The 55,653-nt window shown below is 64.7% G+C and carries 62 protein-coding genes (2 of these 62 only partly in view); 37 read left to right on the top strand and 25 right to left on the bottom strand.

Annotated elements, in window-relative coordinates; all coding sequences use genetic code 11:
- The 9 genes from AYK61_RS17700 to AYK61_RS17660 all read left to right on the top strand — a co-directional run.
- Nucleotides 1-396 carry the 3' portion of a DUF6474 family protein gene (locus tag AYK61_RS17700; protein ID WP_121871768.1) on the top strand. 255 nt of this gene lie to the left of the window's left edge, so only the last 396 of its 651 coding nucleotides appear in the window; the start codon falls outside the window, past its left edge; it ends in the stop codon at nt 394-396.
- A 14-nt stretch (nt 397-410) separates the two neighbouring features.
- The gene (locus AYK61_RS17695) at nt 411-932 is read left to right on the top strand and encodes a hypothetical protein (protein ID WP_121871767.1); all 522 of its coding nucleotides are present in this window, start codon (nt 411-413) and stop codon (nt 930-932) included.
- A gap of 45 nt (nt 933-977) precedes the next feature.
- The gene (locus tag AYK61_RS17690; protein ID WP_121872860.1) at nt 978-1,637 is read left to right on the top strand and encodes a YcnI family protein; all 660 of its coding nucleotides are present in this window, start codon (nt 978-980) and stop codon (nt 1,635-1,637) included.
- A 53-nt stretch (nt 1,638-1,690) separates the two neighbouring features.
- A complete protein-coding gene (locus AYK61_RS17685; protein WP_121872859.1) occupies nt 1,691-2,179 on the top strand; it encodes a copper resistance CopC family protein in 489 nt (162 codons plus the stop codon).
- A gap of 16 nt (nt 2,180-2,195) precedes the next feature.
- Entirely contained in the window at nt 2,196-3,140 is a 945-nt protein-coding gene (locus AYK61_RS17680; RefSeq protein WP_147458347.1) for a copper resistance D family protein, read from the top strand.
- Nucleotides 3,141-3,188: 48 nt separating this feature from the next.
- Nucleotides 3,189-4,373, top strand: a complete 1,185-nt coding sequence (locus AYK61_RS17675; RefSeq protein WP_237669259.1) for a DNA cytosine methyltransferase — start codon at nt 3,189-3,191, stop codon at nt 4,371-4,373.
- Nucleotides 4,357-5,208: a GIY-YIG nuclease family protein gene (locus tag AYK61_RS17670; protein ID WP_121871765.1), complete on the top strand. Its 852-nt coding sequence runs from the start codon at nt 4,357-4,359 to the stop codon at nt 5,206-5,208. The genes AYK61_RS17675 and AYK61_RS17670 overlap by 17 nt, the downstream gene beginning before the upstream one ends.
- An 18-nt stretch (nt 5,209-5,226) precedes the next feature.
- Complete coding sequence (locus AYK61_RS17665; RefSeq protein WP_121871764.1) at nt 5,227-6,135, top strand: LysR family transcriptional regulator; 909 nt, start codon at nt 5,227-5,229, stop codon at nt 6,133-6,135.
- 74 nt (nt 6,136-6,209) lie between these two features.
- Complete coding sequence (locus AYK61_RS17660) at nt 6,210-7,319, top strand: TDT family transporter (RefSeq protein WP_121871763.1); 1,110 nt, start codon at nt 6,210-6,212, stop codon at nt 7,317-7,319.
- On the opposite strand, the gene AYK61_RS17655 is transcribed toward AYK61_RS17660, so the two are convergent.
- Nucleotides 7,310-7,660, bottom strand: coding sequence for a VOC family protein (locus AYK61_RS17655; RefSeq protein ID WP_183130336.1), 351 nt, complete (start codon nt 7,658-7,660; stop codon nt 7,310-7,312). The two genes, AYK61_RS17660 and AYK61_RS17655, sit on opposite strands and share 10 nt — an antisense overlap.
- Nucleotides 7,661-7,741: 81 nt before the next feature.
- On the opposite strand from AYK61_RS17655, the gene AYK61_RS17650 reads away from it, so the two are divergent.
- From AYK61_RS17650 to AYK61_RS17620, 7 genes are all read left to right on the top strand, one after another.
- On the top strand, nt 7,742-8,014 hold the full coding sequence (locus AYK61_RS17650) for a type II toxin-antitoxin system Phd/YefM family antitoxin (RefSeq protein ID WP_121871762.1): 273 nt from the start codon (nt 7,742-7,744) through the stop codon (nt 8,012-8,014).
- A 109-nt stretch (nt 8,015-8,123) separates the two neighbouring features.
- Complete coding sequence (locus AYK61_RS17645) at nt 8,124-9,158, top strand: ABC transporter substrate-binding protein (protein ID WP_121872856.1); 1,035 nt, start codon at nt 8,124-8,126, stop codon at nt 9,156-9,158.
- Nucleotides 9,151-10,767: an iron ABC transporter permease gene (locus AYK61_RS17640; protein ID WP_259468109.1), complete on the top strand. Its 1,617-nt coding sequence runs from the start codon at nt 9,151-9,153 to the stop codon at nt 10,765-10,767. The genes AYK61_RS17645 and AYK61_RS17640 overlap by 8 nt, the downstream gene beginning before the upstream one ends.
- 40 nt (nt 10,768-10,807) lie before the next feature.
- Nucleotides 10,808-11,830, top strand: coding sequence for an ABC transporter ATP-binding protein (locus AYK61_RS17635; protein WP_121871760.1), 1,023 nt, complete (start codon nt 10,808-10,810; stop codon nt 11,828-11,830).
- A gap of 196 nt (nt 11,831-12,026) precedes the next feature.
- The gene (locus AYK61_RS17630) at nt 12,027-12,512 is read left to right on the top strand and encodes a MarR family winged helix-turn-helix transcriptional regulator (RefSeq protein WP_121871759.1); all 486 of its coding nucleotides are present in this window, start codon (nt 12,027-12,029) and stop codon (nt 12,510-12,512) included.
- Between the two features lie 3 nt (nt 12,513-12,515).
- Nucleotides 12,516-14,519 carry an MDR family MFS transporter gene (locus AYK61_RS17625; protein ID WP_259468108.1) on the top strand — a complete coding sequence of 668 codons (2,004 nt, stop codon included), beginning with the start codon at nt 12,516-12,518 and terminating at the stop codon, nt 14,517-14,519.
- A 120-nt stretch (nt 14,520-14,639) separates the two neighbouring features.
- On the top strand, nt 14,640-16,034 hold the full coding sequence (locus tag AYK61_RS17620) for a PQQ-binding-like beta-propeller repeat protein (protein ID WP_183130335.1): 1,395 nt from the start codon (nt 14,640-14,642) through the stop codon (nt 16,032-16,034).
- Between the two features lie 26 nt (nt 16,035-16,060).
- Here AYK61_RS17620 and AYK61_RS17615 read toward each other — a convergent pair whose 3' ends face one another.
- Nucleotides 16,061-17,614, bottom strand: coding sequence for a succinic semialdehyde dehydrogenase (locus AYK61_RS17615; RefSeq protein WP_121871757.1), 1,554 nt, complete (start codon nt 17,612-17,614; stop codon nt 16,061-16,063).
- A 154-nt stretch (nt 17,615-17,768) separates the two neighbouring features.
- Here AYK61_RS17615 and AYK61_RS17610 point away from each other — a divergent pair, with 154 nt between their 5' ends.
- A complete protein-coding gene (locus AYK61_RS17610) occupies nt 17,769-18,974 on the top strand; it encodes a lipase family protein (RefSeq protein ID WP_237669183.1) in 1,206 nt (401 codons plus the stop codon).
- Nucleotides 18,975-19,061: 87 nt separating this feature from the next.
- A complete protein-coding gene (locus AYK61_RS17605) occupies nt 19,062-19,814 on the top strand; it encodes a MerR family transcriptional regulator (protein ID WP_121872854.1) in 753 nt (250 codons plus the stop codon).
- Here AYK61_RS17605 and AYK61_RS17600 read toward each other — a convergent pair.
- A complete protein-coding gene (locus AYK61_RS17600; RefSeq protein ID WP_121871755.1) occupies nt 19,783-20,076 on the bottom strand; it encodes a WhiB family transcriptional regulator in 294 nt (97 codons plus the stop codon). The genes AYK61_RS17605 and AYK61_RS17600 overlap by 32 nt on opposite strands.
- 23 nt (nt 20,077-20,099) lie before the next feature.
- Nucleotides 20,100-21,134: an amidohydrolase family protein gene (locus AYK61_RS17595; RefSeq protein ID WP_259468107.1), complete on the bottom strand. Its 1,035-nt coding sequence runs from the start codon at nt 21,132-21,134 to the stop codon at nt 20,100-20,102.
- 106 nt (nt 21,135-21,240) lie between these two features.
- Between AYK61_RS17595 and AYK61_RS17590 the strand changes: the two genes are divergently transcribed.
- Together AYK61_RS17590 and rraA are read left to right on the top strand one after the other, a co-directional pair.
- Entirely contained in the window at nt 21,241-21,624 is a 384-nt protein-coding gene (locus tag AYK61_RS17590; RefSeq protein ID WP_121871754.1) for a DUF5313 family protein, read from the top strand.
- A 24-nt stretch (nt 21,625-21,648) separates the two neighbouring features.
- Nucleotides 21,649-22,134: a ribonuclease E activity regulator RraA gene (gene rraA, locus AYK61_RS17585; RefSeq protein ID WP_121871753.1), complete on the top strand. Its 486-nt coding sequence runs from the start codon at nt 21,649-21,651 to the stop codon at nt 22,132-22,134.
- Between the two features lie 40 nt (nt 22,135-22,174).
- Here rraA and AYK61_RS17580 read toward each other — a convergent pair whose 3' ends face one another.
- Nucleotides 22,175-23,014 carry an alpha/beta fold hydrolase gene (locus tag AYK61_RS17580; protein ID WP_121871752.1) on the bottom strand — a complete coding sequence of 280 codons (840 nt, stop codon included), beginning with the start codon at nt 23,012-23,014 and terminating at the stop codon, nt 22,175-22,177.
- A gap of 109 nt (nt 23,015-23,123) precedes the next feature.
- Here AYK61_RS17580 and AYK61_RS17575 point away from each other — a divergent pair, with 109 nt between their 5' ends.
- From AYK61_RS17575 to AYK61_RS17560, 4 genes are all read left to right on the top strand, one after another.
- Complete coding sequence (locus tag AYK61_RS17575) at nt 23,124-23,687, top strand: TetR/AcrR family transcriptional regulator (RefSeq protein WP_121871751.1); 564 nt, start codon at nt 23,124-23,126, stop codon at nt 23,685-23,687.
- Nucleotides 23,684-24,052, top strand: a complete 369-nt coding sequence (locus AYK61_RS17570) for a glyoxalase superfamily protein (RefSeq protein WP_121871750.1) — start codon at nt 23,684-23,686, stop codon at nt 24,050-24,052. The genes AYK61_RS17575 and AYK61_RS17570 overlap by 4 nt, the downstream gene beginning before the upstream one ends.
- 362 nt (nt 24,053-24,414) lie before the next feature.
- Nucleotides 24,415-25,638 carry a threonine--tRNA ligase gene (thrS, locus tag AYK61_RS17565; protein ID WP_121872852.1) on the top strand — a complete coding sequence of 408 codons (1,224 nt, stop codon included), beginning with the start codon at nt 24,415-24,417 and terminating at the stop codon, nt 25,636-25,638.
- Between the two features lie 39 nt (nt 25,639-25,677).
- Nucleotides 25,678-26,826, top strand: coding sequence for a serine hydrolase (locus AYK61_RS17560; protein WP_121871749.1), 1,149 nt, complete (start codon nt 25,678-25,680; stop codon nt 26,824-26,826).
- Nucleotides 26,827-26,829: 3 nt separating this feature from the next.
- Here the strand turns inward: AYK61_RS17560 and AYK61_RS17555 are convergent, their stop codons facing one another.
- Nucleotides 26,830-27,741, bottom strand: coding sequence for an aminotransferase class IV (locus AYK61_RS17555; protein WP_183130334.1), 912 nt, complete (start codon nt 27,739-27,741; stop codon nt 26,830-26,832).
- Nucleotides 27,742-27,805: 64 nt separating this feature from the next.
- Here AYK61_RS17555 and AYK61_RS17550 point away from each other — a divergent pair, with 64 nt between their 5' ends.
- Nucleotides 27,806-28,780 carry an aldo/keto reductase gene (locus AYK61_RS17550; protein ID WP_220709128.1) on the top strand — a complete coding sequence of 325 codons (975 nt, stop codon included), beginning with the start codon at nt 27,806-27,808 and terminating at the stop codon, nt 28,778-28,780.
- The gene (locus tag AYK61_RS17545; RefSeq protein ID WP_183130333.1) at nt 28,767-29,219 is read left to right on the top strand and encodes a GNAT family N-acetyltransferase; all 453 of its coding nucleotides are present in this window, start codon (nt 28,767-28,769) and stop codon (nt 29,217-29,219) included. The genes AYK61_RS17550 and AYK61_RS17545 overlap by 14 nt, the downstream gene beginning before the upstream one ends.
- Here the strand turns inward: AYK61_RS17545 and AYK61_RS17540 are convergent.
- Both AYK61_RS17540 and AYK61_RS17535 read right to left on the bottom strand, forming a co-directional pair.
- Entirely contained in the window at nt 29,201-29,443 is a 243-nt protein-coding gene (locus tag AYK61_RS17540) for a PLDc N-terminal domain-containing protein (RefSeq protein WP_128645691.1), read from the bottom strand. The genes AYK61_RS17545 and AYK61_RS17540 overlap by 19 nt on opposite strands.
- A 91-nt stretch (nt 29,444-29,534) precedes the next feature.
- Nucleotides 29,535-30,071, bottom strand: coding sequence for a DinB family protein (locus tag AYK61_RS17535; protein WP_121871744.1), 537 nt, complete (start codon nt 30,069-30,071; stop codon nt 29,535-29,537).
- 167 nt (nt 30,072-30,238) lie between these two features.
- On the opposite strand from AYK61_RS17535, the gene AYK61_RS27380 reads away from it, so the two are divergent.
- Nucleotides 30,239-30,385, top strand: coding sequence for a hypothetical protein (locus tag AYK61_RS27380; RefSeq protein ID WP_183130332.1), 147 nt, complete (start codon nt 30,239-30,241; stop codon nt 30,383-30,385).
- A gap of 86 nt (nt 30,386-30,471) precedes the next feature.
- The gene (locus AYK61_RS17530; RefSeq protein ID WP_121871743.1) at nt 30,472-30,669 is read left to right on the top strand and encodes a PLD nuclease N-terminal domain-containing protein; all 198 of its coding nucleotides are present in this window, start codon (nt 30,472-30,474) and stop codon (nt 30,667-30,669) included.
- Nucleotides 30,670-30,673: 4 nt separating this feature from the next.
- Here AYK61_RS17530 and AYK61_RS17525 read toward each other — a convergent pair whose 3' ends face one another.
- Both AYK61_RS17525 and AYK61_RS17520 read right to left on the bottom strand, forming a co-directional pair.
- Nucleotides 30,674-31,030, bottom strand: a complete 357-nt coding sequence (locus AYK61_RS17525; protein WP_147458346.1) for a hypothetical protein — start codon at nt 31,028-31,030, stop codon at nt 30,674-30,676.
- Nucleotides 31,031-31,148: 118 nt separating this feature from the next.
- Nucleotides 31,149-32,972 carry an HNH endonuclease signature motif containing protein gene (locus AYK61_RS17520; protein ID WP_121871741.1) on the bottom strand — a complete coding sequence of 608 codons (1,824 nt, stop codon included), beginning with the start codon at nt 32,970-32,972 and terminating at the stop codon, nt 31,149-31,151.
- A gap of 138 nt (nt 32,973-33,110) precedes the next feature.
- Between AYK61_RS17520 and AYK61_RS17515 the strand changes: the two genes are divergently transcribed.
- Together AYK61_RS17515 and AYK61_RS17510 are read left to right on the top strand one after the other, a co-directional pair.
- Entirely contained in the window at nt 33,111-33,977 is an 867-nt protein-coding gene (locus AYK61_RS17515) for an aldo/keto reductase (protein WP_220709127.1), read from the top strand.
- Nucleotides 33,978-34,038: 61 nt separating this feature from the next.
- Entirely contained in the window at nt 34,039-34,638 is a 600-nt protein-coding gene (locus AYK61_RS17510) for a hypothetical protein (protein WP_121871740.1), read from the top strand.
- Nucleotides 34,639-34,643: 5 nt separating this feature from the next.
- Here the strand turns inward: AYK61_RS17510 and AYK61_RS17505 are convergent, their stop codons facing one another.
- Nucleotides 34,644-35,141, bottom strand: a complete 498-nt coding sequence (locus tag AYK61_RS17505) for a hypothetical protein (RefSeq protein ID WP_121871739.1) — start codon at nt 35,139-35,141, stop codon at nt 34,644-34,646.
- A gap of 15 nt (nt 35,142-35,156) precedes the next feature.
- Nucleotides 35,157-36,410 (bottom strand): formamidase, encoded by a 1,254-nt coding sequence (gene fmdA / locus AYK61_RS17500; RefSeq protein WP_121871738.1) that lies wholly within the window; start codon nt 36,408-36,410, stop codon nt 35,157-35,159.
- A 140-nt stretch (nt 36,411-36,550) separates the two neighbouring features.
- Between fmdA and AYK61_RS17495 the strand changes: the two genes are divergently transcribed.
- Both AYK61_RS17495 and AYK61_RS17490 read left to right on the top strand, forming a co-directional pair.
- Nucleotides 36,551-36,838, top strand: coding sequence for an FmdB family zinc ribbon protein (locus AYK61_RS17495; RefSeq protein ID WP_259468106.1), 288 nt, complete (start codon nt 36,551-36,553; stop codon nt 36,836-36,838).
- Between the two features lie 43 nt (nt 36,839-36,881).
- A complete protein-coding gene (locus AYK61_RS17490) occupies nt 36,882-38,102 on the top strand; it encodes an FAD-binding domain-containing protein (RefSeq protein WP_121871736.1) in 1,221 nt (406 codons plus the stop codon).
- Nucleotides 38,103-38,108: 6 nt separating this feature from the next.
- Here the strand turns inward: AYK61_RS17490 and AYK61_RS17485 are convergent, their stop codons facing one another.
- Genes AYK61_RS17485 through AYK61_RS27655 form a run of 3 tightly spaced genes read right to left on the bottom strand, consistent with a single transcriptional unit; the run spans nt 38,109 to nt 40,803 of the window.
- Entirely contained in the window at nt 38,109-38,885 is a 777-nt protein-coding gene (locus tag AYK61_RS17485) for a DUF4097 family beta strand repeat-containing protein (protein WP_121871735.1), read from the bottom strand.
- Nucleotides 38,882-39,538, bottom strand: coding sequence for a response regulator transcription factor (locus tag AYK61_RS17480; protein ID WP_121871734.1), 657 nt, complete (start codon nt 39,536-39,538; stop codon nt 38,882-38,884). The genes AYK61_RS17485 and AYK61_RS17480 overlap by 4 nt, the downstream gene beginning before the upstream one ends.
- Nucleotides 39,529-40,803 (bottom strand): sensor histidine kinase, encoded by a 1,275-nt coding sequence (locus AYK61_RS27655; RefSeq protein WP_220709126.1) that lies wholly within the window; start codon nt 40,801-40,803, stop codon nt 39,529-39,531. Before AYK61_RS27655 ends, AYK61_RS17480 begins: the two co-directional genes overlap by 10 nt.
- Before the next feature lie 197 nt (nt 40,804-41,000).
- Here AYK61_RS27655 and AYK61_RS17470 point away from each other — a divergent pair, with 197 nt between their 5' ends.
- Nucleotides 41,001-41,183: a hypothetical protein gene (locus AYK61_RS17470; protein WP_032397091.1), complete on the top strand. Its 183-nt coding sequence runs from the start codon at nt 41,001-41,003 to the stop codon at nt 41,181-41,183.
- Here the strand turns inward: AYK61_RS17470 and AYK61_RS17465 are convergent.
- A complete protein-coding gene (locus AYK61_RS17465) occupies nt 41,171-42,001 on the bottom strand; it encodes a MerR family transcriptional regulator (protein ID WP_121871733.1) in 831 nt (276 codons plus the stop codon). The two genes, AYK61_RS17470 and AYK61_RS17465, sit on opposite strands and share 13 nt — an antisense overlap.
- Nucleotides 42,002-42,128: 127 nt before the next feature.
- Between AYK61_RS17465 and AYK61_RS17460 the strand changes: the two genes are divergently transcribed.
- Both AYK61_RS17460 and AYK61_RS17455 read left to right on the top strand, forming a co-directional pair.
- Nucleotides 42,129-42,536: a hypothetical protein gene (locus tag AYK61_RS17460; protein WP_121871732.1), complete on the top strand. Its 408-nt coding sequence runs from the start codon at nt 42,129-42,131 to the stop codon at nt 42,534-42,536.
- A 68-nt stretch (nt 42,537-42,604) separates the two neighbouring features.
- The gene (locus AYK61_RS17455) at nt 42,605-43,549 is read left to right on the top strand and encodes a DDE-type integrase/transposase/recombinase (protein WP_147458345.1); all 945 of its coding nucleotides are present in this window, start codon (nt 42,605-42,607) and stop codon (nt 43,547-43,549) included.
- A gap of 36 nt (nt 43,550-43,585) precedes the next feature.
- Here AYK61_RS17455 and AYK61_RS17450 read toward each other — a convergent pair whose 3' ends face one another.
- The 4 genes from AYK61_RS17450 to AYK61_RS17435 form a co-directional block, all read right to left on the bottom strand.
- Nucleotides 43,586-44,062: a GNAT family N-acetyltransferase gene (locus tag AYK61_RS17450; RefSeq protein ID WP_183130331.1), complete on the bottom strand. Its 477-nt coding sequence runs from the start codon at nt 44,060-44,062 to the stop codon at nt 43,586-43,588.
- A gap of 101 nt (nt 44,063-44,163) precedes the next feature.
- Nucleotides 44,164-45,546, bottom strand: a complete 1,383-nt coding sequence (locus AYK61_RS17445; RefSeq protein WP_259468105.1) for a PQQ-binding-like beta-propeller repeat protein — start codon at nt 45,544-45,546, stop codon at nt 44,164-44,166.
- A gap of 63 nt (nt 45,547-45,609) precedes the next feature.
- A complete protein-coding gene (locus AYK61_RS27060; RefSeq protein ID WP_128645479.1) occupies nt 45,610-46,770 on the bottom strand; it encodes an SMP-30/gluconolactonase/LRE family protein in 1,161 nt (386 codons plus the stop codon).
- Nucleotides 46,703-47,827 carry a hypothetical protein gene (locus tag AYK61_RS17435; RefSeq protein WP_128645478.1) on the bottom strand — a complete coding sequence of 375 codons (1,125 nt, stop codon included), beginning with the start codon at nt 47,825-47,827 and terminating at the stop codon, nt 46,703-46,705. The genes AYK61_RS27060 and AYK61_RS17435 overlap by 68 nt, the downstream gene beginning before the upstream one ends.
- A gap of 185 nt (nt 47,828-48,012) precedes the next feature.
- On the opposite strand from AYK61_RS17435, the gene AYK61_RS17425 reads away from it, so the two are divergent.
- Complete coding sequence (locus AYK61_RS17425; protein WP_121871726.1) at nt 48,013-48,663, top strand: cutinase family protein; 651 nt, start codon at nt 48,013-48,015, stop codon at nt 48,661-48,663.
- A 7-nt stretch (nt 48,664-48,670) separates the two neighbouring features.
- On the opposite strand, the gene AYK61_RS17420 is transcribed toward AYK61_RS17425, so the two are convergent.
- From AYK61_RS17420 to AYK61_RS17400, 5 genes are read right to left on the bottom strand one after another with little or no spacing between them, the layout of a single operon-like run.
- Entirely contained in the window at nt 48,671-49,762 is a 1,092-nt protein-coding gene (locus AYK61_RS17420; protein WP_121871725.1) for an ABC transporter ATP-binding protein, read from the bottom strand.
- A gap of 21 nt (nt 49,763-49,783) precedes the next feature.
- Nucleotides 49,784-50,950, bottom strand: coding sequence for a galactokinase (gene galK / locus AYK61_RS17415; RefSeq protein ID WP_121871724.1), 1,167 nt, complete (start codon nt 50,948-50,950; stop codon nt 49,784-49,786).
- Nucleotides 50,947-52,062, bottom strand: coding sequence for a galactose-1-phosphate uridylyltransferase (galT, locus tag AYK61_RS17410; protein ID WP_121872848.1), 1,116 nt, complete (start codon nt 52,060-52,062; stop codon nt 50,947-50,949). The genes galK and galT overlap by 4 nt, the downstream gene beginning before the upstream one ends.
- A gap of 16 nt (nt 52,063-52,078) precedes the next feature.
- Entirely contained in the window at nt 52,079-52,897 is an 819-nt protein-coding gene (locus tag AYK61_RS17405) for a DeoR/GlpR family DNA-binding transcription regulator (RefSeq protein ID WP_121871723.1), read from the bottom strand.
- The gene (locus tag AYK61_RS17400) at nt 52,897-54,930 is read right to left on the bottom strand and encodes a beta-galactosidase (RefSeq protein ID WP_121871722.1); all 2,034 of its coding nucleotides are present in this window, start codon (nt 54,928-54,930) and stop codon (nt 52,897-52,899) included. Before AYK61_RS17400 ends, AYK61_RS17405 begins: the two co-directional genes overlap by 1 nt.
- 212 nt (nt 54,931-55,142) lie before the next feature.
- Here AYK61_RS17400 and AYK61_RS17395 point away from each other — a divergent pair, with 212 nt between their 5' ends.
- Nucleotides 55,143-55,653, top strand: partial view of an ABC transporter substrate-binding protein gene (locus AYK61_RS17395; RefSeq protein ID WP_121871721.1) — the 5' end (the start) only. Its footprint extends 785 nt past the window's final position; 511 of the gene's 1,296 nt are visible here — the first part of the coding sequence; it begins with the start codon at nt 55,143-55,145; its stop codon lies off the right edge, out of view.

Here is a 55,653-nt window from a genome sequence, read left to right as displayed (position 1 = left end):
CGCAAGTACCTCGGCATCGCTCGGCTGCTGATTCCGGTGTTGGCCCCCATCCTCTACCGCGGTGCGACGGTCGTTCGCGCGCAGCTCGACAGCCGCAAGGCGCAGCAACTCGGTGTCGCTCCCGATCAGCTCAGCGAGTACACCGGCCACGGCGGCAAGCTCAGCGCCCGCATCGCCGGAGCCGAGAAGTCGCTGAGCACCATCGGTGCGCGCCACTCCGATCCAGAGACCAAGAGCTTCGGTGCCGCGATCAGCGAGCGTCTGGACGATCTGACCACCGCTGTCCGCGCATCCGAGCAGATGCCGCCCGCTCGCCGCAAGACCGCACACGCCGCCATCTCCGCAGAGCTGGACGGCATCGAGGCCGATCTGCTCGCCCGTCTCGGCGTTCGCTGACCCCTGCACAACCGATGACCGACAGCTCTGCCGCCCCGCTTCGCGGCGGAGCTGTCGGTATCGTCACCGCGACGCTCGCGGTGGCCGCACACGGCATGGCCGGCGGCGGCTGGGCAGACGGTTCCGCCCTGGCCCTGCTGATCGCCGTCAGCATCGGTATCGGTGCCATGACGGCCCTGCCCAGACGTTCGACCGTTCTACTGCTCCCGGCTCTGCTGGCCGGCCAACTCGTCGCTCACATCGCGCTGAGCCTCGGCAGCGCAGCGGAGATGCACGCGCACTCACTGTTGCCCAGCACAACGATGATCGCCTTCCACGCGGCCGCCTCGGTCGTCGCTGGACTCACGATCGCCGCAGCCGAGCGCCTCTACGGCCCGATCACGTCCATCGTCCGAGCGGTTCTCGCGCTCCTCACTCCCCTGCCCGACGGTTCCGCCGTCGGTCGCGTGTCCATGTCCGTCGCGGTTCCGTCGGTGGACGGCACTGCGCTCGACTGGGTCATCTCTCGCCGCGGGCCCCCGGTGTCTCGGTTCTGACCGACATCCTTTTCCGCACATCTCTGCACAGAAATGACCCAACCCATGAAGAGCTCTCTTTCCCGTACCCTGTTCGTCTCAGGAGCCACCGTCGGCGCGTTGCTGATCGGCGCAGGCGCAGCGTCCGCACACGTCGTCGTCTCCGCTCCCGACGCCGCACAGGGCGGCTATTCGGTGCTGACGTTCCGCGTTCCCACCGAGTCCGATACCGCCTCGACCAGCTCGGTCAAGGTGACCCTCCCCGGCCTCAATTCGGCTCGTACGCAGCCCATTCCGGGCTGGACCTCCACCGTCGAGAAGGACTCGGCCGATCTCGCGGTGTCGGTGACGTGGACGGCGAACCCCGGTTCCGAGGTCGGGCCGGGCCAGTTCCAGCAGTTCCTGCTCTCCGCGGGCCCGCTGCCCGAGCAGGAGAGCGTCTCGTTCCCGGCCACCCAGACCTACACCGACGGTGAGGTCGTGAACTGGGATGAGCCGATGACCGAGGACGGTAGCGAGCCCGAATTGCCTGCTCCCACTCTGACTCTCGCCGCAGCGAGCAGCGATGCGCACGGCAGCGCCCACACCGAGACCACCGCAACGGCCGAAGCGTCGTCGACGTCGGAGGACAACACCGCCCGCTGGCTCGCCGGCGTCGGGCTCGTGCTCGGTGCCGTCGGAGCAGGTCTGGGCATCGGCGCGACGATCCGGGCGCGGCGCTCGTGAAGTCGCTCGCCGTGTCCACGAAGGCACTGGTCGTCTCGGCCCTGGCACTGCTGATGCTGTTGCTCGCCGCACCGATCGCGTCGGCGCATTCGCAGGTCACCGGGTACAGCCCGGCCGACGGCTCGTCCCTGGACTCGTCTCCGGCGACGGCGTCGGTGACGTTCAACGAGGTGCCGCAGTCGCAGTTCGCCACGCTCAACGTCGTCGGGCCCGACGGCAACATCTGGTCCGAGGGCGATGCACGCGTCGAAGGTCAGAGCGTCGTCGTCGACGTCGGTGAACTGGGACCGATCGGCGAGTACACCCTCGCGTATCGCATCACCTCGGCCGACGGCCACCCCGTGAGCGGTACCGCGACGTTCACGCTGACGCAGGAGGGTTCGGGAACTCCCGGGGCACCGGCCGACGCGTCGAGCAGCTCCGAGGAGTCCGAGAGTTCGTTCCTCGGCGGCTACGGTCGGATCGCGCTGATCGCAGTGGCGGTTCTGGCTTTCGCCGGGGCTTTGGCATTCGCTCTGCGCAAGCCGAAGAACCAGAAGTAGTACCGACGTGGCTGCGGTGGGCGAGAGAAGCGTTCGGCTGGTACTCGCCGCCGCAGCTGCGGCGTTGCTGGGGGTCGCGGCGGCGTTCGCGCTGGCGTACCCCACCTTTCCCGGTGGGTCGTCGTGGCTACGGGTGATCGCGGTGGCGTCGGGCTCGGTGGTGTTGGGGTTCGGGGTTCTCGCTGTCCTGGACGGCAATTCCGATTCCCGACGCCCCGCCGTCGACTCGCTGGTGATGTGGCGCGCGATCGGTTATCTGTCGGGACTGTGGGCGGTGGCCGAGTTCGTTCTGCTGGCCGCTGCGGCGGCCGATTCTGCCGGGCGTACGCCACTGACGTTGTCGCCGAGCGCTTTCGCCACGTTCGCAACCTCCATCTCCGTGGGTCGTCTGGGTACGGCGACGGTGATCCTGGCGCTCACCCTCTGCGCCATCGGGGTGGCCGGGTATCGGTCGGGGGCGAGCTGGTCTCCGACTCCGGTGATCGTGCTGGCGTCCCTTGCACTGGTCGCTCGGCCGATCACCGGGCACATGTCGCAGTTCACGTTCGGCTCCTTTGCCGTTGCCGTGCACGTGCTGTGCGCGTCGGTGTGGCTCGGTGTACTGGGTGCGATGGCGTTGAGTCTGCGGAGCAAATCGGCGTGGGCGACGCTGTTGCCGGTCTATTCGCGAGTCGCGTTCTGGTGCGTCGTCGGAGTTGCCACCACCGGGGTGTTGGACGCGGTCCTGAAGCTCGACAGCCTCACGGCGGTGGTCGAGACCGGTTACGGCCGAATCGTTCTCGCCAAGGTTCTCGCCACGGTGATCCTGATCGCGTCGGCTCACCGGATCCGTGGGACGTGGTTGCCGACCGTCGCCGCACACCGATCCACGGTGGAGCACTCGGTGGGGCGAGCGGCCGCGCACGTCTGCCTGCTGGCACTGGCATTCGGCTTGGCCGCGGCGCTGGCGACCACTGCCTGAGCCGGCAGTAGGCACAACCTTGTCGGAGCGCTGTACTAGCCTGAGTACATGCCGAAGTTGACTGTGGTGCCGGGTGGTTCTTCCGCACCTGCGCTCGGCCGGATCCACACTGTCGCGGAGTTCTTCGCCGGTATCGGCTTGGTGCGAATGGGCCTGGAGCAGGCCGGCTTCGAGGTCTCGTGGGCCAACGACATCGAGCGCGACAAGCACCACATGTATCGCCAGCACTTCGGAGACGATGCCGGCCATTTTCAACTCGGCGATGTCGCTCGCACTCGAGGAGACGATCTGCCCGACGGTCTGTCGTTGGCGTGGGCGTCGTTTCCGTGCACCGACTTGTCGTTGGCCGGCGGCCGGGCCGGGCTTGCGGGCAAGAATTCCTCGACGTTCCGGCATTTCACGCGGGTGTTGAGCGAGCTCGGTGATGCTCGACCCGAGGTGGTGGCGCTGGAGAACGTCGTCGGGCTGGCGACCAGTCACGGCGGCGACGATCTGGCCGCAGCGGTTCGCGAGCTCAACGAGCTCGGCTATTCGGTGGATGTCCTCACCATCGATGCTCGACGCTTCGTTCCGCAGTCGCGTCCACGTCTGTTCTTGATCGGTGCGCAGAATCCCCCCGAGGATGCCCGCGATCCCAACAGTGAGCTTCGGCCGGATTGGTTGCAGGCGGTGTACGGCGATTCGACGTTGCTGACCCACCGGGCTCCGCTGCCGAGTCCGCCGATTCCGTTGACCAGCGGTCTGGGAGATCTGGTCGAGCGCATGGACTATCGCGACGAGCGGTGGTGGGATACAGCCCGTACCGCGGCGTTCGCGCAGTCGCTGTCGCCGATTCAGTTGCAGCGCATCGAGATTCTCAAGAAGGCCCGCAAGGTCAGCTACCGCACCGCCTACCGTCGCACCCGCAACGGCGTCGCCGTCTGGGAGGCTCGCCCCGACGACATCTCCGGCTGCCTCCGCACCGCCCGCGGCGGTTCGTCGAAGCAGGCGGTGGTCAAGATGGGCAACGGCCGGTTGCAGGTGCGCTGGATGACGCCACTCGAGTACGCCCGCCTGATGGGTGCGGGCGAGTACACACTCGACGGTCTGCGAAACAACCAGGCGCTCTTCGGGTTCGGGGATGCGGTGTGCGTTCCCGTGGTCGCCTGGTTGGCCGAGCACTACCTGATGCCTCTGGTCACCGGGACGCTGAACTCATCGAATACGGCTGCGGCGCATGTCAAGTCACGGTAGGTCCTCGCTGCGGTCATCTGCCATCGCGCCGCGCAAGAGCACACTTCCCGCGGACGATGTGCAGTCCTTTCGCACGGCTCTGCGAGAAGTGCTGAGCGAGAGGGACCATCAGGGCCGGGTGTGGTCGGCAGCCAAATGGGGCGTGTATGCGTTCTACGACTACGACGGCGAGCCGATCTACGTGGGGCAGACCAAGGAGAAGCTCAGCGTCCGGGTGCAGCGTCATCTGACCAATCAGCGAACCGACGCCGTCGCGATGCGGGTGCTCGACGTCTTCGAGGTCGCGGAGATCGAGATCTGGCCGCTGTGGCAGTACGAGGATCTCAAGAAGTCCGACGGCGCAGAACAATTCCGCACAGCCGAGCGTGATCTGAATGCGCACGAGTACACGGCGTACCTCGAGGCCATCGACAAGTCGCGGCACAAGGCGATCCTGAACGAGAAGATTCCGCCGGTCTCGGAGCCCATCGCACTCCCGGCGTCGCTGCGTCGGTCCCTGATCTCCGAGCAGACCCGCCGCGAGCGTGGGCATCCCGACATCCGCATCGCCCGCCGCGCCGAAACCATCTCGCGGCTGGCAGCGGTCACCCGCGAACGAGGCGAGGTCTCCGAGGGTCTACGACGCGTCCTCGTGGTCCAGGCCGTGCGCCTGGCCTACCTGTCGGCCGAGCGACTCGCCTTCGTCGAAGGACATCCCATCCCCGATCCCGCCGCGATCGACGTCACCGCCCTGGTGGGTTCGGTGCTGCACGAGCGCAGTGACGACGGTCCCGACAACGCACCCGAGGACGAGCCCGAGGACGACGGCGAGCTGGACCTGTTCAGCGACTACTGACGAAAGTAGGCTCGCCCCGTGCCGCTTCCCCCTCACGTTGCCGATCTCACCAGCATCGACCTGCTGCTGTCGGTGGCCGAGCTCGGCAGCATCGGGCGAGCGGGTAGAGCCCACGGCATGTCGCAGCCGGCGGCCAGTGCACGTATTCGTGCGTTGGAAAGACGCGTCGGCGCTCCGCTGCTGCGACGCGGGGCGCGAGGAACGGTACTGACCGAACTCGGTGAGCTCGTCGCGAGTTGGGCCGCGCCGGTCGTTCGGTCCGCCGAGGACTTGGCAACGGCCATCGCCACGTTGCACGCCGAACGCATCGGCCATGTGCAGATTGCCGCGAGTCAGACTGTCGCAGAGTATCTTCTACCGCGATGGCTGGTCACGCTGCACACGCTTGTCCCCCACATCGTTCCGACGCTGAGCTCGGGTAACTCGACGGTCGTCGCCGAGAAGGTGCTTGCCGGTGCCGCCGACCTCGGTTTCATCGAAAGCCCCAGTGTCCCTGCAGCTCTGGACCACCGGACCGTTGCCACCGACGAACTTCTGCTCGTGGTGGCACCGGACCACTCGTGGGCCGTCACCGCGCCGTCGGCCGCCGAGATCGTCGCCACCGCACTGGTGACGCGGGAGGCCGGGTCGGGGACGCGCTCGGCCTACGAAAGCGCCTTGGCTGCAGCGGGTCTCGGGAAACCGATGTCGCCGCTCCTCGAGGTCTCCTCGACGACGGCGATCAAGTCCGCGGTCGGGGCAGGAATCGGCGGAGCCGTGCTGAGCTCACTGGCCGTCGCCCCCGAGTTGGCCGCCGGCACTCTGGTCCGCGTACCGATCCCAGGACTGACCTTGCGCCGTGCGCTGCGGGCAATCTGGCCGTCCGGCCGCGCGCCGAGTGGACCGGCCGCGGAGTTGCTCACCGTGGCGGCGAAGGCTCACCTGTAGCCATAGCCCTGGGTTATGGCTGGTGGACGAACTGCTGCCTACCGAGGGGGCACGGCACCGCGCAGGCTGAAGACATGGCCGTGACAGCTCCTACCCGCGTGGTGCGCCGCCAGCCCTTCGAGCACATCACCCCCAACTGGTTCGCTGCGGTGATGGGGACCGGCATCGTAGCCACCGCGGCCGCGGCGTTGCCGGTGCAGTTCCCGGCTCTGCACGTTTTCGCGGTCGCTGTCTGGGTCTGCGCCGCCGCGGCGCTGATCGTGATCGGTGCGGCCTTCGCGCGGCACTGGATCGGGCATCGCGACCGAGCCGTCGCCTATGCCCGGCACCCGGTGATGGTGCAGTTCTACGGCGCTCCGCCCATGGCGATGCTCACCGTCGGCGCGGGTGCAGGTCTCCTCGGAGCGGACCTGCTCGGATCCACTGCGGCCACAACGCTGTTCGCCGGCCTGTGGATCACCGGGACGATCACCGGTCTGCTCACCAGCGTCGTCGTTCCGTATCGAATGATCACCGCGTCCGATCATCGCGACGTTGCCGCCCTGCCCGCGTGGCTGATGCCAGTGGTGCCGCCGATGGTCTCGGCCTCGACCGGGGCTTTGCTGCTTCCGCACCTACCCGAGGGCCAGTGGCGGCTGGCGCTGCTGTGCGCCTGCTACGCGATGTTCGGTCTGTCGCTGATCGTCGGGATGATCACGCTGACTCTGATCTACGGGCGTCTGCTGCACGGCGGTCTACCGCCCGTCGACGCGGCTCCGACCGTGTGGATCACGCTGGGACTGATCGGGCAGTCGATCACGGCGGCGAACCTGCTCGGCACCGACGCGTCGATGGTGTTCACCGGTGCACAGTCGTCGATCGCCGTCGGACTCCACGTTGTCGGCATCGGCTACGGGTTGATCATGGGCGGCTTCGGAATGTTGATGTTCGCGCTCGCGACGGCTCTCACCGTGCACGCGGCGCGCAGGAACCTGGGGTTCTCGCTGACGTGGTGGTCGTTCACCTTTCCCGTCGGCACCTGTGTCACCGGAGCGACTGCGCTGGGGCGGGCACTGAACTTCGGTGCGGTGCAGGCTCTGGCCGTTGCCCTGTACGTCCTACTGCTCGCCGCCTGGTTCACCGTGGCCACCCGCACTCTTCGCGGCGTCCGGCGCGGAGAGTTGCTGCATCCGGGTCACAGGTGAGAAAGAACGTTCACCACGTTGCCGCCGGAGTCGCGAAAGAAGAATCGGCGCACGCCCCACTCTTCGTTGGTGATCTCGTAGACGATCTCGAGGTCCGCATCGACGGCAGCTCGGTAGGCCGCGTCCACGTCGTCCACCTCGATCGACGCGGATGGATTGACCGGTCCGGTGGGATCGGTGGTGATCAGGCTGAGCTGCGCCGCACTGTCACCCGACGGCGCGAGCGTGGCGATCCAACCGTGATTCATCACCACCTCCATGCCGGTGACCTGGACGTACTTGTCCAGCGCCGCATCGAGATCGGTGACCGTGAGCAATGGCATCGCGCGCACAACGTCCATGTCCGGACTGTATCGCCGAAAACGTCCCCGCGGGGACGTCCTCCCCCGCTGCACCGGCGGGCACAGTCCTACTCTCTCTGTATGGAGTCCATCGGACATGAGCTTCGGCAGCACGCGTCCGACTATGTCAAGCGCGCGGAGGCCGGCGAGTCGATGCTGATCACGGTTGCCGGACGCCCCAGCGCCTTGTTGGGGCCGACAGAGCGAAAGCACTGGAACACATTCGACGACATAGCCGACGTCTTCGACTCCGCACACGAGCCAACCCTCGCGGGCGATCTGATCGACATCGACGGCTCGATGCGGGACCCGTGGCAGCCCATCGAAGAACTGGTCGAGATCCACAGCCCCTGAACCCATCGAGTCGTTCACCCCGACGACATGTGCAGTTCCCGCAACACCTGCCTGCCGGTCGATTCGGGTCGGAAGCATGAGCAACTTCCGTGCTCGATGCCTCCAGGAGATGTACCAAGTGAACACTGTTCGTCGCGTTGCCACCGGTGGAATCCTCGGTCTCGCCGCCCTCACCCTTGCGTCCTGCTCCGAGCCTGCGGCTCCCGAGGCCGGTGGAAACGGCGACGGGGCCAGCGGCACTCTCACGGTGTACACCTCGGAGCCGCAGGCGAAGATCGACGCTCTCAATGCCGAGTTCACCGCGGAGAACCCCGGCATCGACGTACAGGTGTTCCGCGCGGGCACCGGCGATCTCAACGCGCGCATCGCGTCGGAGCGGCAGACCGGTTCCATCGGTGCGGACGTTCTGCTCGCTGCGGACGCCCCCACGTTCGAGAAGTACAAGGCCGACGACCTCCTCCTGCAGTACACCCCTGCCGACGTCGACGCGCTCGATCCCAACGTCGTCGATCCCGACGGCTACTACGTCGGTACCCGCATCATCCCGACGGTCATCGCGTACAACACCGGCACGGTGTCGGCGCCCCCGACGTCGTGGAAGGAACTGGCCGATCCCCAGTACAAGGGCCGGATCACGCTGCCCAATCCGGATGTGTCCGGCGCGGCCGCCTTCAACACCGCCGTCTGGCTGGGCCAGGACGACCTCGGCCTGCCGTGGCTCACCGACCTCGTCGCCAACGAACCCGTGGTCGCCGAGAGCAACGGCCCCGTCGCTCAGGCCGTCGCCGCCGGTACTCAGCCCGTCGGCATCGTCGTCGACTACCTGGTGCGCGAGCTGGCCGACAAGGGATCGCCCATCGCCGCGTCGTACCCCACCGACGGCGTTCCGTACATCTCCCAGCCCGCCGGGATCTTCGCGGATTCCGCCAATCCCGAAGCGGCCCAGAAGTACGTGGACTTCCTGGTCAGCAAGCGCGGTCAGGAAATCGCTGTGGAGCAGCAGTACCTGCCGGTCCGGTCCGATGTCGGCACGCCCGAGGGCACACCCCCGCTCGACGAGATCGAACTGCTGAACCCGGACCTCGCCACCATCACTGCCTCACAGCCCGATGCCGTCGCCACGTTCAACGATCTTCTTGGCTGACCGCGTCACCTGGGTACGCGCCGGCCTGTGGCTGGCCGTACTGGCCCTGATCGGTGCACCGCTGGCCGCCGTGGTCTCGATCGGATTGGGCGGCAACCACATACAGGAGCTGCTCGACGGCGGAATCGCGTCGGCTGCGGCCAACAGCATCGTGTCGGCAGGCCTGTCCGCGGCCGCGGCGGTGGCCATCGCGACCGTCATGGCCCTCGTTCTCGATCGCACCGACCTGCCGGGCCGGTCAGTGCTGCGCCTGATTCTGCTCAGCCCCTTGCTGATTCCGCCGTTCGTCGGCGCAATCGCCTGGACGGGTCTGCTGGGCCCGAGCGGAATGATCAACTCGTTCTGGAACGAGACGTTCGGCGGCGGTCCGCTGTGGAACATCTACGGCGGCGACGGGGTGATCTTCTTGCTCACGGTCCACTCGTACCCGCTTGCGTACCTGATCATTTCGGCGGCGCTCCGACGCGTACCGGGCGATCTCGAACAGGCGGCTCGCATTGCCGGAGCATCTCCGTTCCGGGCCATGCGCGACGTGACGCTGCCGCTGCTGCGTCCGGCCCTGCTGGCGTCACTGACGTTGACGGCCGTGTCCAATCTTGCAGACTTCGGCATTCCTGCCCTGATCGGATTGCCCGAGCGCTACGTCACGCTCTCGACCATGGTGTATCGATACATTCAGTCGGGCACCGTCGATCGCCCCCTCGAGGTGGTCTCGACCATCGGCATCGGACTCCTCGCACTCGCCGTGGTCGCAGTAGCGATCGATCGCATTCTCGGCCGCCGATCGATTCAGTTGGACGGCGCGGTCACTGCCCCGCAGCTACTTCCGCTGGGTCGCAGTCGAATTCCCGCAGGAATCGTTGCCTGGCTCATCGGGCTGGCTCTGACGGTGTTGCCGATCCTGGCGTTGGCCACGCAGGCGTTGCTGCCGGCTCCCGGCGTACCACTCACCTGGAGCAACCTCACCCTGCAGAGCATCGAGAGCGCGGTCACCGCACCGGGAACGCTGGTCGGTATCCAGAACTCGGTGACCCTGGCTCTCGGGGCCGCTGTGGTGTGCGGATTCCTCGGCTTGGCCATCGGCGTGCTCACCACCCGCACTCGTTCCCGCGACAACGTCGGCCTGGATCTGGCAGCGATGCTGCCGCAGGCGATTCCCGGCCTCGTCATCGCGGTCGGCTGGTTGATCATCGGCCGGTACACCGGCCTGTTCGACACGAAGTGGGTCATCCTGTGCGCGTACGTGATGGCGTTCCTCGCGATCGTCGTCCAAGCTGTCCGCGCACCCTCGAGTTCCACTCCGACAGCCCTCGAAGAAGTCGCCAGATCCTCTGGCGCGTCGCAACTTCGATCACTGTGGGACGTGCCGTGGAAGATGGCCATCCCGGCTGCGATCACCGGCGCGGTACTCGTCGCCCTCACTGCGGTGCGCGAGCTGACCATGTCGGTGCTCCTCGTCGCGCCGGGCACACAGACCCTCGGCGTATCCATCTTCAACCTGCAGCAGGCCGGGGACTACAACGCCGCCTCCGCCCTGTCCCTACTCGTCGCGCTCGTGGGATTCGCAGGCCTCGGCCTCGTCGCATCCACCCGAGCCGGACGCCCGTAGCTCCGACGCCCGTAGTTCCGACGCCGAGAAGAAGGAATCGATGTCCGCCATCACGATCGAGCAGCTCGGCCTCCGATACCCCGACGGCACAATCGGTTTGGAGGGCATCGACCTGGAGATCGCCGACGGCGAGTTCGTTGCACTCGTCGGACCGTCGGGCTCCGGCAAGACCACGCTGCTGCGTACCGTCGCCGGCTTCCTGACGCCGACCGCCGGCTCGATTGCCATCGGCCCCGATGTGGTTGCGAGCGAGCGCCTCTCGACGCCTCCCGAATCGCGCAAGCTCGGCATGGTGTTTCAGCAGCACGCGCTGTGGCCGCACCGCAGCGTCGGGCGGAATGTCTCCTACCCGCTCGAACTGGCCAAGGTCGCCAAGTCCGAACGCGAGAAGAAGGTCGCCGCCGTGCTCGAACTCGTCGGGCTGCCCGGGCTCGAGAACCGGGACCCGTCGACGTTGTCCGGTGGCCAGCGGCAACGCGTCGCACTCGCTCGCGCCCTGGTCTCCTCGCCGCGGGCGCTGCTGCTCGACGAGGCGCTGTCTGCACTGGACGAGCCCCTGCGTGATCGTCTTCGTCTCGAACTGCGCGCGCTGACGCGGGCCGCGAACCTGACCGTCCTGCACGTGACCCACGACCGCACCGAGGCCCTTGCTCTCGCCGACCGGGTGGTCGTCCTCGATCAGGGTGCCGTCGCGCAGATCGGTACGCCCGAGGACGTGGTGCGCGCTCCGGCATCGGCGTTCGTTGCCCGCTTCCTGTCCGACGCCACCCTCGTAGACGGGACCGTCGCGCAGGGCACATTTTCCTCCGGCTCACTCACAGTCGCGGCGGAGGGCTCCGGACCCGGGACGCTCGCAATCCTGCCGACCGACATCGAGATCGTGCCCGACGGCGACGGCGACGTCAGCGGCACCGTGACCTCCTCACTGTTCGGACGTGATGCCAGCGATGTTCTGGTTCGCTCCGGCGATGTGGACTTCCGATGCTCGGTGCGCGGGCCGCGCCCGCAGGTGGGCGAGACCGTTGCGTTGAGCGTCCGGCGGTCGTTCTTCTACCCGCGCTAGCCACCCTCGGCCGCGGATCGGCTCCCCAGTTTCGGATTTCCGACTGCGATCGAAGGCACAAATCCATATCCGGGGAGCCGATCCCCAGACGGATCCACCCTGTGACCCACCAGACAGGAATAATGTTTGCTTAGCGCATGTATGTATATATATGGTTGCAGACAGCAAGTAAATAAGAATCGACGTTGGAGCACTCATGGCAGTTCAATCCACGACAGCGGAGTCGTTGGTCGAAGAGGTCTTTCTCTTCGGGCGCACGCTGAAGCGGGCCGTGACCACCGGAGTCGAGGATTCACCCCTGCCGCAGGCCCTGACCGGAGTTCTGTCCATCCTGGCGACCGAGGGCGAATGCAGACAGACCGACCTGGCCAGCAGGCTCTGCGTCAGTCAGTCCGCCCTCAGCCGGCAGATCGCAGACCTCGTCGACCTCGGCTACATCGATCGGCATCCGGATCCCGACGACAGACGTGCGTCTCGGGTCTGTGTGTCGGACGTGGGCCAGGTTCGACTGAAACAAATTTGGGCCAGACGCGCACGTCGTCTGGCCGTGATGTTGAGCGGCTGGAGCGAGTCCGAGGCACTCGATGCACTCGACTCGATCCGCAAACTGAACGACACCTTCACCGAAGACGCCCACGCCCAGCATCAGGACGTGGTCCGCATTGAATCGATTGCGAGATAAGACATGACAACTTCCGCGGAAACTCCGCCCAATCAGGCAGTCGTCGATCCCGACGCGATGTCGCATCGCCAGATCCTCGAAGCCCTCACCGGCCTGCTCGCTGCGCTGTTCACCGCGCTGCTGAGCACCACCATCGTCTCGACGGCACTGCCCACCATCATCGGTGACCTCAAAGGCTCGCAGACCGCGTACGCCTGGGTCATCACCACGGCCCTGCTGGCCAACGCCGCGTCCACTCCCATCTGGGGCAAGCTCGCCGACCTGTTCAACAAGAAGGTGCTGGTCCAGAGCGCGATCGTCATCTTCGTCGCGGGCTCGCTGATCGCCGGCTTCGCACACAACGTGCCGGTCCTGCTGGCCGCACGCGTGGTGCAGGGCATCGGCATGGGTGGCCTGACGGCTCTCGTCATCGCCATCATCGGCACCATCGTCTCGCCGCGTGATCGCGGCCGCTACTCCGGCTACACCGGTGCCGTCATGGCCGTGTCGATGTCCGGTGGCCCGATCCTCGGTGGCGTCATCGTCGACAGCCCCCTCGGTTGGCGCTGGTGCTTCTTCGTCTGCGTGCCGCTGGCCGTCATCGCTCTCGGACTGCTGCAGAAGACCCTGCACATCAAGACCGTCCGCAAGGACAACGTCTCCATCGACTGGCTCGGCGCACTTCTGCTCACCGCAGGCGTTTCCGTTCTGCTGGTGTGGGTGTCGTTCGCAGGCAAGGCCGACTACTACGCCTGGATCTCCCGTGAGACGGCCTACCTGGTGGGCGGCGGAGTTCTACTGCTGATCCTCACGATCATCGTCGAGGCACGGCACAAGTCGCCGATCATCCCGCTCAAGATCGTCACCGAGCGCACCACCGGCCTCGCCATCATCGCGTCGATCGCCGTCGGCGTCGGCCTCTTCGGAGCCACCACCTTCCTCGGCCAGTACTTCCAGACCGCTCGCGGCTACACCCCCACCGAAGCCGGATTGCTCTCCATCCCACTGGTGTTCGGCATGCTCGTCGCCTCCGTCGGCTCGGGTCAGCTCATCACCAAGTTCGGAAAGTGGAAGCCGTTCATCGTCACCGGCTCTGTTCTGCTGGTCGTCGGATTCCTGCTCCTGGGCACCATCGATCACGCCACCAGCCTGGTCACGGTCGGCATCTTCATCACCATCGTCGGCCTCGGTACCGGCATGCTGATGCAGAATCTCGTTCTCGCAGTGCAGAACACGGTCAGTGTGCAGAACGTCGGAGCGGCTTCGTCGACGGTTGCGTTCTTCCGCACCTTCGGCGGCGCGATCGGCGTCTCGGTTCTCGGTTCGCTGCTCGCCACCCGGGTGGCCGACAAGTCCGCAGCCGGCCTGGCCCAGCTCGGCGTCGACAGCTCGTCGGGCGGCGGTGGATCGCTCGATCTCACGTCACTGCCCGCACCCGTCCTCGAAGTCGTCCGCACCGCATACGGTGATGCGACCGGTCGCATCTTCATGATCGCCGGCTTCGTCGCGATCGTCACGCTGATCGCAGTCGTCTTCATCCCGAATCGTCCACTGCGCCAGACGATCGACATCGCGTCGGCACCTGCGCAGGGACCCAAGGACGAGCCGCAGGACCAGCTCGCCGAGATTCCGTCCTTCGGTGCCACCCAGGATTACCTCTCCCCCGAGTACGACACCGATCGTCGCGCCGATACTCACCGCAACGAGGGCCGGCACGAGGCTCAGCCGGGGCAGCGCCCGTTCGAGGGTCTGAGCACCGACGCACGTGATCGACTGCTCGCGCTGCTGCTCCCCGAGCCGAAGGACACGTTGGCCGCGCTCGACGAGGCCGAGACCATCCGCGCCGAAGTGATTGCACTGCAGCAGGAACTCGACGCGAGGATGCTCGATTTCGATGCAGTGTGCGAGAGGCTTCGTCGTCTCGGACTCAGTGAGCAGCAGATTGCTCGGGTGTTGGGAGACAACCACATTCCCGACAGTCACAATCACTACGCACACGCCGGACTGAACGGACACAGCGTCAACTAGGTCAAGCCTCACGGCAGTTCCCCGCACCCCCACCGGGAGTGCGGGGAATTTTCGTTCTCTATGCTAGAAGAACGGACCGACCACCTTCTTTCGGTTCTGCACAGTCGGGAGAATCTTTACATGACACGTCGTCTCCAGATCTCCGCCGCCGCGGTCCTGGTAACAGCGCTTGTCTGCGCGTCGTGCGCAACCGAGGAGCGGCAGCCGACGGCCGGCACCCCCGTCGACGGTGCAACAGGATCTGCTCCCGGTCTCGGATGGACTCTCACTCCGTCGGATGTGGGTATCGAAGGCGGTCAATTTCGCGATCCGGTCCAGGGCAGCGACACCGATTCGATGGAATCCGGTTCGATCTCCGACGGGTCGACGGTTGTCACGCTCGTCGGCCGTCTCGACGGCAGAGAGTTCGTCGACGCCACCCTGGTGGGATTGGACATCACCGACGGCTCGGTGCGATGGCGTACCCCCGCGGAGAATATCGTGGGCTGCGGTGAGGAATTCGTCGACGGCCAGGTCGTCTGCTACCGCGGCACCGCCGGCACGACATCCGAAATCGTGACTGTCGACGCTGAATCCGGGGAATCGAGCACTCGGAACGCAGCCTTTCCGATCACGGGTCTGACCACCGCAGACGGCCACGTGTACGCGGCCCACGCGGTGCGCGAGGGTGCCAGGCCGACGGTGTCTCGCGGCACTGCGGACGCCCTCGACGCGGACTGGTCGGTACAGTTCGATTCCACGTCATCGCCGGACACACAGTTCGCGTCCACGCTGCACACCGAGCACGGAATCGGGCTGTTCGACGACGGCCGAGGGGTGTTTGCCTTCGACCTCGACACCGGCGACAACCTGTGGTCCAGAACGGTTCCCGACTGCGCGCGGTCGGGTATCGCCTCGCGCGACGGCGCAGTGCGGGTGGTGCGGACCGATTGCTCGGATCCCAATACGATCGTGGGTTCGGAGATCGTCGACTCCGACGGAACCGTACTCGCTGCAACGGATTCCGTGACCCTGCAGCAACCGACGTTCGACGCACCCACCGAGGAGAGCCCGCTGCTGCTCGGGACGGGCGGCTATCGGCCGTCGAATCCCGATCCCGTCTGGACCGACGAAAGTCTGGTCTGGGCTGTTCCGCCGGACATCACCGGCCCCGCCGCGGCGTTCCTGTCCACGAACGGACTGGCATACGCCGTCACAGGTTCGGTTGCGCTGCTGCGCAACAACGACACCGCCACCGAGTCCGCACTCGACCTCGACACCGGGAACACGCTGTGGAGTCGCGAGTCGGGAGCCTTCGCGGAGGTCGGCGCGCTCGACGGTGACGTCGCCACCCTGTTCGGACCGGAAGTGCTGCGCGGAATCGACGTCAGAACCGGATCGACAGTGTGGGACATCCCCGTGGCGACGTTCGACGACGAGGGAATCGATCGACAGTCATGGCCGATGTTCGATCGAGTCGAGAACGACTCGATCTACAGCAGGGCCCTGAGCATCTCGGTCCTACGCGCGACCTAGACCGTCCCTCGTCGCTGGGCCCTGTGCTACCGACCCGGAATGTACTTGAGCGCCTTGACGAAGGGCGGCATGATCTTTGCCCACAGCTTCGGCGGAAGTCCGCGCGGCCCACCGAGATTGAGCAGACGCGTCGTCGCGATGGTCTGCGACTCCGTGTACTTGAGCAGGCCCTCGGTACCGTGCCTGCGTCCCACACCGGACACGCCCATTCCGCCCATCGGAGCGCCGGTGGTGCCCCACGTCGGCGCGTAGCCCTCGTCGACATTGACGGTGCCCGAATGCAGCCGCGCCGCAATGGCTTCGCCCTGTGCCTTGGTCTTGGCCCAGACGCTGGCGTTGAGTCCGTACTCGGTGTCGTTGGCCTTCTTGATGGCCTCGTCGATGTCGGCGACGGGGTAGATCGACACCAGCGGCCCGAAGGTCTCGGTTGCAGCGCATTCCATGTCCTCGGTGACGTTCGTCAGCAGCGTCGGCTCGTAGAACAGCGGGCCGATGTCGGGGCGAGCCTTGCCGCCTGCGACGACGGTCGCGCCCTTGACCTTGGCGTCGTCGACGTGGGCCGAGACGGTCTTGATCTGGTCCTCGGAGATGAGGCTGCCCATCTCGATGCCGAATTCGTAGTCGGCTCCGAGGCTCATGTTGCGCACCCGCTGACCGAACTTCTCGGTGAACTCCGCGGCGATCGACTTCTCGACGTAGATGCGTTCGATGGAGATGCAGAGCTGGCCGGAGTTGGAGAAGCAGGCCCGCACGGCCGCGTCGGACACTTCCCTGAGGTTGGCACCCTTGGCGACGATCATCGCGTTCTTGCCACCGAGCTCGGCCGAGAATCCGATGAGTCGACGCCCGGCCTGCTCGGCCAGGAGCTGGCCGGTGGCGGTGGAGCCGGTGAACATGACGTACTCGGTGTTCTCGACGATGGCGGTTCCCACCACCGAACCCGGGCCGGGAACCACGGCGAACAGGTCACGGGGCAGGCCAGCCTTGTAGAGCAGTTCGACGCAGGCCAGCGCGCAGTACGGCGTCTGGCTGTCGGGTTTGAGCACGACGCCGTTGCCTGCCAGCAGTGCCGGGATGGCGTCGGACACCGCGAGGGTCATCGGGTAGTTCCACGGGGAGATGATTCCGACGACGCCCTTCGGCTGGTAGCGGACCCGAGTCTTGGTCAGCACGGGCAGCATGCCGGTGACCTTCTTCGGAGCCAGCAGCTTCGCGGCGGTGCGCGCGTAGTGCCGCGCGGTCATCGAGATGTCGAGAACCTCTTCGAGGGCAGCGGCGCGGGACTTGCCGGTCTCGGCCTGCGCCATGTCCATCAGCTCGTCTCGGTGGGCGAGCACCAGGTCGCGGTAGCGGTGGAAGATCTCGGCACGCTCGGACACGGGGCGCTTGGCCCATGCCACCTGAGCTGAGCGAACACGCGCGATCGCGGCGGTCGCGTCGGCGGCGGTGCCGACCGGGATGGTCGCCAGCTCCTTGCCGGTGAACACCTCGGTGATGGTTTTCGTCGGCCGCGATTCGGCGTCGGGGATGGCGATGAGATCGGCGAGCCGGGTGAAGGTCGCAGCTGACGGTGCTGGCATGGACGGATCCCTACTGGTGAGTAGTGTTCGGAGTAACAGACAACCTACCCGCTTGCTGGCTCAGTTCACAGACCCGAAATTGCGCCACCGTATGGCACGATGGTCCATGGTCTACCGGACGTCGGGGCGTACGGAGCTACAGGGTGGGAAATACATGCGCAAGGCACTCGTTCTGGCCGGAGCCGCAGCATTGATGCTGTCGTTGGCAGGGCCGGCTCACGCTGATCCTCTTCAGGACTTCGTCGCTCCCCCGAGCGATCCCGCTGCGTACCTGCCCACCTCTCTGGGTGATCCGTGGTTCGATCCCCCGGCCGGGTACGAGAACCTGCAGCCGGGCACGGTGCTGAACCGTCGGGATGTCGCGGTGACGCCCGAGGCGTCGTCCGTGCAGTTGCTCTTCCGCTCGACCGACTCCAAGAACCGACCCATCGCAGCGGCGACGACGGTCCTGACGCCCACCGCGCCGTGGACCGGAGCCGGGGATCGTCCCGTCGTCGCGTACAACGAGGCAACCGACTCGCTCGGTAATCAGTGCGCGCCGTCGTACACACTTCCGCGGGGCAACAACAAGGAGATCGATCAGGTCCGGATTCTGCTCGACCGCGGCTACACGGTGGTCGTCACCGACTACCAGGGTCCTCGGCAGGCCTATTCGGCCGGTCTCGTATCCGGACACACCGTGCTCGACGGCTTACGCGCATCCCAGAGTGCAGGCGTGACTGCGAACGCTCCGATCGGCATCACCGGTTATTCCGGCGGTGCCATCGCTTCGGGTTGGGCAGCGCAGTTGGCTCCCGAGTACGCGCCCGAGTTGAACATCGCCGGTGTCGCGTTCGGTGGCCCACCGACCGACTACAAGATTCTGCAGACCTCACTGAACGGCCAGATCGGATCGGGCCTGTTCACTGCGGCTACGATCGGATTGTCCAGGGAGTACCCGGAGATGCGGGCGCTCGCCAACGACAACGGAAAGCGACTGGCTCTGGCGCAGAAGGATCAATGCGTCGATGTGTTGTCGTACTCGGGACTGTTGCTGCTGGACCAGCGAAACCTCTCCAACGTGCCTGATGTCTTCGACCACCCGGTCACCAAGGCCGTCGTCGAAGAGAACCGCATGGGCCAGACGAAGCCGGACGCCCCGATCTACATCTACCAGGGCCTGCAGGACTTCCTCATTCCCAAGGAAGGTGCCGAGGCCGTGCAGGACCAGTGGTGCGCTGCGGGTGCGTCGGTTCGCCTCGAATTGGTTCCCGGGGATCATTCGCTGGCGCAGACCAACGGCCGTCCCGGTGCATACGACTGGCTCGGGCAGCGGCTCGCCGGAGAATCCACCTCCGGGTGCGAACGCGTCATCCGGTAAGCGCTTGACCCTCACGCCACGGGAGGCAGCACAGTGTCCTTCGTGAGTGATTCGTCCGCGAACAGTTCGGTTGACGTCCAGGTCGGCATGCAGGTCGGCGCAGTCTCGAAGTTGGTGGGTGTCAGCGTCAGAACGCTGCATCACTACGACGAGATCGCGTTGGTGGTGCCGTCGGGCAGAACGCCGAAGGGCTATCGGACGTACTCGTCCGCCGATGTCGAACGGCTGCATCAGGTTCTGACCTACCGCGAACTCGGGTTCCCGCTCGACGCCATTGCGGCGTTGCTCGACGACCCGGCGGTCGATGCCATGGCGCATCTGCGTCGGCAGCGAGAGTTGTTGAACGAGCGGATCGATCACTTGCACGCAATGGCTGCGGCCGTGGACAAGATGATGGAGGCGAAGAAGATGGGTATGCAACTGACTCCCGAGGAGCAGCGCGAGATTTTCGGCGACAACTGGCCCGGCGAGGAGTACGCCGAGGAAGCCGAGCAACGCTGGGGCGAGACCGACGAGTGGAAGCAGTCGCAGCAGCGGACGGCGTCGTTCACCAAGGACGATTGGAGGGCCGTCAAGAAGGAGACAGACCTACTGGAAGCAGATCTCGCTGCCGCGATGCAGCGGGGTGTGTCACCGGATTCCACCGAGGCCGGGGAACTGGCCGAGCGTCATCGGGCATCGATCGAGCGGTACTACGACTGCGGCTACGAGATGCAGGTGAACCTGGCGGAGATGTACATTGCCGACGCGCGATTCGCCAAGCACTACAACGATATTGCGGACGGTTTGGCGCAGTACCTTCGCGATGTCATTGTCGCGAACGCCGCTCGTCAGGGTTGACCCGCGTCATCGCGGACCGCTCGTGTGCGGTCGATCCACCCCAGACTCCGTGCTTTTCGTCCGAGTCGAGTGCGTGTTGCAGGCAGCGCGCGATCACGGGGCATCGATCGCACACGAGCTTCGCCTGTCGCTCGAGGTTTCTCAGTGAGTATCCCCGCAGTCCCAGGGGCGGGTAGAACATCGAGACCGGCATCGAGCGGCAGGCGGCATTCATCTGCCAATCCCAGTGCTCGGAGATCGGTTGCAGTGCTTGCGCTTTCATCGGCAGTATCCACCTCTTTCGGATCAGAGATCGAGCAGTCGGCGGGCGTTGCCGGATGTTCTCGCGCGCCAGTCCGCGAGGCCGCCGTTCGCGGCACCGGCGTCGAGTGATCGCAGTTGCTCCTGCACCGCGGCGATCGGCGTGAAGCAGTAGTCGCTGCCGTACACCAGACGATCGGGGCCGACGGTGGACAGCAACGCGGGCAGCTGCCGCGGGACAGGAGTTCCGGCGAGGTCGAACCACAAGCGCTGCAGCACATCCGGCGTTGCCGGGGTCCCCAGGCCCACCTGCGTTCGGAAGAAATCGACCCGGTCCGCCAGCAGTGGTAGAACTCCGCCGCCGTGAGTGAACACCCAGCGGATGTTCGGGAATCGATCGACCACGCCCAGCAGAATCAGATCGACGACGGTTCGTGCTGTGTCGAAGAGGAATTCGATCATCGGTGCCGGACGCCCGAGTGATACTGCGCCCGAATTCGGCGGTGACGTGGGATGTACGAACACGACCGCCGATCGTGCGTCCAGCGCGGCCAGCAGTGGTGTCAGTACGGCGTTGCCCAGGTACATACCGCCTGCGTTCGACATCACCGTCACGCCGTCGGCCCCCAGCTGATCGAGAGCACGGATGGCCTCGACCGTCGAGTCGACGACGTTCGGCAGCGGAAGCGACGCGAAGAATCCCAGTCGAGGCTGGTTCGCCACCACCCCGGCCCCGAAATCGTTGACCCGTCGTGCGAGATCAGCAGCCTTGCCGTCGTTTCCGAAATGCACCCCGGGCGACGAGACGGACAGGATCGCACTGTCGATGCCACAGCCGTCCATCATCTGCAGGTGTTCACCGACCGACCAGGACGGCCACTTCGGCATGCCGTCGGGAAAGACGATGCCCGACGCGAGGGCCTCCCGCAGGTAGAAGTCGGGAACCATGTGCGAGTGCACGTCGATGACCCCGCCGGTGCCCGGAGCGGGCGATGCCGATGCAGACGGCATTGCCGAGTGGGCAACCCCGGAGATCGTCGCGGCACCCAGAGCGCCGAGCAGGGTTCTGCGATCGATCACTGTTGAAGTCCTTCTCTCATCGCCTTAACTGACGCTATCGTCACATATGAAACAATCCGCAGTCAACGGTGAGATCTACCAAGAAGTATCGGACTAGCATTGCGCGATGACCACCGAACGCACGACGCCGAGCCCGCTGCAGTTTCTGGGCTATTCGTTCGGTCGCACGCTGCCCGAGTCCATGCAGGACTGGGTTCGCGAGGATCTGGTGGGCAACGGCGCGCAGGTCCGCTACCTCGCACGGTTCACGGTGCCCGTCATCCCGCTGCTGTTGTTGTTCCTACTGATCCCGGGGCCGCTGTGGATGTCACTGGCGATGATGGCCTTGCTGTTCATTCCATTGGTCTACTTCTCGATTGCACTGATGAACGTCTATCGCCGGCATCGTCTGCTGATCCACGGCCTCGACCCGCAGTTGATCAACGCCAAGGCGCAGAGCCGGGCCGACCGCACGCGCGACGACTACGAACGGCGTCACGGCCGCGGTTGATGTTCGGACGATAGTCTGTGCCGCATGACTTCACCGGTGGAATTCAAGGCAACAGCTGATCTGGCCGACGAGATCGGTCCCGACATCCGCAGCTGCGACACCCAGTTCATTCAGTACGGCAAGCACACCGAATTCGCGGGCCCCATCACCACCATCCGCTGCTTCCAGGACAACCTGCTGGTGAAGCAGACTCTGAGCGAACCGGGCAACGGTGGCGTTCTGGTGGTCGACGGCGACGCCAGTGTTCACACCGCACTCGTCGGCGACATCATCGCGGGCCGAGGTGTCAGCAACGGTTGGGCCGGCGTCATCGTCAACGGCGCGGTGCGCGACTCGGCGATCCTGCGCACCCTCGAGATCGGCGTCAAGGCACTGGGCACCAACCCACGCAAGAGCACGCAGACCGGATCGGGCGAGAAGAACGTGCCGGTCAGCTTCGGTGGCGTGACGTTCACCCCGGGCGAGATCGTCTACAGCGACCACGACGGCGTCGTCGCGGTCCAGCTGTAGGGGCCAGGGCGGCAGGCCTGATACCTGCCGCCCCGATTCACTACTTCACGAACGCGAGCAGCGCGTCGTTCACTTCCTGGAAGTGCGTCCACAGCAGTCCGTGCGGTGCACCGTCGACCTCGACGTAAGTGGCCTCCGGGAACACCTTGTGGAACTGGCGGCCGGTGGAATCGATCGGCAGGATGTTGTCGGCCGTGCCGTGCAGGATCAGCGTGGGCTTGCCCGATGCGCGCACCTTCTCCACGTCGCCGCGGAAATCTTCGAGCCAGGTGGGCACGACGGCGTAGGCGGCCACGGGAGCGCTACCGGTCGCGGTGTTCCAGCTCGCACGTACTGCGGCCTCGCTGATGCGGGTCCCGAGGTTCTCGTCGAGGTTGTAGAAGTCCTTGTAGAAGTTCTCGAACCAGGCGAAGCGATCCTCCCGCGCGGCACTGTCGATGCCGTCGAACACCGACTGCGGGACGCCGGTTGGGTTGTCGTCGGTCTGCAGCAGGAACGGCTCGAGCGAGGCCAGAAACGCGAACTTCGCGACGCGATCCGTGCCGTACTTCGCCGCGTACCGCGCGAGTTCGCCTGTGCCCATGGAGAATCCGACCAGGATGACATCGCGCAGGTCCAGCTCGGTCAGCACCTTGTCCAGGTCCGAGGCGAAGGTGTCGTAGTCGTATCCGACGGTCGGCTTGCTGGACTGGCCGAATCCGCGGCGGTCGTAGGTGATGACGCGATAGCCGGCGTCGAGCAGCGCCCGTGACTGGCGTTCCCAGGAGTTGCCGTCGAGTGGGTAACCGTGGATGAGGACGACCGGCTGACCGGTGCCGTGATCCTCGTAGTAGACCTCGACGGGGGTGGAGTTCTCGGTGTCGACCTTGATGTACGCCATGGTGTCGCCTTCCTTCGTGAGTGAAGTCCGACGCGGGAGAACGGTCGTTCTCACCGCGTGTGGACTACTGTAGAGAACGTTGGTTCTCTCGGCAAGGGGTAGGTGGGTCATGGGTACCGAACTCGGACGCGACGACGTCATCCGAGCAGCGGATGCACTGTTCTATGCACGCGGAATCCAGGCCGTCGGCATGGACGAGCTCCGCAGCAGCGCGGGCATCTCCCTCAAGCGCATGTACTCACTGTTCCCGTCGAAGACCGCCATCGTCGCCGAGGTTCTTCGGGGTCGAACACAGCAGTGGAACGACGGGATCCACGCCGAAGCCGCCGCCCACGAGTCACCTCGAGAGAAGCTGCTGTCGATCTTCGACTTCCTGGACCACTGGTTTCGCGAGGACGACTTCCGCGGGTGCGCCTTCATCAACTCGTTCGGTGAACTGGGGGCCACGATGCCCGAGGTCGCCGAAGCCGCGCAGCAGCACAAGAGGAACTTCATCGACTACGTCACCCGCTTGGCCGTCGAAGCCGGATGCGAGCCGACCGTCGGACTGCAGATCGCCCTCCTCGCCGAAGGTGCGCAAACCACCGCGGCCATCACGGAGTCACCCGAATCTGCGGCTGCGGCAAAGGCTGCGGTGAAAGTTCTGCTGGGTATGCCACACTCGACGTCATGAAGGCATTCGGCCCGGCCATTCCGATTCTCCGCATCTTCGACGACGCCGAGGCGCGTGCGTTCTACGTGGACTACCTGGGGTTCGCTGTCGAGTGGGAGCATCGCTTCGAGCCGGATCTGCCGCTGTACGTGCGCATTTCGCGCGGGAAGTGTGTCCTGGATCTTTCCCAGCACTACGGCGACGGCACACCGGGCACATCGGTGTGGATACCGATCCCGGACGTCACGTCCTTCAATGCCGAACTGCTGCAGAAGAACAACCCTCGCAGCCGACCGGGAATCGACCACGACGCACCGGGCGGACCGACCATGACGATCACCGATCCGTTCTCCAACAACCTCCGCTTCTGTCAGGTCGATCGCTGACCAGCGCACCTCACCGTTCACAATCGTGCGCGCCACGCGGCTTTCCGCGTCCGAGACCCACTTCTGAACAACCAGGTGCGCCCATCCCCTCCGAACGGAACTTATACGGAGCAGGCAACTCTTAACATGCGACGACGCACCAGGCTCCGAAGTCGGGCGCTGATACCTCTTGCCAGCCGTCGCACCAGCGTTGTACCGTCGATGCCATGATGCACCCGCAGCCATTGACGACGACGCCGGTTTTCTTCCGGCGTCCGATGTAGGCCTGCACCGACCTAAATCGACGAACCCCGGGAGTTGTTGCCCCGGGGTTCTTGCATATCTGGGCACTTCTTCTGGGCGACAACAGAAGTGGAGTACCCGTGAATTCTGATCACAACCGGCTCGGTCGCGAGTTGGATCTGTTTGCAACCAGCCCGGCCATCGGTGCCGGATTACCGATGTTGCTGCCCGACGGCGCAATCATTCGTGCGGAGTTGGAGAAGCTGGCCGCCGAGGAATCGGCTCGATCGGGATGTCTCGGCGTCTACACTCCAGTCCTGGCCAAGCGCTCTCTGTTCGAGAGGTCCGGGCACTGGGACAAGTTCTCGGCCGATATGTTTCCTCCGATGCGCATCGGGGGCGAGGAATACGTTCTGCGGCCTGCTAATTGCCCGCATCACACCCAGATCTTCGCTGCACGTGGGCGCAGCTTTCGTGAGCTTCCATTCCGAGTGTCGGAGCTGGGGTCGATGTTCCGAAGCGAACTGTCGGGTGTGCTGGGTGGATTGACCCGTGTACGGCAGATCTCACTCGACGACGCACACGTGTTCTGCGCCCCCGGTCAAGTCCGGGAAGAAGTTGGACGGGCCCTCGACTCGATCGAAAGGTGTTATGGAGTATTGGGACTCGTTGCGTCGTTCAGGCTGTCGGTTCGGGGCGGGAGCGGACACTATCTGGGTGATCCTGCGCGATGGGAAGCCGCCGAGAGTCAGCTACGGGCGGCACTGGGTGATCGCCCGTTCATCGTCGGTCATGGGGATGCAGCCTTCTACGGTCCGAAGATCGATGTGCAGGTCACCGGTTCTCCAGACACTGTGTCGACTGTTCAGATCGACTTCAACCAACCGGAACGGTTCGGGCTCGAGTACACCGGGTCCGACGGAGAGAGGCACCGCCCCGTGATGATCCATCGCGGCGTGCTCGGCTCCATGGAGCGATTGACTGCAATGCTCATCGAGCAACACAAAGGTCGAATGCCACCGTGGCTCGCCCCTCGACAGGTCGCCGTAGTTCCGGTAGGTGCTTCCCACTCGCAGTCAGCACTGGCGCTGGCCGGTCGACTGCTCCGCGCATCGGTTCGGGCCGAAGTGCTCGAGGAAGGTTCGCTCAGTGCCCGGATTCGGAATGCTCGAATCCATCGCGACTCGTACATCGCGGTCATCGGTGATCGAGAGCACAACAGCAATTCGGTTGCGGTCTCTTACCCCGCGCTGAATTCGAGAGCCGTGCTCGATGTGGACATGTTCGTCGCCGCGGTGCAGCACGACATTGCCGTTCGCGCTCCGCTTCCCACCGTCCCCTCATCGAAAATCACTGACATTTGACACTGAAATCCTTCGCAGGGCGGGGTTAGCGTCGAAGACATGAGCAAGCTACGAATCCTCGCCGCCCTCACAGTGTCGACATCCCTGCTGGTCAGTGGGTGCTCGTCGACGGACGAGCCGTCAGCCGTCGAGCCGACCACCACCGCGCCCTCGAGCGGGAGCCTCGAGACCGACGACGTCCAGGCAGCCTTGGACGCCATGGTCGACGCCGGGTCCGTTGCCGCAGTCGCGCAGGTACGCGACGGCGAGAGTTCGTGGTCGGGGGCGGCCGGTCTCGTCGAGCGCGATGGTGCCGAGCCGGCATCTGCTGACGACCCGGTCCGTATCGCCAGCGTCACCAAGGCGATGGTTGCTGCCGTGGTGCTGCAGCTCGTGGACGAGGGGAAGCTCGAGCTCGATCAGCAGGTCGACGAGGTGCTTCCCGGTCTGTTGCCCAGGCCGGTGACCGTTCGCCAACTACTCGATCACACCAGTGGCGTTCCGGACTACTTCACCGGATTCGACTCTGCGGAGCAGATAGCCGCCCGCGCGAACGATGCCGTCACCGACGACCAGTTGATCTCTCAGGCCTTGGCCATGCCCTGGACGACCGAGCCGGGCAAGGAGTTCAGCTACGCGAACACCAACTACGTCCTCCTCGGACAGATCGTCGCCGAACTGGACGACAAGCCCATCGGACAAGCGTTGCAGGACAGGATCTTCGATCCGCTGGAGATGGCCGACACGACGTACCCCACCGATTCGACTCTGGACGAGGACGCTTTGCACGGCTACACCCTGGAGAACGGAACCTACACCGACGTCACCGATTACGACGCCAGCATCTGGTCGTCCGGAGCCGCCGTGGTCTCGACCGTCGGCGACATGAATACCTTCTTCAGAGCACTGTTCGACGGCACGCTGATCCCGCAGAATCTGATCGACGAGATGCAGGTCGTCACACCGTCGACGTACGGACTCGGCCTGCTGCTGGGCGGGGACGCGTGCAACCCGGGATCGGGTGAGCTCGTGTTCGGCAACCGCGGCAACGGCTTCGGCTACCGCACCTTCGCATTCTCGAGTCCGGACGGACAGCGTCAGGTATCGCTGGCCTGGACCACCGCCGCGCCGAATCCAGCCGCGGATCCGCTCGAGCAGGTCGCCACCAACGCTGTGATCACCGGACTCGCAGCGAGCTGCCCGGCCTAGCACTCACAGCACGCTCACCCAGCCATGCACTTCGTCGCTGGTGAGCGCGGCCTGGTGACGCTTTCGCAGGGTGAGCGTCACCGGGCCGATCTCCTTTGTTCCTATTGCGCGACCATCGATTTCGTACACCGGAGCAACTCCCGCGGAGGTGCCGCACACGAAGACCTCGTCGGCGATGTACAGCTCGGTGAGATCGACAGTTCGCTCCTGAACCGTCAGTCCTTCTTCGCGCGCCAGGGTCAGAATGGTCCGACGGTTGATGCCGTCGAGAATGTCGCTGGTGACGTCAGGGGTGACGAGCACTCCATTGCGGACGAGAAAGATGTTCGCCGCACTGAGTTCACAGACGTGACCGTTGATGTCGAGGAAGATGCAGTCGTCGAAGCCACTGTCGATCGCATCCTGTTTGGCCAGAACAGAATTGACGTATGCTCCGTTCACCTTGGCACGCGAGGGGATGGCGTTGTCCGGAATTCGTCGCCACACACTCGTTTTAAGCCGCATGCCGTTCTGCGGAACGATGGGGTTCGCGTCGTACAGGAAGATGGAGACCGTGGTGTGCAGACCACGTACCCGAGTTCCCGGGATCGACTCGTCGACGTGGACAGTGGCGCGAACGTAGACCTCGGTCGTCGGAGCGTTGGCGGCGACGACATCGCGCGTTGCCTGTACGAACCTCTCGAACGTCCACTGCGACGCGAAGGTGTCGATGCCGATGATCTTGCAGGATTCGACGAGTCGCCGATAGTGATCGAGCAACCGGAACGCGGTACGCCGGTCACCGTCCACCTGCACCGGGAACACCGTGTAGACACTGAGCCCGTACAGAACGGCCGAAGTTGCCACTCCGAGCGTCGCATCCTGCGCCTCGACCAGACGATCGCCGAAATACACCTTCGAGTGTGGAAGAGCCATGCGGCGATGCTAGTCGCCCGGTGAGTCCAAGCGACAACGCTTTTACTTCTCTATGGTCGAGTACATGACCACACGCACCGTACCTACCCGCACCCTGTGGAACGACGGACCGACAGTCGGAGCCATAGGCCTGGGCTGCATGGGAATGACCTGGGCGTACAAGGCCGACGATAGGACGGAGAGCCCCGATCACGTCATCGGGCACGCCTTGGATCTGGGCGTGAATTTCATCGACACGGCCGATGTGTACGGCCCGTTCACCAACGAAGAGGTCGTCGGCAAAGCCATCGGGAATCGGCGTGACGAGGTGATCCTCGCGACCAAGGGCGGTCTCGTCTCTCACATCGGCGACGCCGGCGAACCCGTCATTTCGGGCCCCGACGGCAAGCCGGATCACCTCCGGCAGGCGATCGACGACTCACTGCGGCGCTTGGGCGTCGACCATATCGACCTCTACTACCTCCATCGCCCGGATCCCGAGGTGAACGTGGAGGACAGCATCGGCGCGATGGCCGAGGCCGTGCAGGCGGGAAAGGTTCGGGCACTGGGTGTCTCGGAGTTCAGCGTCGAACAACTCGATCGGGCCCAGCAGGTGCATCCGATCTCTGCAGTGCAGTCGGAATTGTCGCTGTGGACGCGCGACCACCTCGCAACATCCTTGAAGTGGACACAGGACAACGGCGCAGCATTCGTCCCGTTCTCACCGTTGGGTCGCGGCTTCCTGACCGGAAACTTTCGCGGAAACACGCCTGCTGCAGACGATTTCCGTTCACAGCTGCCACGCTTCAGCCAGGACAACCTCGATGCGAACCTCGTGATCGTCGACGCCATCGCGGGTGTGGCGGACGAGCTCGGCGCGACGCCGGCGCAGGTGGCCTTGGCCTGGGTGTTGGCGCAGGGTGAGCACGTGGTTCCCATCCCCGGCACCCGACGCACGTCGCGTCTCGAGGAGAACGCAGGTGCGGCGACGCTGACCTTGAGTCCGGAGCACCGTGCGGCACTCGACGCTCTGCCTGCTCCTGCTGGTGGTCGCTATTGAGATCGTTCGCGTCGACCCAGCTGCCGATCGACCGTTGGCCGATCAGATTCTCGCGGTGCAGAAGGGGTCGTATGCGGTCGAAGCACGGCTGATCGGCGACGACCGAATTCCGCTGCTGCACGAGTCGGTCGACGATCTGTGTGCTGTACAGGTCCATTGGCTCGTCGCGCGGGAGGGTGACGAAATACTCGGGGCTGCAGCGTGGTCCGAGGCGGAGATCGACCGCCTGGTGGTGGCTCCACACGCTCATCGACGAGGCATCGGACGGGCATTGGTCGACGCGATGCTGGAATCGATTGTCGCACAACGTGTGCACGTGGCCACCGGGCGAGACAATCCACCGGCGCGCAGGCTCTACGAGTCCTTCGGCTTCGTGCACACCGAGGATCAACAGGTACTGCCCGGGTTGTGGCTGGCCCGCTACGAACTCGTCCGCTGATCGGGGGCAGCGGCGTTCGGTCGAACCAAGAACCAGATCAGCGCACCGGTGAACGGCATGAGCAACACGAGCAGACACCACCAGAATGCGGCACCGCGCCGGCGGTGGGAAGTACGCAGGATCGATACCCACGCAACACCGACGAGCAACAGCCACACCACGATCGCGGCCATCCAGGCGAGATCGAACGCCAACGGCAGAGTGGGGTTGATGTCACTGCTCATCGCCAACTCCTTCACCTCGAAAGCCAGCTTAGCGTCGTCCGACGGCGACCGGTGTGCTCGGATTCGAGCAGAACCAAGCAGGTCTGGAACACTACCGGTTCGGGGAAGCTGCCCACAGCAGTCGAAGTTGACCGATCTCGGACACGTTCTTCATCAGCTCCGCGTTCACCCACGCGACGGTGTGGGCGACGGTCATTCCAGAATCATCGCCCCACGGGTAAGGGGCGGAAGCGTCCAGGTCAGACTCTTTGTAGCCGTTCAGGATTGATATCCATTCCAAGCGGAGTCCACGTAGCGAAGCCAAAACCTCATCAAGGCTCCCCGGCCATACGACGTCCGTGCGGTCACGCGGCCGTAGCCCGTGCGCTTGGTCTATCGCCGACGTCCACCACCAACCGATGTGCCACGTAATCCAACCGATCGTCGGAACGGGGATCGGGTCCGGCTCCTCGTCCTCCCAGTCCGGGACCCACCTTCGATCGGCGTCCTGCCTCACGTTCCAATTCGCAGGGACCGGCTCCCACACAAGCAACTCGAAAGTGAGCTGATCGAGATGAAGCTCGAACAGAGACCACGTCAGATCGAACTGCCATCGGAGAAGATCCAGTCGATCAGGAGGTTCGGTCACCGGTACACCCTAGAATTGTTCTGTCGACAGTTGTCGGATTTTGGCGTGACTACCAACCCAGCTCGCTACGATTCCCCGCTGCCCTGACCGAGAGCGAACTGTGGATCCGTCGCATCGGCAGTTCCACTCCGCTTCGAATACCGTTGCAGGACATCGACGGTGCGGACGTGACCGGATTGCATGCCGGCAAGAGGGTCGGCCGCATCCTGCTCCGCATCCAGTTTCGGACGGGAACAGTCACGGACTCCGATGCATGGCTCGTCGAGGATCCGAAGTGCTGGGTGCACGCCATCAACGGGGACAAGATCCCGTAGCCGTTCGGGCATCGATCACCGGATCCAGTAGCGCGACGAGACGGCTCGAGATTGTTCGCAGCGCTGGCTGAGCTACCGTCTCGGGTATGGCTTCTGCCGGTGGTGCCGTCACCGTTCTGCTGTCATTGATGGCGTTACTGTCGATCGCCTGTGACCGCACCATGGGCTGTTGGGCGAAGCTGGCGTGGGCATTCGTTGTGGTGCTACTGCCGATCATCGGGCCGATCCTGTGGTTCGTGGTCGGCAAGCGCTATCCCTACGGACCGAGCGGCGGCAACAGATGACAGTTCAATATCCAGTCGCGTTGCGCAGGTCGATGTTCACCAGATGGCTCACTTGATCGCGTAGCCATTCAACGGTCTGCGGATCGGGCACGGGCGGGTGGGCCAACAGCGTCCAGCGCAGCCGGGTCTCAGGAGTCAGGTCGAACTGCAACAGGACGTCGGGATGGCTCGGCCACGGCGAGCTCCAGACAACGCGGTCGAACTCGCTGCTCTCGACAATGCGGGGTAGCGGCTGACCCTCGAACATCACCGGCCAGGCGAATCCTCGATTCTGCGGATGCACATCTGGGCGCATGAGCGCCTTCCATACGAAGCGGACCGGCGGCGACAGTACTGCCGTCCTGCTCGCGAGAACCATCATCCACTTACCGTACGCAGGCGCCTACTAGAGAGCCCTACTAGTTTTCGCTCGCGCCCGGTGCGGCGGCTGCCATTTACCGACGACAGACAGAGCTGTGCCCGGAAACTGGTTCTTGCCGTCATGCGGGTTGTCGTGGTTCCTCGTCGCCGGACGCGTCGTGGTTGTCGGGTGGGTAGAGGACTTCTTCGGGGTGGTGGGCGTGGTTGATCAGTCCGCGGCGTTGGGGGTCCATCCCGGTTGGTGGGTGCCAGAGGGTGCGTCCCGGGTATCGATGTTCTGCTGTGGTTTTGGTGGTTGCCCATTTTCCTGGTCCGGTGCCGACGAGTGCGTGGTGCATGTCGCAGCCGAAGGTGAGGGAGTCGATGTCGGTGAGGCCGCCGTCGATCCAGTCGTCGAGGTGGTGGGCTTGGCACCAGGTTGCGGGGCGGGTGCAGGAGGGGAAGCTGCAGCCTCGGTCGCGGGCGATGAGCACGATGCGTTGGTCGGCGGAGGCGATGCGTTTGGATCGGCCGAGGTAGAGGGCTCTGCCGTGGTCGTCGAAGAGGGTGAGGTAGTGGTGGGCGTGGGAGGCCATGCGGATGGCGTCGCGGATGGAGATGCGTGATCCGGTGGCGGTTTTGGCGTATCCGCGGCCGGCTTCGAGATCGCGCAGGGTCATGGTGACGATGGCGGTGACGGGTAGGCCTCGGTGGGTGCCGAGTGTGCCGGAGGCAAGGGTCTGCCTCAGTGCCAGTTTCAGGGCGTCGTGTTGGCGTTCGCGTGGGGTGCGGATGTCACGAGCTGCGGCAGCGTCGTGCGCCGCTGCCTTTTTCTTCGCTTCGCCGGTATCGGATTCGGAGTCGGCAGTGTCTTCGGGTTCGGCAGTGTCGTCGGAGTCTGTGCCGCAGCCGCATTCGATGCCACCTGCGCAGTTGCCGTCTCCGTCGCATGGACCGTCGCCCCACAGTCCCGCACCGCTCGGCGACCCTTCGTCCGGCTCCGGTAGCGGTGGCGTGTCTGCATCGGCGACATCGCCCGGTGTTGCCGAATCCTTCTCGGCTGCTGCAGGATCAGGACGCGCACCGTCGCTCGCGGCCCCAGGGCTCGTGCTGTCCTTGCCGCCGGAAGAGCTGTCGGTCTCGTCGTCGACGATCGGTTTTCCGTCGGCGGGGTTGTACATGCCGGGTTTCGCGGCTTTGGAGAACAAGGCTTCGAGGTAGGCCCGTAGTTCGGGGTCGACGCAGAATTCGCCTTCCGACATGCCGTCTGCACCTTGTTCGCCGAGGTAGAAGAACGCATCCCGTCGCTTGGGCGGCTTCGGCGGTTTCCCGTCTTCGTCCTCGTCTTCGTCGTAGTCGCCGTCGGGGTTGAGGATCGAGTCCAGATTCGCCACCAACGGCGCGAAGTCGTCAGGCCGCCTGGTCGATGCGAAGCCCACCAACTGCTGTTCGGCGAGCTCGCGGGTCTGCGGATCGACGTCCCGGGGCAGGTGCCGAAAGAACTCGCGGATCATCTGCACATGCTTGGCATCGAGCAACCCCGCCCGAAGCGCAGCACCGGTGTGCGGCAGCAGCGGCGGCAGTACTTCACCGGAGAAGGAGGTGCGATCCCCCAACTCCGCCGCCAGACGCACTCGTGCGCCTGCTGTTCGTGGGGTGATCCGCAGCATCCATGCCACCGACGACGGCACAGAGCCCGGGTAGATGTCGAGGCCGTGTTGGGTGATCAGTTCGTTGAGCCAGGTGTACGAGTGCGCGGTGACGGACCTGGTGAGCATCTCCATGCGTTGGATCACCGCACGCCGGTCCGCGTTCGACCACGCCACCGACGCCTGCCCGGCCAACTCAGCGACCGCGGACTCGACCCGATTGATCAGCATCGACAGCTCGGGATCGGACACCTCAGGGGCGGGCGGCACCGTCTCGATGCCGTCCACCCCTGATCCGCCGTCCCCCGAAAGCATGAACAGAATCTACCGCGACCCACCGACACACTTTCGAACGCGTGTTTGATAGTTACGGACGGTAGCGAGCGCCCGGGTGCGCCGACGAAGAGCCCATCACTTGACCTCGACTGCCCTCGAGGTTCTACGGTATCGCCCATGACCGACGCGACGCCGTGGACAATGGACATCCCACCGATTCAGGGTCTGGGCTTGATGCGCCTGAAGGACGATGGGTGGGGAGATTCGGACCGGGATCCTGCAGTCTTGGTCCGGACTGCCGTCGAGGCCGGCGTGTCGTTGCTCGATACCGCCGAAATGTATGGCAACGAAGAACTTGTGGGACGCGCCTTGGGGTCGTATCGCGAGCAGGTGACGCTCTGCAGCAAGTTCGGTGTCTACTGGGGCGAGTCGGGTCGGTTCGACGACTGGTCGGTGAGGGCAGATCCGCACACCGTCCACACTGCAATCGACGGCACGCTGGAGCGACTCGGCGTCGACAACCTCGATGTCTACTACCTGCATCATCGCAGCGAGAAGACGCCGATAGAGGAGACCGTCGCTGCGATGGCAGAACTGAAGCAGGCAGGCAAGATTGGGCACCTGGGTCTGTCTAACGTCACCGTCGATGACATCCGGCGCGCCCACGCGATACATCCCATTACTGTTGTGCAACAACAGTGGTCGCTCGCCCACCGAGAGGCAGAATCATTCCTGCCGACTCTCGCAGAGCTCGACATCGCACTCATAGCGCACTCCCCCCTCGGCCATGGCAGCCTGACCGGCTCGGACGACACGCCACTTGTCCATACTCTCGCGAGGATCGCGTCGAACAGAGGTATGACAACCGGTCAGATCGCGTTGGCCTGGGTTCATCATCGCGGCAACGACGCCGCGGCGACTGTTGTTCCGCTACCCGGGACGTCGTCGATTTCCCACCTGCGCGCGAACATCGATGCGGCGCAGCTGGTACTCGACAGCTCCGAAATCGAGCAATTGGATGCCGGTTCACAGATCGTGCCTTAGCCGCTTCTCGCGTGCACAACGGGTTGTCTCAGCCACACCGGATGTCGGTAGTCTGACGTCTGTGGCATCGAGCTTCTATCGCGCGGAATGGTCGGGCGACGATCTGCAACAGGATGTCTCGGAGGCGCACTGGGTGAACAACAGTCTCGAGGTCGTCGCCCAAACCACGGTGGGCTCGCTGGTCCCCACTGTGTTCGACGCCTATGCCCGCATCAATTATCCCGCTCGTAACGGCACGCCTCACCCCTTGTCGCCGGCGAAAACCGTTGTAGCCTGGCATGTTCAGCTGACTTCCATCATCGAGGTACTCGTCCGAAGCACGAAAACGCCGAACGAATGCTGGTTCGCGGTCTGGGAAGGCAACACCGCCCTCGACGACATTCGCGACAAGGCACCGACCGCGGACATCGCCGGTTACAACTATTTTCTGTTGAAGGGACCGGTCTCGCGCGCAACCGACACGCTCAGAGGACTCTCGCCGAGTCTGTGGTGGCCGGCCGACCACGCGTGGTGCGTGGCTCAGCACTTCGACTTCCCGTGTACATATCTCGGAGGCAGCGCGGAGACCGTTGCCGGCATTCTCGCGCTCTCAGAGATCGAATCCTCGCCGGTTCGCGTCGACCAGATCATCACCGTGAACTACGGGCAGCACAACGACTGAGATCCTCAACCATTCGATGCGATGGCCTCGACCAGAAGTACGTTCCACTGCACGCCGAAACTCAGTGGTAATGAGCCGTGTTCGAAGTACTCCATCCGCCCGTACGGCGTCACGCTGAACATGCCAGGGTGTGGCGTCGGACTTCGTTCCTCGTGCTGTGCCAGGAATCCTGGGCGATCCAGCACGCGGGCGCTTCCCTGCGGTCTCGTCCTGAAGTCCAACCACAGGTATCTGTCCCACACCAAGCAGCCGTGCAACATCACGTCCCCGACCATGTTGCCGTCGGACATCATCGTGGTGAAGCCGTCGCCGAGGTGAGCGATCCACTCCGTTCTGCCATCGACATCCACGGCCTCGACACGAGCGGGAACGTCGGTGCACACCTCCGCGGGCAGTTCCAACTGCTCTGGTGAAGCCCAGTACGTTGTGGGCGTGAACACCGAGCCTACGGCCGGTTCGTCGGGCCACGGCTCCATGTCCTCGAGCATCCACAGTTGCGGCATATCAAGAGAAATCAATCAGAATTGCGCCCTCGGCGCTCCCATTCCCGGGTCGATTTGGAACGGCCCGCTCGCAGAAGGCGCTATCGGGAAGTCGAAGATCGCAGTGGGGATGTACACCGTGGCACAGGAGTTCGGGATGTCCACCACGCCGGACAGGCGTCCTTCGATCGGGGCCGATCCCAGCAAAAGGTATGCCTGCTCGGGGCTGTAGCCGAACTTGGTGAGGTAGTCGATCGCATGCATGCAGGCATTCTGGTACGACAGGTCGGAGTCCAGATACTTCTGCTCGCCGTCCACGGTCACCGAAATACCCGAGAAGGCAATCCATTCGGAGTACTGCGGTGCGGTGTTGCCGGGCATGAAGATCGCGTTTTCGCTCACTCCGTACGTTTCCATGCCGCCCTTGATCAGGTCGACGTGCAGGTCCATGAAGCCACCCATTTCGATGGCACCGCAGAACGTGATCTCCCCGTCGCCCTGGGAGAAGTGCAGATCACCGAAGGACAGCTTCGCGCCCGGCACGAACACCGGGTAGAAGACGCGGGTGCCCTTGGTGAGGTTCTTGATGTCCTGGTTTCCACCGTTCTCGCGTGGCGGTGCTGTGCGTGCGGCTTCGCCTGCGACACGGCTGAATTCGTCACCGCTCAACGAGCCGAGGATCGCACCGTCGAGCTCGGGTGCAAGAGCCAGTGGCGGAACCCGATTGGGATCGGTGGCGATCAGCGCACCCTCACGGGCGTTCCACTTGGCCAACAGTTCTGCCGAGGGCGCGGTCCCCATGAGTCCGGGATGGGTGATACCGGTGTATTTCACGTGCGGCACGTGGCGAGATGTGGTGGTCTGCCCGGAAAAATCCCAGATCGCCTTGTACGCGTCGGGGAATCGATCGGTGAGGAACCCGCCGCCGTTCTGCTTGGCGAAAATTCCTGTGTAGCCCCAACCCTGACCGGCCAGCGGACCCGAATCCTCCTGCGGTATCGGCCCGACATCGAGGATGTCGACTATCAGTAGGTCACCTGGCTCGGCCCCCTCGATGTGGAAAGGGCCGGAAAGAGTGTGCACGTTGTTGAGCGGCGCATTGAGAATGTCCTCGGCGGAATTGTCGTTGTGGATGGCCCCGTCGAACCATTCGCGACAGTGGGCCCGGAAGGACGTGCCGGGTTTGACTGTGACCGCCGCCGGGATATCGGGATGCCATCGGTTGTGACCGACGACCTCCTGCTCGGTGAAACTCTTCGTCGAGTCGAGCGGAAACAGCAGTTCGGGCACTGGACACCTCCGGTTGCGCGGATTCCCCTGCCTCGATCATTGCACCGTCGCGGTCCATCCGGTCGGATATGGCGTGTAAAAGTTGTATGACGTTGTGCCGGAACGTTGCTGATACGACGTCTCCGGCTACCCTCGGATGCGTGCCCACCTACAGCTTCCGCTGCGCACAGCGTTGCGACCCCGTCGAGCAGAGCTTCTCCATGGCCGACGTGCCCTCCGAGGTGACATGCCCGGAGTGCGGAGAGGCAGCCGGACGAAAGATCTCCTCACCCGCTCTCGGACGAGGAAGCAGCGCTGCGATGAAGGCGCACGACGCCTCGCGCGCCACGGCCGACACGCCTGCCGTCGTCTCGTCCCTACCGCCGGCCGGCAGATCGGCACCGCGGACCACATCCAACCCACTGCATCGCCGACTGCCGCGCCCCTGACGACCGGCGTTTCCCTTTCGTACCGACGGGGAAGTCCGACGGCATGTCCGAACTACCCACTCCGCCGTCCATCGCCGACGGCTCCACCACCGAGGACGTCGTCGACTGGGTTGCCGAGCATCTGGGCGACCTGACGCGCGAGGGGCCGGATGGCATCTCGGCGGGAGGCATTCGCGGCGGGCAGTCCGCTGCCGATACTGCCCTGGCCGGGCTCGACATCACCGGATATGCCCGCGATCGCAGCACCGTTCTTCCGGTGGATCGCCGAGGCGCAAGCCGCATGTCGCCGTACATCCGCCACGGGCTGCTGACGCTGCGAGAGGTCTGGGACGCGGTGTCCGACGCTCCCCCACGCGACCGTTCTCGCTATCGCGACGAGCTGATGTGGCAGGAGTACGCCCGCCACCTCTATGCGCGCACCGGATCGGATCTCGGCCGTTCGCTACGCCGTGAGCAGCCGCGACCGCAGGGCTGGACCGCGCAGCCGTGGCCCGAGGAGATGAACTGCATGTCCTCGGTGGTGGGTGAATTACACGAGGTCGGTTGGCTGGTCAACCAAACTCGCATGTGGCTCGCCTCCCAGTGGGCAGTCCGCGCCGGAGCGACGTGGCGCGACGGCGAGGACGAGATGTTCGCCCATCTGCTCGACGGCTCCCGCGCCGCCAACCGCCTCGGCTGGCAGTGGACCGTCGGTACCGGGAGCGGCAAGGTCTACGGTTTCAGCCGGTGGCAGGTGAACAAGCGGGCCCCGTTCCTGTGCCGCAACTGCGCGCTGAAAGATGCGTGTCCCATCGAGAATTGGCCCGACGACGATCTCGGCCCAGCAGTCGACGGTCCAGATCTGAACAAGGCTCCGATTCCCGCCGGCCCAGCCCATATGGAAGGCACTGGCGCAGAACAGGTGTGGATCACAGCGGAGTCACTCGGCACCGCAGACCCAGCACTGGCCGCCGAGACCGACCGGCCCGCGGTGTTCGTCTTCGACGAGCCGCTCCTGCGCAAACTGAGGCTCTCCGGCAAAAGGCTGGTCTTTCTCGCCGAGACGCTCGGTGAGATCGCATCGACCCGCCCGTTGGAGGTGCGCCGCGGGCGAGTTGCCGACGAACTCTCCGGACGCGCCTTGGCCACCACCTGGGCGCCCGTTCCCGGCTTCTCCCGCATCGCCGACGCCATAGCCCCGGTCGAGTTGCATCCCTGGCCGTGGCTGGTGCGTCCCACCACGTCCTCGGTCCGCTCGTTCAGCGCGTGGCGTCGGAGTCATTGAACAGCTCTACCGCGGCCGCACCGTGATCTGCCCTTCCTCGCTGTGGGCGGACAAGGTCTTCGGTGATCTCGGATCGTTGATGACGTCGACGGAAACGTCGCCCTTCTCGGATTCCGCTTCCACGGCGTAGGCGACGGCGGGTGGGAGCCCGATCGTCGTGTCACCGATCACGTTGCTTGTCTTCACCGATTCCGGCGCAGTCCGAGATTCGACGGTGATCTCACCGAAGGTCGTACTCACCTCGACAGCGGTCGCCGTGGCATCGCTGATCTTCACGTCGCCGAAACGCGTGTCGACCAGCAGAGCTCCTGCCGATCCACGGGCGAACACCGATCCCGACGCTGTCGAGACAGTCACGTCTGCAGCGACATCGGACAGTACGACGTCCCCGCCTGCTCCGTTCACCGTGAGGATCAGATTAGCCGGTATCTGCAATTCGACATCGGCGTCGCATGATCCGTATTTGTCGTACGAGCACTCCACCGCCACGGTCGATCCGTCCGCACCGATATCGATCGTGGGGCTGTCTCCTCGGTAGATGCCGCGAGCTCGAACATGCAGAGAGTCATCGGGACTGGGCACGAACGTCAGATGGGCGAATCCTGTCGTGACGGTCAATCGAGAGCCGTCGATCGCGTGGTCGACCGAGTAGTCATAGTCCTGAGCCTTCGGAACGGAGAAGCCGAGCGCGATCGCGGCTGTCGTTCCCGCGCCGGCCAGGCCGATCACCACCGCCGCGGTGGTGATCGCCAGTGCATTGCGCAACAATGGAATTCGATTCATCGAATAGCTCCCAGGTATCGTAGGACTGCCATGACTCGTCGGTGATCAGCACTGTCACCGAGCAAGCCGAGTTTGGCGAAGATGTTTCCGATGTGCTTTTCGACGGCCGCTTGACCGACGACCAGAGAGGCCGCGATACCGGCATTGGACTTGCCTTCGGCCATCGCCGTCAACACGTCTCGTTCCCGCGGCGTCAACGAATCGAGGGGATCCGATCGCGGTGCTCGCGCCAGAATCTGCTGCACGACTTCCGGATCGATGACGGTTCCGCCGCCGGCGACAGTCTTTACCGCGTCGGCGAATTCATCCACATCGGCAACACGATCCTTGAGCAGATACCCGACGCCGTCCGTGCTCTGCCGGATCAGTTCGGCCGCATACGTTTCCTCGACGTACTGCGAGAGCACCAGTACCCCGACGTCGGGCCATCGCTCACGAATGACAAGTGCTGCTCGCAGGCCTTCGTCGAGAAATGTGGGAGGCATCCGAACGTCGATGACGCAGACGTCGGGCAGGGGGTCGGTGGCCGACATCAGTGTCAGGAGCTGCCCCGCGTCACCTACTTTGCCGATCACCTCGGCACCGGTGTCGACCAACAGCCGCGCAACACCCTCACGCAGCAGTACCGAGTCGTCGGCAATGATCACTCGCACGGGATGGTCACCTCGACTCGTGTCGGACCACCTGATGGTGACGTCACCGTCAGCGTTCCGTCGATTCCACTGAGCCTGTCGGCCAGTCCGGCCAGTCCGCCGCCGGGCTCGAGATGCGCACCACCACAACCGTCGTCGATCACGGTCACTGATACGGAGGATTCTCCACGCACGACGTCCACCTGCACGTGACTGGCGTCGGCGTGCTTGCCGACATTCGTCAAGGCCTCGGATACGACGAAGTACACCGTCGATTCGGCGGTGGCATCGAGACGCCGCTCTCCGGTGAGGGCCGGGTCGATGTCGATGGACACCGGAATTGTGCACAGCGCCGCGACCGAAGACAGTGCCGCATCGAGTCCTCGATCGGTCAGGATCGGTGGATGCAGTCCTCGCGTCAACGTCCGTATCTCGCCGATCGCATTCTTGGCTTCACGATGCGCATCGTCGAGCAGACCCTTCAACACCACGTCATCGGTAGCGGATACACGAGACTTCGCCTGCCCCAGTGACATTGCCACCGATACCAGCCGCTGCTGGGCCCCGTCGTGGAGGTTTCGTTCGATGCGTCTCCGTTCGGCATCTGCAGCGTCGACGACGCGAGCGCGACTCATCGTCAGCTCGTTCACCCGCTTGCCCGACTCGGACTGTCCGAGAAGTGCTGCAGCGCTCCACCAATCGACTTTTGCGAGCAGGGTTGTCAGAGGAGGGACGCCGGCAACGAGCACCGCCAGAGCTACCGCACCGACGCACGCAACCAGCGGAAAGTCGACTCGTTCGGCGATCTCCAGTCCGGTGCCCTCGGGATCTGTGACCAACCACGCGATCGGGGCCACCACCAGAACGGGAAGGACCAGGAACAGCGCCGGCAGCAAGAAGAGCAGAGCGGCCGAGATCGGAATGCGAATGATCCAGTAGACGAGTGACTTCCACAACCCGACGTCGCGGACGCACCACACCAGCTTGTGCCAGCTGGTCGGATAGACGATCGTCGCAGGTCTCGTGATCTCGATGCCACTGGTGACGTCGACGCCGGCCCGTGCCGCGATGTCCAACCACCGAAGGACCACGATTGTGAACACGAAAACGAGCACGCCACTGAGGGCGAACGGCAGTGCGAACACAGCGAGTAGGAGTAGACCGACGATCAGCCAACCACCGACGCCGGCGAACGTCGCCGCGAGCAACGAGGCCACTGCTAGCCACCACTGTTGCGAAATCCACGCTCTGAGCGGATTCAGGGGAATCGGTAATGCCTGGTTCATGCGGTTGAGCGTAAGTGGGCAGTTGCCGGGTCGTCCCCACTGTGAACCCACGAGGTGAAGTAGGGCCAGCCCTACCGTCGACACGCGGGTCGCGCGCGATCGCCGAGCTCAGGCGTCGAACACGCTCGCCTTCTCCCGAACTTGTCGGAGCCCGGTGATATCAAGGATGTAGAGAGATACGACAGAAAGGGATTCGCATGTCCGCACGCTTCGATACCTGCAACGGCACACTCGTGATCCACGCGGTCGGCGGTGCGGAGTGCACGGAGCCGGACTGCGTGGATCTCGAGTACGTACGCCACTTCCTGGTTCTGGAATGCGAGGAGGTCACCGGCGGTTGCCAGTGCACCGCCCTCGTGGAGTTCGCTCAGGCGTCCTGACGTCGAACCACCGGCTGCTGCAGTTCGGTCACCCAATTCTCCTGCGGCTGCGGCTCTGACACCAGGTAGTACTCACGGCAGATTCCGGAGAGTTCGTAGCCGTTGGCCTCGATCCAGGCCGTGAACTGCTCCCAGGTCTCGCCGATCGTTGCCATCGAACCGTGGTGAACGGTGGTCACCGCGAGCTCGACGGGCGGTAGCTCGCGAACCTCGTAGCCCTCACCGGACACGACTTCTGGCCCCACCTCGAATGCGGCATGCACGGTGATTCCGGTGCCGTCTCCATCGTCGACGGCCTCGTACATGGCAATCGACGACGGCCCGAACGCCACGCCGTGCCCAGCGAGCGTCTGGGCGAGTCGGGCGTACATCGGGCCGATGACCGGGCCGATGTTCTCGGGCCCGAACCCGGCGGCGGTCTCGGAGACGAGAGCGATACGAGTGGGTGGCAACGATTTGGTGTCTACGGTGATCATCGAAATCCCTTCGGTGTGGGAGAGCCGCGCATCGATGCGACGCAGGCGAGCGGCGTCGAGATCGAGTCGACGAGCGACATCAGTGCGCTTGGCGGCGAGCATCTCGCGTAGCCGATCGGCGCTGACCTGGCCGTGTACGATCTGCGTCACCTCGTCGAGCCTGAACCCGAGGTCCTTGAACATGAGAATGCGTCCCAGAACCTCGAACTGCGAACCCTCGTACGAGCGATAGCCCGTGAACGGATCCACCCGTGCCGGCGTCAACAACCCGATCTCGTCGTAATGCCGAAGCATGCGAACCGACACCCGGCCGATCGATGCGAACTCTCCAATGCTGAACATGACCCTCCGAGGTTCTCGTCTCACACAGTGTGAGGGTCAAGCGCAGAAAATCGGGTGCACTGAACCGCGCTGACCCTCTTTGCCAGGCTGCTTGTGAGTCGAGATCAAGTAGCGGAGGAGAGTCGTGATGACGGTCGATGTGGGGTTCACCGGGGAGCAGATCCGGCAGTTGGTGTTCGAGTACTGCGGTCTGCGGCATGGGCAGCGTGGCGCGTGGATGGATGCGCGTCCGCATATCTCGAAGCGAATGATGGCGCGCTGGCGTTCAGCTGTGTTCGACGGTGATGTGGACCGCGGGATGGTCCCGCGTCAGACTGGTGCCATGCATGTAGCTCCAGGTGATCGGCAGTCGTCGATGCAGCGTCGGGAGATCGACCGAGCCCGCCACGATGAGGAGTTGGAGCGCCGAGACGCCCGAATCCGGCAACTCGAGGAGACCAACGAACTGTTGGGAAAAGCTATCGGGCTTTTGCACGCGATGAACGTGCCCGAGCCCGCCGACACCCCGATGAAGAACGATCCCACCGATTCCTGACTACCGAGAACACGCTCGTCACGGATCTGGCGTCGTCGGCCGGGTCGGTGCGCAGTGCCTTGACGGTAGTGGGGCTCTCCCGCTCGACGTGGCACTACCGCCGCAGTCCACGTCCTGCAGTCGAACAACCTGTGCACCAACGTGATCGGCGGTATCCGAATCGCATCGACAGCACCGATCGAGTTCAGGTCGAAGCGTTGATCACCACCGGATGGCGGGCCGGCAACTCGGTCGATCACACCTTCGCCACCGCCTGGGACAACGGGTCGATGATGGCGTCGCGTCGCTCGTGGTGGCGTATCGCAGCCGCGGTCCTCGACCAACGCAGTCGCCCGAAGACACCGACCAAGAAGAGCACCCGCACCCCGCGCCGGATGCCCGTCCACACCGCCACCGCGCCCGGTCGGGTGTGGAGTTGGGACATCACCGATCTGCACTCACCGTGGCGCGGTGCCTCGTTCAAGGCGTACTCGATCATCGACATACACTCACGGTTGATCGCAGGGTGGCGTGTGGAGGAACGAGAGAGCGACCACCTCGCCGCCGAGATGTTCGAGAAAGCCATACAGCGTTACGGCGCACCATCATTCGTTCACGCGGACTCCGGTCCGGCGATGCGCTCGAACACCCTCGAGACTTGCTTGACCGCACACGGAATCGAGCTCACCCACAACCGTCCCTACGTCAGTAACGACAATCCGTTCTCCGAGTCGGAATTTCGGACCATGAAGTACCGCCCGAACTACCCTGGCATCTTCTCCGGCATCGATGCCGCTCGCGGGCATCTCACCGACTACGTCCACTGGTACAACACCGACCACAAACATTCCGGCATCGCACTGTTCTCACCCGCAGACGTGCATTCCGGGAAGTGGCGACAGATGTGGACCGACCGCGACCGCGCCCAACAGGCCTACTACGACCGGCATCCCGAACGGTTCCGAGCTCGTCCACACACACCCCGGCCCGCATCGAGCGTGGGAATCAACGACAACCGACTCCAAACAGCTTGACATCGAGCGTCAGCGCGGTCGCCTGCACCCGATTCTTCACGGCACGGGAATCCGGAAGCGAACCGCCGACCCCAGAAGGCCGACTTGCTCGCCTCCGACTCTCGTCAGGGTCGCTATCGAGGCCGCGTTGCCCGCCTCGCAGACCGCCGTTACCCGGGGCATGCCCATGTAAGAGGCGAGCGTCAGCACCTCGCGTACTGCCCAAGATGCAACTCCCCGACGTCGATCGGACGGGCGAACCCCGTAGCCGATGTGCCCGAGACGGGCGGCGAACTCGTGGCTGTCGTGTCTGAGTGCGACGCCGCCCAACACTCGTTCGCCCTCCACGATCCAGCGGTACGTGCACTCGACGTCGTCCCGAAGCCGCTCGACCCAATCCGAAAAGCCCTGTGCGGACCCGACATCATCGTCGGCCGTCAACCCGAAACCATCCTCGTGGAACCCCGGCCCCCATTCGGAGCGACAGTCCAGCCAGACGTCACGCAGATCGTGCGAAGGGAAGACAAGTTCCATAGCACTCGCTCGAGGATTCACGCCCATACCTGCCTCCGTTTCGGATTACTGACGGCTACGGGAGGTTGGAATCCAGGTCCGAGGCCGAAATATACGCGCCGTCAGCGGTACACGGTGAATTGATCGCCCCACGATCGGGTCATGTGTCCCGCAGCCGAGGCCACGACCATGTTCCGCGGATCCACACCTTCGGGTTGCGGAATCGACCATCCGATCTCACCGGTGCGGGCGTCGATGGAATGCGTGCCCTGATAGTCGCCGAAGACGAAGTTCTTCCCGTCGGTCAGTCCACTGCGCACCCAATATGCGTCCTCCCACGGCGTCACCCATCGCTCGGCGCCGTCGTCGATGTCGAGACCGGTGAGCGTCTTCGCCTCCGGATCGGTGACGATGACGACGCGGTCGACCACTGCAACCAGGGCCGACTGTGTCCCGCTGAACTCCGACTGCACCACGGCTGGATTGCGCCAGAGCTCGTCGCCGGTATCGGGGTCGTAGGCACCGTCACCGAGGAACATCGGCGGCGGATTCCGTGGGTTGCTCGGATACATCGATGCTCCGTACGATGGCCGAGGAATTGCCCGGATGGTCGAACCGTCTGCCGCCAAGAGGTTTTGGGTACCCACAGTTCCCGATTCGCTGCCGACACTCGACAGCCACAAGCCGTTCCCGACGCTCCGGACCGAGTCACCCTCGTAGGCAAATACCTCTGCGCCACTGTCGAGATCGAAGATCGTGTAGATGTATTGCGGGGTGCCGTCACCCCTGGACGTCAACATCACCGACTTTCGATCCGGCGTGACATACACCGAGGAGAAGTCGCCGGACCGCTCGAACGTGCGGCGGAAGTCGGACTCGACGGCCGCCGGAGTACCTTTCGTCAGCACCGGCGTTCCGTCCAGATTCCCAGAGACGAAGACGGTCTGGTCCACGATTCGTGCACCGTTCACATCGAAATCCGTTCCGACGTCCGCGACCAGCGCCCCGTCGGACGTGTCGATGGACACCACGCGCCGATCACCCCAGCACGCGAGCAACACCGATTCCAGTTCCGGCGCACACTGACTCACCCGTCCAATGGGCGTCTGCCACAGTGGCGCTCCGTCATCGGGATCGACACCGACGAGCGTGACCGCACCGACCTCGGCACCGCTCGACAGATCTACAGCCGGAAGCGGATAGCCGGTGGCAGCGATGAGCACAGTTCCGGCGTCGAGAAGTCCGCTGTACCCGTAGTACTGATCGAGCAGGCTTGGCATCGAGAGCAACACATCGCCTTCGTTGTCGCTCAAGGCCCGCACGTCGGCAGTCCATGCGAGCTCCGGAGGCGAATCCAGTGACGATTCGACAACCGATTCGGACTGTCGGGCGTCCACGGTCTCCCGCTCGTTTGTCGCGACCCGAACAGCGACGAACACTGCGCCGACAACCATGGCCAGAACAAGAGCACTCAGCTTCCAGCGTTCGCTACGAGTGAGATTCACCGGGCGACGGTAACATTCCTCGGCATTCGAGCGGCCCTGCTCCAGCGACCCGACCGAGGGACCTCAGGCAACTCCCACCGGATAGTGCAGCGGTAATCCTGTCTCTCCGACACCGAGTTCGAGGATCGCCCATTGATGTGGGTCGATGGCGAGCAGTCCGTGGTTGGATACGATCAGCGACGTCCCGCGGAATGCGACCGATGCGGGCGTCGAGTACGGGATGGACCGAGTGATGCTCTCGACGGGCGTGGGGAGCGACGCCACCACCGAACGGGTGTCGGGGTCGACCACCTCGACGGCGTTGTACAGCGGATTCGCAATCGGCAGGTAGATGCGCCCGCTGGACCCGATGGCCGAACCGTCACCCTGACTCGCGACCGCCACAGCCTCGAGAGCACCTGGCGTACCGCCGGGAGTCGCCGAAAGTCGATGGACGACAACACGACCGAACGATTCGACTCGCGGCACCAGCGACATGGTCACCACGAAATTGAGCCGTCCGGCAGCGTCGAACTGCTTGCCGTTGACACCGTGGATCGAGGCGAATTCCGCATTTTGGTACCAGATCTCGGCTGCCCCACCGCCGGAAGGCACCTTCCAGATGGTGGCCTGATTCAGGTCGCTGACGTACATGGTTCCGTCGGGCGCGAATGTTGCCCAGTTGGGCCAGGCCGGTCGATCGACGGGCGAAGGCTCGCACGGATTGCCTGCGGTCCCAGCACAGTTGGGGAGGTCGGCGAATGTCGCGTAGACCGTCTGCGTTCCGGTCGCCGGATCGATGCGCACTGCCCGCGCCCCCGAGTAGTCGAGGGCGTAGACCCGACCGTCGCCGTCGAGCGCAATGCCGTTGACGCCGTGCTGGGCGGGTACGTGATCCGCGAGGGAATACGTCGCGAGCAGGCTACTGTCGGCGGCCCAATGCCAGACGTCCGCAGCCGAATTGGGACGGTTGGACCCCGACCAGATGCTGCCGTCCTCGGGATCGACGGCCAGTCCTTCGGGTTGCCGGGCAGCGGAACCACAGCGATATCCCTGGTCTGCCCATAGTCGAGGGCACCGTCCAGGGGTTCGGCCGCCGCCCCGGGCGCGGTGACGACCGCGCCCTAGAGGCAGCTTGCCATCGACGTCAGAACGAGAACGCCGCTCCGACGTCCGTTCATCGAGGTGTGATGGAACCGAGGAACGAGGTGGTCCAGATCGCCGAATTGGCTGATCCTGCAGCATCGTTCGTCGGAACCAGCCCGTTGAGCGTCACCTGACCACCGGTCAGGCCGAGAGCGGGCTGCGGCGGCAAGGTGAACCCACAGGACTGCTGCACGGTGCCCGGCTCGATGGCCAGATCCATACGACGGCACTGCCCGGTGGACGTGGCTGTGAGCGCCGGCGCGACGCCGTAACTCGTGATGCTCAGCGATGCGCCGAAGTCCGGGGACGACGGGTTCTGGTAGCAGATCGACGCGGTGGCCGCGACGGCCGCGGAGGGCTCGGTCGATGCCGCGCCGGTGGCAGCGTCGACGGACACGGCATGAATCTCGGTGGTGCGCACGCCACCCGGGCATGCGGGAGTGCTTCCGGTCGAGACCGAGTTCACCTCGCGCCCGACGCTGTACTTCACCGAACCCGTCGGTTGCGGGGTTCCTGCGACGGGTTCCGGCACGGGAGCAGTGCCTTCACCGAGTGTGTAGAGGGTCCACAGCGAGCCGGTGCGTCCGTCCGGCAGACGAAGCGGGTTGGCGATCGAGTTGCTGGTCGCGACACCGTCGACGACCCCGGAATCGTTGGGGTTCACTCGCAGAACACAATCGACGGATGCGCGCCCTGGCGAGCCGATCATGAACTCGAGACCGCACGGCCCGTACATCGAGAGCTCGCCCAGACCGGGAGCCGTCAGTGCGCCCCACTGGTCGAGGAATGCCTGGCCGTCGATGATCGGCCCGTCGCACACGTAGATCGGTCCGACGTTCTGAGCCGTCGGGTTCTGCAGGAACCCCGTCGACGGGTCGTTGGTGAAGGTGTACATCCGCGCGTCGAGACGCTCGACTACGGTCAGCGAACGTGGGGAGCCGAAGTAGTCGTTGCACGCAGCGTTGTCCTCCGCGGTGGGACGCAGGCCGCTGTCGACGGTACGGAAGACGCTGAAGTTACCGGGCCCGTCATCGATTGACCCCATGATGGTCGCGGGTGCCGGGCTCGGCGCAGGATCCGCCGAGGCCGTGGCAATCGGACACAACGCGACCGCCACCGCAGACACCACGACGCCGCGCAACCACTTCTTCGACACTTCGTATCCCCCGGAAAATATGGATCCGCAATCGGTGCAGATCGGACTCACCCCGCCGAGGAGACTAGCGCAACAGGCGTTGAGAAGCGAGAGTTGGGGAGATCGCATCGGACAGAAATCTCGTACCTGTCGGTACGACACGGCTATGGTTCGACCTGCACAGTCACCGACCGAGGAGTAGTTCCATGAACAAGCGTCTGGCCTCTTATTCAATTGCAGCACTGGCTGTTTCCGCGTTCTTCGTGGCACAACCTTCCGGTGTCGCGAACGCTGCCCCCTGCTCGGACGTCGACGTGTCGTTCGCCCGCGGAACCGGGGAATTCCCCGGCCTCGGTATCACCGGCAGGCCGTTCGTCGATCGGCTGAAGTCGGAGCTGTCGGACCGCTCGGTCAGTACGTACGCGGTGAACTACGCGGCCGACTTCACTCAGGCCAGCGCCGGCCCGGGATCACGTGACCTCGTCGCACACCTCACGTCCGTCGCAGCGTCGTGCCCGTCGACGACGTTCGTGATCGCGGGCTACTCGCAAGGGGCCACGGTGGTGACCAACGCTGTCGGCGTGCGAACCACCAGCAGCATCACCGGAGCAGTCATTCCGGCCGATCTCGCCGATCGCATCGACGCAGTAGTGGTGTTCGGCAACCCGCTCGGGCTCCGCGGCAGCAAGATCGAGACGGCCAGCGCCACGTACGGCCCGCGCACCCGGAGCTTCTGCAACTTCGGCGATCCGGTGTGCCAGATCGGCGGTTTCAACGCTTTCGCGCACGTTCAGTACGGGACCAACGGGTCCACCACCGAGGGTGCCCAGTTCGCCGCGGCGCAGGTCCGTAGCTGACCGAATCTCAGGGGCGCAGGTTCAATCCCGTCGTGGTCGAGAAGTAGTGCACGGTCTCGGCGCGCGGGGCGATTCGGATGACATCGCCCTGCGACGGAGTCGCGATATCAGGAATACGAGCGATGATCTGCGCCCCGACGGTTCCCAGATTCGACGCGTCCTCGGCGGTGTGGCCGTAGATGTAGGCGTCCGCACCGAGTTCCTCGACGACGTCGACGACGATGTCCGTACCGGAATCGGAGAGCGTCCACGCTTCCGGTCGCACGCCCATCGTCACTCGGCTGCAGTCGATGCGGTCGGCGATCGAACGCTCGATGGGCACCGACAGCGATCCGAGTTTCGCATTGCCTGCCACGACGTCAACATCGAACAGGTTCATGGCCGGTGAGCCGATGAAGCCTGCGACGAAGGCGTTGACCGGGCGCTCGTACAGATCCTTGGGGCTCGCGCACTGCTGCAGCACACCGGCTTTCATGATCGCCACGCGATCCCCCATCGTCATGGCCTCCACCTGGTCGTGGGTGACGTAGACGGTGGTGGTGCCGAGCCTGCGTTGGAGCAGCGAGATCTGCGTGCGAGTCTGCACGCGGAGCTTGGCATCGAGGTTGGACAGTGGCTCGTCCATGAGGAACACCTGCGGGTTCCGCACGATGGCGCGTCCCATCGCCACGCGCTGACGCTGACCTCCGGAGAGCGCCTTGGGTTTACGGCCCAGATAGTCGGTGAGGTCCAGGATCTTCGCGGCCTCCTCGACGCGTCGGCCCACCTCGGCCTTGTCCATTCCGGAGATCTGCAGTGCGAAGCCCATGTTCTTGGCGACGGTCATGTGCGGGTACAGCGCGTAGTTCTGAAACACCATCGCGATGTCGCGTTCCTTGGGTGCCAGTGAGGTGACATCCCGGTCGCCGATCTTGATGGCACCGTAGTCGACGTCCTCGAGACCGGCGAGCATCCGCAGCGAGGTGGACTTGCCGCAGCCGGAAGGCCCGACGAGTACCAGGAATTCGCCGTCCTCGATGGCGAGGTCCAACGATTCGACTGCCGCGACGTCCGATCCCGGGTAGAGCTTGGTGGCTCCTTCGTACGTGACCTGTGCCATGGGAGTGCTCCTTTGTATGGGTTAGAAGAATCGATGTGCGGAGCCGGCAGGCTCGGCGGTGAGGAAGGTGGGTTCCGGCAACCCGGATCGCGCTGCACTGGAGGCGATGTCGTCTGCTACTGCCTCGACGAGATCCGACGGCACCAGAGCGATGGCAGAGCCGCCGAAACCGCCGCCGGTCATCCGCGCTCCGTATGCGCCTGCCCGCAGAGCCGAGTCGACAGCGCTGTCGAGTTCAGGTGAGCTGACCTCGTAGTCGTCTCGCAACGACAGGTGCGACGCGGTCATCAACTCACCGAGCTCTGCTCCTGCGGCCCCGCGATCCAAGAGGGCCGCGGCCGCCTCGACGCGTCGAATCTCGCTGATGACATGGCGAACTCGTGCGATCAGCGTCTCGTCGTCGAGCCCCGCCGTCACCTGCTCGGGGTCGAGTCCGCGCAAAGTCGTCACCCCCAGTTCGGCGTACGCCGTCTCCAGGGCAGCGCGCCGGGCTCCGTACTGACCGTCGACAAGACGGTGCGGCGCATTGGTGTCGATCACCAGCAGCCGCGAGCCGGACCCGGCCAGATCGAGGGGAATCTGACGCGTCGAACCGTCGAGACAGTCGAGCAGCAGCGCGTGTCCCGGCTCGGCCGACATCGCAATGTTCTGGTCCATGCCGCCCGTCGATGCGCCGGCGATCTCGTTCTCGGCGCGAATACTGGCCTCGATCAGCACCTTTCGGTCGAGCCGAAGACCGAAGAGGTCGTCGAGCGCGAGGGCGAACGAGCATTCCAGGGCTGCCGAGCTCGACAGCCCCGAACCCACCGGCACCGAGGAGTGCACGGCCACATCGACTCCGCCGACGCCGTGATCCTGAAGTGCCCAGGACACACCCGCCACGTACGCGGCCCAGCCCGACGGGGTTCCCGGGGCGATCTCGCCGAGCTCACCGGTCCACGACTCGTCGGTGTGCGTCGATACGGCCCGCATGGTCGAGTCCTCGCGGCGACGCACAGCGACCGCGGTGGCATACGGCAGCGCGAACGGCAACACGAGTCCGCCTGCGTAATCGATGTGCTCACCGATGAGATTGACGCGTCCCGGTGCGATCCAGACGCCGTCGGGGTCACCGCCGAATGCACTGCGGAACAACTCGGCTGCACCGTCTGCGAGGTCCTCCTCGGCAATCACATCGAGCCAGTTCACGCCAGTACCTCGCGCAACCGGTCTGCGATCCGCTCGGGAGTGGTGTCGTTGATCCAGGCTCCCATCGCAGATTCCGAACCGGCCAAGAACTTCATCCGACCGGGTGAGCGCATCATCGAAAACAGTTGCAGATGCAGGCGTCCCAGTTCACGATCGACTCCGACGGGCGCCTGATGCCAGGCAGCGATGTACGGCACCTCGTCGACGCCCTCGAAGAACGCGTCGACTCCGCGCAGCAGATCTCGGTAGACCACTGCCAGCTCGTCCCGCTCGACACCGTTCAACTCGGCGAGGTCCGCCACGTCGCGGCGAGGAGCGAGATGCACCTCGACCGGCCAGCGTGATGCTGCAGGCACGTACGCAACCCAGTGTTCGGTGTCGACGACGATCCGTCGACCCGAGCGGAGTTCGGCAGCGAGGACGTCGGCCAGCAACACTCGGCCCGTTCGCTCGAAGTGTCTGCGCGACTGTCGTATCAGCGCATCGGTACGCGGCGGGAGGTAGGGGTAGGCGTAGATCTGACCGTGCGGGTGGGTCAGGGTGACGCCGATTTCCTTACCGCGGTTCTCGAAGCAGAAGACCTGCGCAACGTCGGGGATGGCGGACAGGGCAGTGGTGCGATCGGCCCAGACATCGATGATGGTGCGGACACGAGAGAGCTCCAGCGACACGAAGGACGCATCGGGGTCACTGGCGAAGCAGATCACCTCGCATCGCCCGGTGCCCGGTGCCAGCGGCCACAGCGACTCTCCGTCCACCTCGGTCGGAAGTGATTGCTGCGCTGCGGTTTCGGACAGAGACGGGAAGCGATTCTCGAACACCACCACGTCGTAATCGGCCGCCGGAATCTCGGTGGCCGGACGGTCCGGTCGGCTCGGTGCCAACGGCGACGCGTCGGCCGGCGGCAGGAACGTGCGGTCCATCCGCTGTGCGGCGATGACGATCCATTCACCGGTGAGTACGTCGAATCGCATCTGCGACTGCGACATCGACGGCGACAGGGCTCGCGTATCGACCAGGTCGCGGGTAGCTCCCCCGGAGACGTAGGGCTCGGTGTCGTCGTAGTAGATCAGCTCACGGCCGTCGGCCAGAGTGGTCGATGTCTTGCGCATCGAGTGCGTCGTGGCGTCATGCGCGGTCATCGAGTGCTCGTTCCTCGTTCGTGTCGGGGGAGTGCTCTCCGGCGATCACCACGTCGTCGACCGTCTCGGACAACGCCTCGTGGACGCCGGGGTCGAGTCCGGCATCGGTGACGAACACGTCGACACGCGAAAGCGGAATGGTGTTGGCCAGCGCGCGAACACCCCACTTGGTGTGGTCGGCGAGGACGATGACGCGTCGAGACGACGCGACAAGTGCCTGATTGGTCTGTGCTTCCATGAGATTGGGGCAGGTGAGCCCGGATTCGATGTCCACACCGTGTGTTCCGAGAAACAGCATGTCCAGGTGGATACTCTGCAGGGCACTGACCGTCAGCGGTCCCACGAGCGCGTAGGACGGCGTGCGTTGTCCGCCGGTGAGCAGCACCGTCTGATCCGACCGGCCACCGGTGTGGAAGACATCGGCGACGGGCAGGGAGTTGGTGACGACGGTGATGTTCGGGACATCGAGCAGTTCCTGCGCGAGTGCGTGCGTCGTGGTGCCACCGGAGATGCCGATGGAAGTCCCGGGCCGCACGAATCGTGCAGCGGCACGGGCGATGGCGGCCTTGGCATCTCGATCGAGTTCGGACTTGGCCGAGAACCCCGGCTCGAACACACTCGCCGATCGCGGCAGCGTCACGCCGCCGTGCACCCGCTCGACCAGACCGCGGGCGACGAGCTCGTTGACGTCGCGTCGAATGGTCATGTCCGACACCGACAGTGCCGCGCCGAGATCTGCGACCTTGACCGCACCCTCGGCCGTCACCTGGTCCAGGATCTTCTGCTGACGCTGGTGGGCGAGCATCAGCGGGTCTCGGCGATCACAGCACTGCCACCTGCGGCCAGGATGAGTTCACCGTCGATCTGGGTACCGCCGACCAGGTCCGTACCCGAGGCAGGCACGCTGACCTTATCGGTTCCGTGGTTGAGTACGAAGAGCCAGGACTGCTCCCCTGCCGACCGTCGGACAATTTCCACGTCCGATCCGAGGTCGCGTCGGGTGTCGATATCGGCCGCAACGCAGAGCTTGTCGGTCAGTGCGGCCCAGCCTGTCGCGTCGGGAACGGTGGCCGCATACCAGGCAGCGCCGGTACCGACGGTGCGCTTGGTCAATGCGGGGACGCCCCGAAGATGGCCCTGGGTGTGCCGTGCCAGTACATCGACGTCCTCCGAGGCGGTCAGGTATTCGCTCCAGATCTCGCCGAGGGTCTCGTCGTCGAGAGTCAGGGCTTCCCCGTCGGCGAGCGGGAAGAACTCCTCGACGCGCACGCCGAGCAGGTCACGGAATGCGCCCGGGTAGCCGCCGAGTCGCACGTGGTCGTCCACGTCGGCGATTCCCGAGAAGGCGGTGACGAGTACCTGCGCGCCACCGTCGGCCGCGTCGGCTATCCGCGCGGCGGTCTCGTCGCTGCACAGATACAGGGCCGGTACGACGATGACGTCGTAGTCACTCAGGTCCGTCGACGACGGGACGACATCGCAGGTCACGCCCGCGGAGGTGAATCCGTGATGTGCGCGTCGGGCAATCTCCATGGGCTGCATCGCCATCGACGGATGACCCTCCTGCTCGCATGCCCACTGCGATGCCCAGTCGAAGAGCACGGCAACTCGAGCATCGACGGTGCTTCCTGCGACCGGAGCCATGCGGCGTAGCGCCGCGCCGAGCTCGACCACCTCACGCCAGCGGGCGGAGTCCTCGCCTGCGTGCGGTACCAGCGCCGAATGGAACTTCTCCGCCCCTGCCTTGGACGCACGGAACTGGAAGTAGGCGATGCCGTCTGCTCCACGGGCCATGTGGGCCAGCGAGTTACGCATCATCTCGCCGGGCATCTTGGCTCGGTTGATGTGCTGCCAGTTGACGGCGCTGGTGGAATGCTCCATCAACAACCAGGGGCGACGGCCGGCAACGCCACGGGTGAGGTCGGCCGAGAACGAGAGCTTGTGATGCGCTGCGCCGTCGCCGGTCTCGGGGCCGACGAGGTAGTGGTCGGTGGAGACGATGTCCTGTTCCGGGGCCCAGGACGCGTAGTCCATGTTGCCGGCGAGCGCGGAGCCCTGGCCCATGCCCACCATGAAGTTCGTGGTGACCGGAACATCCGGGGTGATCCGGTTCAGCACGGCCTTCTCGGCGCGGTACTGCTCGAGCAGAGCGTCGGAGCAGAAGCGTCGCCAGTCGAGTTGGTGCGTCGGGTTGCCGAACGTGGTGCTCACCGAGGGAGGAACGATCTCGTCCCAGTCGCTGTAGCGCTGGCTCCAGAAGTCGGTGCCCCAGGCGGTATTGAGGGTCTCGAGGTCGATGTACCTGGCGCTGAGCCACTCTCGGAATGCGTGGGCGCTGTCGTCGGAGTAGCACAGTGCGTTGTGACAGCCGAGTTCGTTGGACACGTGCCACATGGCCAGCGCGGGATGCTCGCCGTAGCGGTGGGCCATCTTCTCGACCAGCACGAGTGAATGTTCCCGGTACACAGCGGAACTGGGGCTCCACGTCTGGCGGCTGCCGATGGCGTAGCGGTAGCCGCGCTCGTCCACCGGGCGCATCTGCGGGTACGCCGTGGCCAACCACGGCGGGGGTGACGAGGTGGCCGTGGCCAGGTCGACGCGAATGCCGCCCTCGTGCATCAGATCCATGACGCGGTCGAGCCATTCGAAGTCCCATGTCGACGCGGTCGGCTGCAGGCGCGCCCAGGAGAAGACTCCGACGGTCACGAAGTCGACGCCGGCCTCGTGCATCAACTCGACGTCGCGTCGCCAGACGTCCTCGGGCCACTGCTCGGGGTTGTAGTCGCCGCCGAAGGAGATTCCCTGGGTCGGCCAGGTGCTGCGTCGCGCTGTGTCCATGCTCACAATATGAACGAGACATTCTCAGATGTCAACATGAATGAACATTTTCGTACTGATGCAGGTGAGCGGGCCTCGAAGAGCTTGACAGACGCCGTAGCGTCGTGTTTCTGTAACCTGCATCACCCCGAACGGTCAGTCGAGCGCCGCGGAACTCACAGCGGAGATGTTCACTTCTGATCGTTATCGATACTTCTCGTCGAAGGACTTCCATGAACCCACACGAGTGGCCGCGCACGTGGCAGCCGTCCCGACGCGACTTCCTGCGATCAGCACTCGTCGCCGCGGGTGCGATCACCGCCGGTGGCGCACTGTCGTCGTGCTCGAACAGCGTCGACCCGAATGTCACCACGCTCGGCTCACGCTTGTCCGACCCCAACTCCAAGCTGGGTGTCGAGGACTTCGTCGCGATGTACCGACAGCAGACCGGGCGGCAGCTCGCCGTCAACACCGTCGACTCCACGTCGTTCCAGGAGAACGTCAACAACTACCTCCAGGGCACGCCCGACGATGTCGTCACCTGGATGGGTGGGTACCGGGTGAAGTACTTCGCCGAGAAGGGTCTGGTGGAGGACCTGTCGCCGATCTGGGCGAACCACGGCGGCGGCTTCAACGAGAGCTTCCGCGAGAACTCGACCGGCATGGACGGCAAGCAGTACCTGATCCCGTTCTTCTACTACCCGTGGGCGGTGTTCTACCGACCGAGCCTGTGGGCCGAGCGTG

This window comes from Rhodococcus sp. SBT000017 (assembly GCF_003688915.1).
Taxonomy (GTDB): Bacteria; Actinomycetota; Actinomycetes; order Mycobacteriales; family Mycobacteriaceae; genus Rhodococcoides.
The sequence above is the reverse complement of the archived record's forward strand: the minus strand, read 5'-3'. Positions and strand labels throughout refer to the sequence as shown.

Coding starts and splice junctions, on each gene's coding strand:
- AYK61_RS17560 (WP_121871749.1), top strand. CDS start 25,678: ATGAGCAAGCTACGAATCCTCGCCGCCCTCACAGTGTCGACATCCCTG.
- AYK61_RS17405 (WP_121871723.1), bottom strand. CDS start 52,897: ATGCTCGCCCACCAGCGTCAGCAGAAGATCCTGGACCAGGTGACGGCC.
- AYK61_RS17620 (WP_183130335.1), top strand. CDS start 14,640: ATGACACGTCGTCTCCAGATCTCCGCCGCCGCGGTCCTGGTAACAGCG.
- galT (WP_121872848.1), bottom strand. CDS start 52,062: ATGCGCAAGACATCGACCACTCTGGCCGACGGCCGTGAGCTGATCTAC.
- AYK61_RS17600 (WP_121871755.1), bottom strand. CDS start 20,076: ATGAAAGCGCAAGCACTGCAACCGATCTCCGAGCACTGGGATTGGCAG.
- AYK61_RS17530 (WP_121871743.1), top strand. CDS start 30,472: ATGGCTTCTGCCGGTGGTGCCGTCACCGTTCTGCTGTCATTGATGGCG.
- AYK61_RS27060 (WP_128645479.1), bottom strand. CDS start 46,770: ATGCTGCAGGATCAGCCAATTCGGCGATCTGGACCACCTCGTTCCTCG.
- AYK61_RS17590 (WP_121871754.1), top strand. CDS start 21,241: ATGACCACCGAACGCACGACGCCGAGCCCGCTGCAGTTTCTGGGCTAT.
- AYK61_RS17460 (WP_121871732.1), top strand. CDS start 42,129: ATGACGGTCGATGTGGGGTTCACCGGGGAGCAGATCCGGCAGTTGGTG.
- AYK61_RS17485 (WP_121871735.1), bottom strand. CDS start 38,885: ATGAATCGAATTCCATTGTTGCGCAATGCACTGGCGATCACCACCGCG.
- AYK61_RS17610 (WP_237669183.1), top strand. CDS start 17,769: ATGCGCAAGGCACTCGTTCTGGCCGGAGCCGCAGCATTGATGCTGTCG.
- AYK61_RS17605 (WP_121872854.1), top strand. CDS start 19,062: ATGCAGGTCGGCGCAGTCTCGAAGTTGGTGGGTGTCAGCGTCAGAACG.
- AYK61_RS17685 (WP_121872859.1), top strand. CDS start 1,691: ATGCTGTTGCTCGCCGCACCGATCGCGTCGGCGCATTCGCAGGTCACC.
- AYK61_RS17675 (WP_237669259.1), top strand. CDS start 3,189: ATGCCGAAGTTGACTGTGGTGCCGGGTGGTTCTTCCGCACCTGCGCTC.
- rraA (WP_121871753.1), top strand. CDS start 21,649: ATGACTTCACCGGTGGAATTCAAGGCAACAGCTGATCTGGCCGACGAG.
- AYK61_RS17425 (WP_121871726.1), top strand. CDS start 48,013: ATGAACAAGCGTCTGGCCTCTTATTCAATTGCAGCACTGGCTGTTTCC.
- AYK61_RS17615 (WP_121871757.1), bottom strand. CDS start 17,614: ATGCCAGCACCGTCAGCTGCGACCTTCACCCGGCTCGCCGATCTCATC.
- AYK61_RS17520 (WP_121871741.1), bottom strand. CDS start 32,972: ATGCTTTCGGGGGACGGCGGATCAGGGGTGGACGGCATCGAGACGGTG.
- AYK61_RS17645 (WP_121872856.1), top strand. CDS start 8,124: ATGTACCAAGTGAACACTGTTCGTCGCGTTGCCACCGGTGGAATCCTC.
- AYK61_RS17550 (WP_220709128.1), top strand. CDS start 27,806: ATGACCACACGCACCGTACCTACCCGCACCCTGTGGAACGACGGACCG.
- AYK61_RS17465 (WP_121871733.1), bottom strand. CDS start 42,001: ATGTTCAGCATTGGAGAGTTCGCATCGATCGGCCGGGTGTCGGTTCGC.
- AYK61_RS17625 (WP_259468108.1), top strand. CDS start 12,516: ATGACAACTTCCGCGGAAACTCCGCCCAATCAGGCAGTCGTCGATCCC.
- AYK61_RS17690 (WP_121872860.1), top strand. CDS start 978: ATGAAGAGCTCTCTTTCCCGTACCCTGTTCGTCTCAGGAGCCACCGTC.
- AYK61_RS17655 (WP_183130336.1), bottom strand. CDS start 7,660: ATGGACGTTGTGCGCGCGATGCCATTGCTCACGGTCACCGATCTCGAT.
- AYK61_RS17490 (WP_121871736.1), top strand. CDS start 36,882: ATGTCCGAACTACCCACTCCGCCGTCCATCGCCGACGGCTCCACCACC.
- AYK61_RS17555 (WP_183130334.1), bottom strand. CDS start 27,741: ATGGCTCTTCCACACTCGAAGGTGTATTTCGGCGATCGTCTGGTCGAG.
- AYK61_RS17570 (WP_121871750.1), top strand. CDS start 23,684: ATGAAGGCATTCGGCCCGGCCATTCCGATTCTCCGCATCTTCGACGAC.
- AYK61_RS17505 (WP_121871739.1), bottom strand. CDS start 35,141: ATGCCGCAACTGTGGATGCTCGAGGACATGGAGCCGTGGCCCGACGAA.
- AYK61_RS17540 (WP_128645691.1), bottom strand. CDS start 29,443: ATGAGCAGTGACATCAACCCCACTCTGCCGTTGGCGTTCGATCTCGCC.
- AYK61_RS17580 (WP_121871752.1), bottom strand. CDS start 23,014: ATGGCGTACATCAAGGTCGACACCGAGAACTCCACCCCCGTCGAGGTC.
- AYK61_RS17515 (WP_220709127.1), top strand. CDS start 33,111: ATGACCGACGCGACGCCGTGGACAATGGACATCCCACCGATTCAGGGT.
- AYK61_RS17695 (WP_121871767.1), top strand. CDS start 411: ATGACCGACAGCTCTGCCGCCCCGCTTCGCGGCGGAGCTGTCGGTATC.
- AYK61_RS17575 (WP_121871751.1), top strand. CDS start 23,124: ATGGGTACCGAACTCGGACGCGACGACGTCATCCGAGCAGCGGATGCA.
- AYK61_RS27655 (WP_220709126.1), bottom strand. CDS start 40,803: ATGAACCAGGCATTACCGATTCCCCTGAATCCGCTCAGAGCGTGGATT.
- AYK61_RS17400 (WP_121871722.1), bottom strand. CDS start 54,930: ATGGACACAGCGCGACGCAGCACCTGGCCGACCCAGGGAATCTCCTTC.
- AYK61_RS17470 (WP_032397091.1), top strand. CDS start 41,001: ATGTCCGCACGCTTCGATACCTGCAACGGCACACTCGTGATCCACGCG.
- AYK61_RS17450 (WP_183130331.1), bottom strand. CDS start 44,062: ATGGAACTTGTCTTCCCTTCGCACGATCTGCGTGACGTCTGGCTGGAC.
- AYK61_RS17660 (WP_121871763.1), top strand. CDS start 6,210: ATGGCCGTGACAGCTCCTACCCGCGTGGTGCGCCGCCAGCCCTTCGAG.
- AYK61_RS17525 (WP_147458346.1), bottom strand. CDS start 31,030: ATGATGGTTCTCGCGAGCAGGACGGCAGTACTGTCGCCGCCGGTCCGC.
- AYK61_RS17420 (WP_121871725.1), bottom strand. CDS start 49,762: ATGGCACAGGTCACGTACGAAGGAGCCACCAAGCTCTACCCGGGATCG.
- AYK61_RS17670 (WP_121871765.1), top strand. CDS start 4,357: ATGTCAAGTCACGGTAGGTCCTCGCTGCGGTCATCTGCCATCGCGCCG.
- AYK61_RS17630 (WP_121871759.1), top strand. CDS start 12,027: ATGGCAGTTCAATCCACGACAGCGGAGTCGTTGGTCGAAGAGGTCTTT.
- AYK61_RS17635 (WP_121871760.1), top strand. CDS start 10,808: ATGTCCGCCATCACGATCGAGCAGCTCGGCCTCCGATACCCCGACGGC.
- AYK61_RS17650 (WP_121871762.1), top strand. CDS start 7,742: ATGGAGTCCATCGGACATGAGCTTCGGCAGCACGCGTCCGACTATGTC.